Genomic DNA, 56514 nt, shown 5'->3' with positions numbered 1-56514 from the left:
ACATCGCGCGGCGGCTTGACCCGCTGGTGCTGCGCTGGGCACGTTAAGCAGAACACCCATGGCGCCTGCACGTTTTCTGGTGCCCGCCGAGGCGGGTCTGATTGCCCTGGACTGGGGCACCAGCGCATTGCGCGCCTTCCGCATGGGCGCGCATGGCGAGGTGCTGGAGACGCGGCACCGCCCCTGGGGCATCATGAACCTGCCCCCCGCCACCGCGAGCGCGGCAGACGGCGAGCCCGGCGCAGCGTTTGAACGCGCACTGCAAAACACCTGCGGCGACTGGCTGGCCGCCACACCCGGCCTGCCCCTGCTGGCCTGCGGCATGGTGGGCAGCGCCCAGGGCTGGCGCGAGGCCAAGTACCTGCCCACGCCCACCTCGCTCGATGCACTGGCGCGGGGCCTGACACTGGTGGAGCGGCGCGACGGCCCGCCGCTGCACATCGTGCCGGGCCTGTTGCAGCAGGGCGCGCTGCCCAACGTGATGCGCGGCGAAGAAACCCAGGTGCTGGGCGTGCTGGCGGGCCTTGCGCTGCCTGCAGATGCGCCCGTGCTCATCGGCCTGCCCGGCACCCACAGCAAATGGGTGCTGGCACGCCAAGGCCACATCGAACAGTTCCACACATTCATGACCGGCGAGGTGTTTGCCGCGCTGCGCGGCCACACCATTCTGGGCAAGACCATGCAGGCTGCAGCGGCCCCCGACGACGACGCCTTTGCGCGCGGGCTGGAGGTGGCGCGGGGCAGCGACACCGCACTGGGCCTGCTGTCCCACATCTTCAGCACCCGCACGCTGGGGCTGACCGGCGCGCTGGCGCCTACCGCGCAAGCGGACTACCTCTCCGGCCTGCTGATCGGGCACGAGGTGGCGAGCCTGAGCCGCGTGCAGGATCAAGCCCCAACAACACCACAAACGCTGGTGCTGTGCGGCGAGCCCGACCTGTGCCGCCGCTACGCCGTCGCGCTGCAGACCTGTGGCTTTGCCGCCCCCACCATCGCCATGCAAGCCACGGCCAACGGGCTGTGGCAGATCGCGCTGGCGGCAGGGCTGGTCGTTGCGCCAGCGCCCGCCTCCTCCTCACACCCCTTCACCGCCGGGAGCCTGGCTGCATGAACCCCATCGACAAAGCCCTGTTCCACATCCTGCAGCGCTGCGGGCTCATCGCCATCCTGCGCGGCGTGCAGCCGCACGAGGTGGTCGCCATCGGCCACGCGCTATACGACGCGGGGTTTCGCATCATCGAAGTGCCGCTGAACTCCCCCGAGCCGCTGGCCAGCATCCGCGCGCTGCGCGATGCGCTGCCCGCCGACTGCCTCGTGGGTGCAGGCACGGTGCTCTCCATCGATGCCGTGGCCGATGTGGCCGCAGCCGGTGGGCAGATCATCGTCATGCCCCACAGCGACCCCGATGTGATCCGCGCTGCCCGCGCCGCCGGCATGGCCTGCGCGCCCGGCGTTGCCACGCTGACCGAGGCCTATGCCGCGCTGGCAGCGGGCGCCAACATGCTCAAGCTGTTCCCTGCCGAGGCGCTGCCGCCCCATGTGCTCAAGGCCTGGCGCGCCGTCATCACGCCGCCCATGGCACTGGTGCCCGTGGGCGGCATCGTGCCCGAGAGCATCGCGCCCTATGCCGCCGCTGGCGCCAGCGGCTTTGGCCTGGGCTCGGCCCTGTACCGCCCCGGCGACCAGCCCCCCGAGGTGGCGCACAAAGCTGCAGCGTTTGCGCGGGCATGGCAGGCGTCGTTTGGCACAGCGCCCGCCACGGCCTGAACCGCCCCCCTACTCGTTCCAGACAACCCAGCATTTCTGAACCGACTGCCCATCCCCATGAAGATCACCCGACTCACCACGTTCATCGTCCCGCCGCGCTGGTGCTTCCTCAAAATCGAAACCGACGAAGGAATCACCGGCTGGGGCGAGCCTGTGCTGGAAGGCCGCGCGCACACCGTGGCCGCTGCCGTCGATGAACTGGCCGACTACCTCATTGGCAAAGACCCGCGCCACATCGAAGACCATTGGACCGTGCTGTACCGGGGCGGCTTCTACCGGGGCGGCGGCGTGCACATGAGCGCACTGGCGGGCATCGACCAGGCGCTGTGGGACATCAAGGGCAAGGCGCTGGGCGTACCCGTGTCCGAGCTTCTGGGTGGCAATGTGCGCAGCCATATCAAGGTCTACAGCTGGATCGGCGGAGACCGCCCCAGCGAAACGGCCGCAGCTGCCCAGGCCGCCGTGGCGCGCGGCTTCACGGCCGTGAAGATGAACGGCACCGAAGAGGTGCAGTACGTGGACAGCTACGACAAGGTGGAGCGCTGCCTGCAGAACGTGGCCGCCGTGCGCGAGGCCGTAGGGCCGAATGTGGGGATTGGCGTGGACTTTCACGGCCGCGTGCACCGGCCCATGGCCAAGGTGCTGGTCAAGGAGCTGGAGCCCTACAAGCTCATGTTCATCGAAGAGCCCGTGCTGAGCGAACACGAAGAGGCGCTGAAGGAGATCGCCCGCATCTCATCCACCCCCGTCGCCCTGGGCGAGCGCCTGTACTCGCGCTGGGACTTCAAGCGCGTGCTGCAAGGGGGCTATGCGGACATCATCCAGCCCGACCCGTCGCACGCAGGCGGCATCACCGAGACCCGCAAGATCGCCAGCATGGCCGAGGCCTACGACGTGGCCCTGGCCCTGCACTGCCCGCTGGGCCCCATTGCCCTGGCCGCCAACCTGCAGCTGGACGCGGTTTGCTACAACGCCTTCATCCAGGAGCAAAGCCTGGGCATCCACTACAACCAGGCCAACGACCTGATGGACTATGTGTCCAACCCCGGGGTGTTTGCGTACCAGGACGGGATGGTCGCCATCCCCACCGGGCCGGGGTTGGGGATTGAGGTGAATGAGGACTATGTGCGCGAGCGGGCGCAGGAGGGACACCGGTGGAGGAATCCGGTGTGGCGGCATCGGGATGGGAGTTTTGCGGAGTGGTGAGGGGGGAGCCTCGTTGGCTGGTTCAGCGGCATTACGCTGCGATAGTCTGTTAGCAGACCTCCACCTGCATATTTGCTCTGCTTCCAAGTGGCCTGGATATAGTCACCGAAAGGGAGGAAGTATGAAAATATCCAAGCTGACTATCAAAAACTTTCGCTCGCTGCGAGATGTGATGTTCGAGCCAGGCGGATTCAACATTCTTGTGGGCCGAAACAACCACGGCAAATCGAACCTGTTCGAGGCTATCGAATGGTTCTATTCCGGAAAAGGCGATCTTGCTGAACTTCTGCACGCGGGAGCGACTGAGGACGAGGAAATCGTCGTCGAGATTGCGTTCTCAAATGTTCAAGCCGGCCTTGAACAAATCTCGAACAAGGAGAACCAGCAGAAGCTGAGAAACATCGTGGGTGAAGACGATGTCTTCAGTGTTCGTCGCACCAGTTCTGACGCCAAGGCTCGCTATGTATACAACGCCAAGGAAGGAAAGTGGCAAAAGCAGCCAGTTGGCGTGGATAGCGCTTTTAACAACTGCATTCCTCGCTTTGAGTTCGTCTTAACCGACAAGAACCTCAAGGAGGTGTCAGCATTCAAAGCCACTACACCCATTGGTCAGATGCTAAGCAGCGTTGTTTCGGAAGCGCTAGAGCAGGACCCCAGATACGTCGAGTTCAAGCAAAAATTTGAAGACCTCTTTGAGTCACCAGATTCAAATGTGCGAAAGCTGCTTCAGCAGACCAGTGAGCGTGTCGCCGGCCATTTGCGAATGCAGTTTCCCGATTGCGCTGCCGTTGAGTTCAACGTCGAGATCCCTCCTTTCGAGGACTTCTTGAAAAGCTACTCGACGACTGTAGACGATGGTGTGCCCACGCTCGCAGAGGAGAAGGGCGATGGAATGCAGCGAGCGCTGATGCTCGCGATCATTAAGGCGCATGCTGACGCGCGTCGTCATGAAGCTCTTGGAAAGGCGTTCATCTTCTTCATTGATGAGGCCGAACTTCACCTACATCCGGCGGCGCAGCGCCAGCTCAAGATCGCACTGGCGAGCTTGACTGAAGATGTGGACCAAGTCTTCATTACAACTCACTCGTCCGTCTTCCTTTCGGATACGCACGCTGGGCAAGCAGAGTTCGTCGTTGAGAAGGAGGACAGAGCAACTTCTGTGACGCCCATGACAAAGAAGGAACGGGTTCGAACAGTCTACGAACTGCTCGGCGGGAACCCGACGGACCTTTTGCTACCCGCGAATTTTTTGGTCGTTGAAGGTCCGAGCGAAGTCCTGTTCATCGAAGCGGTTTGCGCTAGGTTTTACCTCGACAAGCCCAAAATCCATGTTGTGGCGGCAAATGGGGACGACGAGCGCCAAGCCCAGTACCTTGCAGCTTTGATGAAGTGCTACGCACCGCTAAAGGACTCGCCCGTCTATCGTCGGTGTGCGGTCCTGCTGTTCGACGCTCCAACAGGAGGAGACAAGCAGGCAAGGCTCACGACATTCCTTGACCAAAACGCCGACATCCGGGACAACAACCGGGCGCATACGCTTCCGACGACTGGGTTGGAGGACTACTACCCAGCTGTAGTGCGCGCCCAGTATGCAAATTTGACGAACAAGACAAAGCTCGCCAGAGCCCTCGGTGCGGTAATAACCCAGAATCAGTTCGAGCAGGACATGCCCGTCATTTTCGCAGCCCTGACTGCCTGCTGGGAGAAGGCGTATCAGGCTTGACTGTGACTGGTGAGTATCCAATCAGCCTGGATTGAATGCGATCGCAGCGCTCAGGAGCTGTTGAGGCCAGTTACGTCGAGGAGGACCATATTCAATGAGTTGCAGCCTCTCGCAGCCGCGTCCAATTTGCCCGCTTCATGGGCAGCCACATGACAACCACTTCCGATTTTTGCATCGTGCAGGGCCAACGCATCCTCATTCAAGCCCCGAGGGACTCATTTCTTCCCCCTCGAAATGTCATGGCGAGAATGCTCACATTTCAATAGCTGCTGGCGCTTATCCATAGGGCGGAAGAGGCAAATTCGACCCAAATTTCTATACCACACTCCTTCCTACATCCAAAAAGCAGTCCGCCAGACACTGTGATTAAAATCAGTGCCACGCCAGCCCACCCACCCCGCCATGACGGCGCTGCCCTCCCCCAATTCGGACTCCCCGCCCTCCACCCCGATCACCCGCTTTCACCGCACGCGTCTGATGCAGGTCTGGCGCTCGGCGGGGTGGCCGTGCAAGGATGGGCTGGAGATTGACCTGCTGGCTGCGGGCCTCATCAGTCTGCACATTGCGGCCGATGGTTGTGAAACCCTGCGCCTCACCGACGAAGGCATCCGCACCCTGGCGCAGGCCCGCCAGCGTGGCGTGCGGGCGCTGAGCCTGCACGACCGGCTGGGGCAGAAGTTTGCGGCGCAGTTGCTGGCTTCGGGGCGCATCGTATGGACCGAACTGTCACTGCGCGCGGTGATCGACACCGTGCCGATGGGGGATGTGGTGCCACCTGCGGCCACGGCCGATGCACCCGCCAACACCGCGCCCGCCATGGCACCGCTGTGGGCCGACGATGACCACGCCCCCGCTGCCCGCGCCGCCGCCAATGTGTGGCGCATGGCCCGGCCCGATCTGTTCTCGGTGCGCAACACCTCGGTACCCGCCTACCTGCAGCCCATGGTGCACGAGGTGAAGGCGAGCCGCGCCGACCTGCTGTCGGACCTGCGGCACGATGCCAAGCGGCAGGCGTATCAGTGGCTGTGTGAGGAGTGCTACTACGTCTTCCCGGCGGGCATTGCCGAGCCCGAAGAGATCCCCGAGCACTTTGGCATCTGGGTATTGCACGGCAGCGTGGAGGACGGGCGCTTTGAGCTGCTGCGCCCCGCGCGGCACAACCGTTGCACCCTGCCTTTTTCTGTGTGGATGGCGCTGTGCAAGGCCACGCCGCTGCGCAGCGATGACGACATGGCTCAGACCCATTTGGGCGAGCCTGCTCCTCCCGCCACCGACACCCCGACCACCCCGCCATGACCTATACCGTGGCGGTGCGCGAGCTGTGCGAGTTCACCGCCAAGCAGGGCGACCTGGACCTGCGCTTCACGCCTGCGCCCACCGCGCTGGAAGGTATGGCAGGCCATGCAGTGGCGGCAGCGCGCCGGGGTGCAGGCTATCGCGCCGAGGTGGCACTGAGCGGCGGTTACCAAAGCCTGCGCGTGCGCGGCCGGGCCGATGGCTACGACCCCGCGCAGCAGCGCATCGACGAGGTCAAGACCTTCAAAGGGCGGCTGGACCGCCAACCCGCATCGCACCGCCACCTGCACTGGGCGCAGGCCAAGGTGTATGGCTGGCTGCTGTGCGAGCAAGAGCAGCTAGCGCACATCGACGTGGCGCTGGTGCATCTGGACGTGGGCACGCAACAAGAGACGGTGTTCACCGAACACTGCAGCGCCGACGACCTGCGCCAGCACTTCGAGGCGCAGTGCCAGCGCTTCATTGCATGGGCCGAACAGCAGGTGGCCCACCGCGCGGCACGCGATGCGGCACTGGCCACCTTGGCGTTTCCCTTTGGCGACTTTCGCACCGGCCAGCGCCCGCTGGCCGAAGCCGTGTACAAGGCGGCAGTGGCGGGCCGCTGCCTGCTGGCCCAGGCGCCCACGGGCATTGGCAAGACCATGGGCACGCTGTTTCCATTGCTCAAGGCCGCACCGGCCCAGCGCATCGACAAGGTGTTCTTTCTGGCCGCCAAAACCTCGGGGCGGCAGATGGCGCTGGATGCGCTGGCGCGCCTGGCCAACAGCGCACCGGCGCTGCCCTTGCGCGTGCTGGAGCTGGTGGCGCGCGACAAGGCCTGTGAGCACCCCGACAAGGCCTGCCACGGTGAATCCTGCCCGCTGGCCCGGGGCTTCTACGACCGGCTGCCCGCCGCACGCGCAGCGGCGGTGGCCACCACCATGGAAGGGAAAAACGTCCCCGCTTTGCTACAAGCCCGCGTGCGTGAGGTGGCCCTGCAGCACGAGGTCTGCCCCTACTACCTGAGCCAGGAACTGGCCCGCTGGGCCGATGTGGTGGTGGGCGACTACAACTACTACTTTGACCTGGGTGGCCTGCTGCACGGCCTGGCCCAGGCCAACCAGTGGCGCACGGCGCTGCTGGTGGACGAAGCCCACAACCTGGTGGAGCGCGGCCGCAAGATGTTCACCGCCGAGTTGCACCCCGCCGCCCTGGCCCAGGCCCGCAGCAGCCCCACCGCCGCGCAGCATGCGCCGGTGAAGAAGGCGTTGGACAAGGTACGCCGCGCCTGGGTGGCGCTGGACAAGGTGCACCCGGCCCCGTACACGGTGCTCGAAACCTTCCCCGACAAGCTGCTGGCCACACTGCAGCAGTGCACCACCACGCTCACCGAGCACTTCACCGACCACCCCACAGAACCAGACAGCGCGCTGCAGGCGTTCTACTTCGACGCCCTGCACCTGCAGCGCATGGCCGACCTGCTCGATGCGCATTCGATGGTGGACATCACCCAGGCTTCTGCAGCCCACCACCAGCGAGCCTCTAAGCCCGGCGATTCCGTGGTCTGCATCCGCAACGTGGTGCCCGCGCCCTTCTTGCAACCCCGCCTCACAGCTGCGCACACCAGCACCTTGTTTTCGGCCACGCTGCAGCCCGCGCGCTACTACGCCGACCTGCTGGGCCTGCCTGAGGACCATGTGTGGGTGGATGTGGAGTCGCCCTTTGCCGCACACCAGCTGCAGGTGCAGGTGGCGCGCCACATCTCCACGCGCTACCCGCACCGCGCGGCATCGCTGGCGCCGATTGCGGCGCTGATGGCGCAGCAGTTCCGTGCGCGGCCCGGCAACTATCTGGCGTTCTTCAGCAGCTACGACTATCTGCAGCAGGCCGCTGCACTGTTTGCGCAGCAGCACCCCGATGTGCCGCACTGGTGCCAGTCGCGCCGCATGCTCGAAGGCGAGCAGCGCGAGTTTCTGGCCCGCTTAACCGACACCAGCCAGGGCATTGCCTTTGCCGTGCTGGGCGGCGCGTTTGCCGAGGGCATCGACCTGCCGGGCCAGCGGCTGATTGGCGCGTTCGTTGCCACGCTCGGCCTGCCGCAGGTCAACCCCGTCAACGAGCAGATCCGCGAGCGCATGCAGGCGCTGTTTGGCGCGGGCTATGACTACACCTACCTCTACCCCGGTCTGCAAAAGGTGGTGCAGGCCGCTGGCCGTGTGATCCGCACGCCCAGCGACGAGGGCGTGGTGCACCTGATGGACGAGCGCTTTGCACAGGCCCAGGTGCGCAGCCTGCTGCCCGCGTGGTGGCAAACGCGCTAAGGTGCGGGGCACAGCCACCTTCCCGACTCACCCAACCGCGAACCGCCCATGCTGACCGACGACGAGCGCTCCGCCTTCCTGCAATCCATCGCCCGCGTGCGGCAGCGGGCGGCGCAGGCGCTGCGGCAGGCCCAGGGCGCCGATGGTGCGGATGGCGCCGTGGCTTTCATCGCGCAGCTGCACCGGGGCCTGGACACCGTAGCCGAGCAGGCCCGCGCCACCGGCCCCCAGCCCGCCTGCCAGGCCGGTTGCGCCCACTGCTGCCACCTGCGGGTCGAAGCGACCGAGCCCGAGGTCTTCCACATCGCCCAGCACCTGCGTGCCCAGCCCGCAGAGGCATTGGCCGATGCCCTCAGCGCTCTGCACCGGCATGTGACCACCGCCGCGCTCAACCCTACCAACCCAGCACGCCAGGCCTGCAGTTTTCTCGTGGATGAGCGCTGCAGCATCTACCCCGTGCGCCCCGCCGCCTGCCGCAAGGCACACTCGTTGTCGGCCCCGCACTGCGCAGAACAATCCGCCACCATCCCGCAAAACCTGCGCCTGCTGGTGGACGCCGAAGCCCTGATGGCAGGCACAGCACTGGCCTACCGCGACCAGCCCCTGCCCGCCAGCGCCCACGAGCTGAACGCCGCCGTGCTGGCGGCCCTGAGCGACCCCACCGCACTGCACCGCTGGCACCAGGGCGACCCGGCCGCGCTGGAGCCCACACCCGCGCCAGCGCAAGGCCCGCACACCCACAGCGCACCGCCACACCCTTGACATCCATCAAGCCCCAGCCCGCCCACCGGCCCACAATGCCGCCCATGAGGTCCTTGCACAACACACCCGCCATGCGCCGCAGCGCCTGGCCCCGCCGCCGGCCTGCCACCCGCACACGCGTGCGCGCTGCCCTGCTGCTCGCCCTGCCCCTGGGGCTGCTGGCAGGCTGCAGCAAGCCCGAGCCCACCGGCCCTGCCCAGACATCGTTTGCCGCGCTGGCCAGCGCATGCACCCAGTTCCTCGCCGCCCGCCAGCCCCACGTGCGCCCCAGCGGCCCTGGCGAATGGACGCTGACGGGCTACAGCCCTGCCCTGGTCCAGCCCGAAGTCACCCGCACCGAATCGCCCGTGACGCCCTATGTGGGCAAGCTCGTCATCAAGGACAACGAAGCCCAGGCCCACGCCCCCACCGAAGCCGCCGCCCAGGCCATCCCCCTGACGCCCGCGCACCTGCTCTCCAACCGCACGCACACCTTCATCTACAGCTTTGACGGCCAGCAGTGGCGCTGGCAAAACGGCCAGCGGCTGACCAAGATGCCGGGGCAGAACGACCGGGTGGAGTTGGTCACGCTGGCCGAGGTGTCGGCAGCGGGCCCCAAGGGGTTTGCGGGGTGTATGCCACGCTGAAGGCTGCGTGGTGGTTAGTATCAAATTGATAGCTATCAGCGCTTATCCATCGCGCGCAGACGGCCGATTTGGTTAGTTTTTTTGTCCAGGATCACCCCTCCGGCGCCCCCAGCCCCTCCTGCACCCACCGCCGCTGCCACCCGTCCCGCCACGCCAGAACGGCCTCGGCTGCCATCGGCCGCGCAATGAAGTAGCCCTGGGCCAGGTCACAGCCCGTCTGCTGCAAAAACCGCCAGTCGTCGGCGTCTTCCACGCCTTCAGCCACCACCTCCATGCCCAGCTCCTTGGCCAGGCGCAGGCTGGCGTAGAAGATGGCGCGCAGGGTTTCGTTGTGGTGGGCGCCGTGCACAAAGCTCTGGTCGATTTTCAGTTCATCGAATGGGACATCGCGCAGCTGCGCCAACGATGAGTGGCCTGTGCCAAAGTCGTCGATGGACAGCTTGAAGCGGCGCAGGCGCAGGCGCGTGAGGATCTCCAGTGGCGCGCGCAGGTCCTTCATCAGCTGGCTCTCTGTCACCTCCAGCACGATGGACTGTGGCGCGACGCCCGCAGCGGCCGCAGCGGAAGTGACCTGCTCAGGGAAGTCGAGCGTGCCGAGGTTGTCCATCGACACGTTGATGGCCACCTTGCACTTCAGGCCTTGCAGGGCCCAGGCGGCGCTGTCCTTCAGTGCCTGTGTCACCACCGCCTGGGTGAGTGCATCGATCAGCCCGTGGGCCTCGGCCATGCCGATGAACTGGTCCGGGTACACCATGCCGTCCAGAGGGTGGCGCCAGCGCACCAGGGTCTCCACACCCACCATCTCGCCGCTCGACACCAAGACCTTGGGCTGATAGTGGTTGACCAGCTCCCCCGTCTGGATGGCAAGGGCCAGGCGATCGACGCTGTAGCCTTTGCCCTGCAGGCGCTGGGGTACGCGGGCGGGTGGCACCCATCGCTCCACCAGGGCAAACAGTGCCTGTGGCGACACGGGCTTGTGCAGACTGCCCAGCACCTCGATGTGATGGGCCTGCACCAGCGTGCGGGCCGATTGCAGGGTGCGTTCGTCCTCGCCGCTCACCAGGATCAGGCTGCCGGTGTACCGGTGCTCCACAAGCTTGCGCACAAACTCCATGCCATCCATGCCGGGCATGTTCAGGTCGCACAGGATGAGCTGCGGTGCCTGCGCCGCATCATCTACTCGGCCCAGCGCGGCCTGGCCGTTGTCGCAAGTGGCAACCTGTGTAAAGCCCAGGTTGGCCAGCTGCTGGGCCAGCAGCTTGAGCATGAAGGGCTCGTCGTCAAGCACCAGGATGTGGATGTCGGACTTGGCACTCATGGTGCACCACCATCCTGCACGTTGTCGGACAAAAGTTCGGCCAGATGCTGGTCTGTGGCCGCCATCTCGCGCTTGAAGTGTTCAAACGCCAGTGCCAGCGCGTCGATCTGCCCGGCCGCGCCCACCTGCTCCATGTCGGCACACAGGTCGCCCAGCGCCATCGCCCCCACCGAGCGGGCGGCCGACTTGAGCTTGTGCACGGCCGCCACGGTTTTGGCGGCGCTGCCGGCGCGATAGGCCTGCTCCACTTCTTGCGCAATGCGGGCGGCGCTGCTGCGAAAGGCCTGCAGAAACTCGCGGATGAGCTGGGGGTCGTCGCCCACCAGGCCGCGCAGGACCTGGATATCTACCGGCCCGGTGGAGAGCGGGCGCATCGCGCTGGGTGGCTCGGCCGCAGGGTCTGCATTGGATGTGGGCTTGGGCAACCAGCGCTCCAGCAGCTCCTGCAATTGCGACAGGGGTGCGGGTTTGCTCATGTAGTCGTCCATGCCCGCGTCCTTGCAGCGCTGGGCCTCGGTTTTGAGGGCATTGGCCGTGAGGGCGAGGATGCGCACCGGCGGAACCACGGGCTCGCCCGCGCGGATGCGGGCGTTGGCCCGTTCCTGTTCCTCGGCCCGTATCACGGAGGTGAGCTGGTAGCCGTCCATGCCCGGCATGTGCAGGTCCGTCACGATGAGCGCGTAGTCGCCGCTGCGCCAGCGGATCAGCGCCTGCAGGCCATCCCCCGCCAGGTCGGCGGTCAGCCCCAGCAGCGACAGCTGCTGCATGATGACCTTCTGGTTGATTTCGTTGTCCTCCACCACCAGGATCAGGCGCCGCTGGCGGCGTGCTTCCTCGCGCGACAAGGCCACCGGCGCCGCCACATAGCGTGCAGGCACCAGCGCGGTGTTTTCGTCCTGGTGCGGCACGCGGCCCGCCGCCACGGCCACCGCCCGCAGCAGCGCGCTGCGGGTCAGCACGTTGCCGTCGATGGAGACGCGGTCGGCGTCGATCTGTTGCGGATACCGGTGAGGGCCATGCCCCACCACCACGAAGTGAACGGTCAACCGCGGATTGGAGCGCGCGACGGCGCGCAGGCTGTCCAGCGAGGTCGGGCTTTCGGCGTCGGTGTTGACCACCCAGACCCAGGGCCCCGGCGCAAGGCTGGGCACCTTGTGGCTGGCTGCGTCCAGGTTCTCCACATGCTCGGTGTGGGCGCCCGCCTTGGCCAGATAGGCCACCAGGTCACCCGACAGTGTCTTGCCGTTGCCGATGATGAGGCAGGACAGGCCCGCCACCAGGGACGGCACAGACGGCGTTTTGCCGCCCGCAGACTCTGCGCGCGTGAACGGCAGGCGCAGCGTGAAGGTGGAGCCCTCGCCCGGCGCACTAGTCACAGAAATGCTGCCGCCCAGGCGCTGCGCCAGATTGCCGGAAATGGCCAGGCCCAGGCCCGTGCCACCAAAACGGCGGGTGGTGGACACATCGGCCTGCGTGAAGGCCGTGAACAGCGTGGCCAGGGTGGCCTCGCCCATGCCGATGCCGTTGTCGATGACCTGGAACTCCAGGGTCACCCGCTGGCGCTCTTGCTGCACCAGCACCGCGCGCACCGCCACCCGCCCTGCGGTGCGCCCCCCGGCAGAAAACTTGATGGCGTTGTTGACCAGGTTGATGAGTATCTGCCGCAGGCGCAGTGCGTCGCCCCGGAGCACGGGGGGGATCTCGGGGTCGGTGAACAGGGTCAGTTCAACGCCTTGTTTTTCTGCCAGGCGGTTGAGCATGGCGCAGACCTTCTCCACCACCTCGCTCACCGCCATGGGCTCGTCTTCCACGCCCAGGTGGCCGGCCTCGATCTTGGAAAAATCCAGGATGTCTTCAATCACGCTCAGCAGCGAAAAGGCGGAGTCGCGGATCAGGTCCACCATGGCAACCTGCGGGCTTTTGAGGCTGGAGCGCGCGAGCACGTCGATCATGCCGATCACGCCGTTCATGGGCGTGCGGATTTCGTGGCTCATGGCCGCCAGAAAGTTGGACTTGGCCTGCGCAGCGGCGTTGGCCTCGTTGCGTGCCAGCTCCAGCTCGGCGTTGCGCTGGCGCTCGCGCACATTGGCATGGGCCAGGTCGGCATACATGCGGCTGTTTTCCAGCAGCAACACGATCAGGACAAACGACGACGCCAGCAGGCCATAGACACGCCCGCCGTAGAAACCCAGGTCAAACCGCGCGCCGTTCAGCACTGCTGCCAGGGCAATATCCAGCAGCCAGGCCACCAGCGTCACCATGAGCCACAGGTCCAGCACGCTGCGCGCCTTGCGCCACAGGCAGACCAGGGCCACCAAAGACAGCGTCCAGGTCAGGAAAGCGACCCGCAGCTTGCCCGTGTCGTCCTGGTTGCCGCGCATCAGCACCGGCAAGGCGTCGTGGCCCACGGTGGTGAGCAGCACCAGCACCACGGTCAGCGCCAGCGCCCCCAATGCGGCCAGCACAATGCCACTGCGCGCAGCCCCTGTCGCCTGCGCTGTCTCCATTACACCCAGCTCGGAGGCCCCGCGCTCTTTCATCCACACATAGGCCAGCACAAACAGCGGAAACCCGCCATGCCACAGGAAGTACAACCAGGCCGTGGTCTGGGGCCCGGCCCCGAGCACGCCCGACGGGGCAAAAAGCCCCGGGAAGCTCAGCGCATGCGCCACCGCCATGAAAGCGCAAAACAGGTAGCCCGCCCCCAGCACCAGCAGCGCGCGGGAGCGCAAGAAGCTGTATTGCCCCATCAGCAGGACGGCGGTGATCAGGTCATTGGTGACCAGTGCGGTCTGGTAAACCGGAATGAAGGCGGCCACCGGCGGCAAAGCCGTGCGCGCAAATGGCGCAATGGCCAGAAAGATCAGGAAGGACACGCACACCGCCGCACCGGCCATGCGCCAATGGCGCTTGTCTGCCGACAGCGTTGACAGGAAGGCTGAGCTTCTGTCAGCCGAACTGTCCAAAGAATCTGGTGTGGTGCCCAACGCAGCCTCCCCTCTGCAATCGTTGCCGACGCCGCGGGTGCCTCTGTAGCGGGCCTTGGCGGGCGCCGTGTGGGTTCAATCCATCGAGTGAAAACCAGCTTAGTGCAAGTGGCGAACCGGGGCAAGGGAATTAAGTGCGGCACGCAACGCCCGTGCAAGGCCGCCATCGCACCATCCACAGCACCACTCACGGCGCCCACTGCACAGGCCGATGTTCTGCATAGTAGAAGTTACAAATGGAGAGGCATTCAGCCCCGCATGCAGGTGCAGCGCTCTTGCGTGCGCCCCACCATCATCCGTCGCCCTCCTCCACGCCACGGCCCCCCTGCACCACTGCCTGCTCCACCACGTCCCGCGTCAGCGTGGGCACAAAGCTCTCGATGAAGCGGTAGGCATAGCCCCGCAGCCACGCACCGCGCCGCAGGCCCAGACGGGTGAGGTTCACTTCAAACAGATGGCCCGCATCGATCATGCGCAGGTGGCGGTCGCGGTCTTCGTCCACCGCGATGGAGGCGACGATGCCCACGCCCATGTCCAGCTCCACATAGGTCTTGATCACGTCGGCGTCCATGGCAGTGAGCACGATGTCGGGGGCCAGGCCCGCGTTGGCAAACGCGGTGTCGATGTGCGCGCGGCCGGTGTAGCCCAGTTCGTAGGTGATGATGGGGTGCTCGGCCAGCTGCTCCAGCGTGACGGGGCCGGGGTGGGCCAGCAGCGGGTGGCCCGGGGGCACAACGATGCTGTGCGTCCAGCGGTAGCAGGGCAGCGTGACCAGCGCGTCGTAGCCCGCCAGGGCCTCGGTGGCCACGCCGATGTCGGCCTCGCCGGAGAGCAGCATCTCCGCCACCTGGCGCGGCGAGCCCTGGTGCAGGTGCAGCGACACCTGCGGGAACATGGCGCGGAAGTCGCGCACGACCTGGGGCAACGCATAGCGCGCCTGCGAGTGCGTGGCGGCCACCGACAGGCGGCCCTGCGCGCTGTCGCTGAAGTCCTGCCCGGCCCGCTTGAGGTTGTCGGCTTCGAGCAGCAGGCGCTCCAGCGTGGGCAGCAGCACCTCGCCCGGCGGCGTGAGCCCGGTGAGGCGCTTGCCCGCGCGCACAAAAATCTCCACCCCCAGCTCGTCCTCCAGCTCGCGGATCTGGCGGCTGACGCCGGGTTGCGAGGTGTGCAGCATGTGTGCCACCTCGGTCAAGTTGAAGCCGCGCCGCACGGCCTCGCGCACGGAGCGCAGTTGCTGAAAGTTCATGGTCTGGTACCGAGGTCTTGCGCATGCCAATTGCTATACTTTTTATAGCTCAAAAGGCATGACCATCAGGCGGTAGAGCCTGTTTTTATTCGAATCTTTAGTTCTTCAGGGCCTTCACATGCCGCGCTCGGCCAGGTCGGGCACGTAGCGGTCGGCCTGGATGTCGGGCGAGAGACCGTGGGTGATGACCTCGTCGGTGATGGGCAGAAACTGTGCATTCCATTGCTCCCACGCTGCACGCAGGCGTTCGAAGACTTCGGGGTGCTTGTCGCGCAGGTTGGCGCGCTCCAGCGTGTCGTCTTCCACATCAAAGAGGAACTCGTTGTCATTGATGCGCAGGTATTTGTAGCGCCCTTCGCGCACGGCCCGCTGGCGCTGCGACTTGTAGCGCCAGAACAGGGTGCGCGGGTAGGCGGGCGCGTGGCTCTCCAGCACGGGCAGGATGTTCTCGCCGTCGGGCGGGTAGTCGGCCGATGGCGCCACGCCTGCGGCCGCCAGCAGCGTGGGCAGCCAGTCCATGGTGGCGGTGACCTGCTCGCTCACCTGCGGTGCGATGCGCACAGGCCAGCGCAGCAGCGTGGGCACGCGGATGCCGCCTTCCAGCAGCTCGGTCTTCTGGCCGGTGAAGGGCCAGGTCTTGGAAAAGCGCTCGCCGCCGTTGTCACTGGTGAAGACGACGATGGTGTTGTCGGCCAGGCCTTGTGCCTTCAGGGCGTCCAGCACCTGGCCCACGGCCTTGTCGAGCGAACGCACCATGCGCGCATAGGTGGCCAGGTTGCCGCCGTCGTAGTGGAAGAGGTCTTTCAGGCCCAGCGAGATTTCTTCGTCCTCGGGCCCCACCCAGGGCCAGTGGGGCGCGGTGAAGTGCAGCGACAGAAAGAACGGCTTGGCCGCACTGCGCTCGCCAATCCATTGCGTCGCCTCGTCGGCCAGCAGCTGCGTGTAGTAGCCCACGCGCTCCACCGGCACCTCGCCTTCGTACAAATCGCGCGCCACGGCATCGCCCACGCCGGGCTTGTGCGTGAAGTAGTCGATGGCGCCGCCGTAGTTGCCAAAGAAGCGGTCGTAGCCGCTCTTGAGCGGGCCGAACGTGGGCAGGCTGCCCAGGTGCCACTTGCCGATGAGGGCGGTGTCATAGCCCGCATCGCGCAGCAGCGAAGGCAGCGTGGGGTGCTCGGGCGGCAGGCCGTGCACATGGGCCTTGCGCACCAGGGGTTCCTCCAGCCCGCCGCGCAGGCGGTACTGGTAGCGCCCGGTGATGAGCGCAAACCGCGTGGCCGAGCACACGGCCGAGTTGGCATAGGCCTGCGTGAAGCGCACGCCCTCGCCCGCCAGCGCATCCAGGTGGGGCGTGGTGAAGTCGGCCTGGCCGTACACGCTCAGGTCGGCCCAGCCCAGGTCGTCGGCCAGGATGAAGACGATGTTGGGTGCTTGCGCAACGGTGCTGTTGTTGGCGGTGGTGCTCATGCCGCCCCCTTGGCCTTGCCCTGTGCGTCCAGCGGGCTCCAGAAGCGTTCGAGCTTGAGGTCACGCACCGCCTGCTGCACAAAGCGCGGCTCGAACCAGGCGTTCACATCGAAACCCTGGCGCAGGATGCCGAGCTTGAGCCCGTCGTTGACCACGCCCTGGTAGCCCGCCACCAGCGCCTCGTCGATGAGCGGCGAGAAGCGCGAGGCCAGGGTCTCGCCCTCGAACTCGGCGCGCACGCCCGTCTCTGGCGCGCCGCTGTGCTCCACCACCAGCTTGATGTAGGCCTCGCGGTGGGCCTTTTGCGATGCCCAGTGCGCGCCGCGCACCACCTGGTTGACCAGGCGCTGCGCCCATTGCGGCTGGGTGGTGATGAAGTCCTGCGTGGCCAGCACGCCAGCGTTGATGGTGAAGTCGGGGCCCCGGCCCTTGGTGCTGATCGGGATGGTCACGCCCTTGTCGCGCAGCAGGAACAGGTCCGACCCGCCAAAAGTGGCGTCGATCTCGCCCGCCACCACGGCGGCCTTGGAGCTGGGCCAGTCCAGGTTGATGAGCTTGACGTCTTTTTCGGTGAGCCCGGCGGTGGCCAGCAGGTTGTCAAACGGACGCTGGTAGGCCGTGCCTTTGAGCACCGACACCTTGCGGCCCTTGAGCTCGGCCACGCTGGTGATCTTGACGCCCGGCGCCGTGGCCAGGTAGCTGTTGGAGCCCCGGCCGGTGGGCAACAGGTAGCGCGTGGGCAGCCCGCGCGAACGGCCGATGGCCGATGCCAGGTCGCCCAGGAACACCACATCGAGCTGCTTGGCCGCCAGGGCCTCGGCCACGGCCGGGCCTGCGCCCCGGAAGAACTTCCAGTCCACAGTGATGCCGTCCTTGGCAAATTCTTCTTCGAGCCAGCGGTTGGCATGCGCTACCGCGAGCGCGCTGCTGCCTGGCGATGGCTTGCCTGCGGTGCCCAGGTCGGGCGAACCGATGCGGATGACCTTGGCCGGTGCCTGGGCGCGCACGAATGCGGGGGCAGCCAGTGCGGCCGCGCCAGTGAGCAGCAGGGTGCGGCGGGTAGAGAGGAAGCCTGTGGTTTTTTGTGTCATGGAAAGCTCCGGAATCAAGGGGGGGAAAATTCAAGGAAAAAAATCGCAAGGGAACAACGGGTGGGGTTCAGACGGCAAACTGCCACTGCGATGCAGGCGCCAGCGGCTCGCCACGCTTGAGCGGTGGCTCGGCCAGTTCGGCAGCCGGATGGCCTGCAAACTCGTGCATCACGGCCTCTTTGGCGGCAGCAAAGGCAAACGAGGTGCGCTCGCGCGGGTGTGGCAGGTCCACCGGCACCACGCGGCGGATGCGGCCGGGGCGCGGCTCCATCACCACCACCTGGTCGCCCAGGAACACGGCTTCCTCCACGTCGTGCGTCACCAGGATCATGGTGATGCCCTCTTGCTGCCAGATGCGCAGCAGCTCCTGCTGCAGGTGGGCACGGGTCATGGCGTCGAGCGCGCCAAAGGGTTCGTCCAGCAGCAGGATGTCGGGCCGGTTGACCAGCGCCCGCGCAATCGCCACGCGCTGCGACATGCCGCCCGACAGCTGGTGCGGGTAGGCCTTCTCAAACCCCGAGAGCCCCACCAACTCGATGTGTTCGCGCACGGTGGCGCGCTGCATGCCTTCGGTCAGATTGGAGTTGAGCAGGCCCAGGGCCACGTTCTTCTCGACCGTGAGCCAGGGGAACAGCCGGTGCTCCTGGAACACGATGCCCCGGTTCAGGCTGGTGCCAGCAATGCGCTGGCCATTGAGCAGGATCTCACCCTGGTAGTCGCCCTCCAGCCCGATGACCAGGCGCAGCAGCGTGGACTTGCCGCAGCCGCTCGACCCGACGATGCTCACGAACGCGCCGGGCTCGATGGTGAGGTGGATGTCCTGCAGCACGGGCAGCGCTTCGCCGCGCACTTCGTATTGCTTGTTCAAACCCCGGATGTCCAGGGTGCCTGCATGTGCCATGTTGTTCTTCCTTGTTTGTTTCAGTACTTCGCTACGGTGCGATCGCGCCATGCCAGCAAACGCCGTTCTGCAGCGGCCAGCACCCAGTTCAGTGCAAAGCCCACCAAGCCAATCACCACCACACCAAACAGCACTAGGTCCATCCAGAAATGCTCGCGCCCGTCGATGAGCGTGTTGCCCAGGCCCTTGCCGGAGGCCAGCAGGTACTCGGCCCCCAGCGTGGCCAGCCAGGCGTAGATCAGCGACAGCTGGATCCCGGTGAACAGCGAGGGCGCGGCCGCAGGGGCCACTACGCGGGCCAGCGTTTGGGCCACGCTGAACTCGTACACACGGGCCACCTCCAGGTATTCGCGCGGCACGCTGCGCAGGCCTTCAAAGGTGTTGAGCACCACGGGGAAGAACGCAGCCAGGGCCACAAACGCCACCTTGGATGCATCGCCCAGGCCGAACCACATGGACAGCATCGGAATCCACGCAAACAGCGAGATCTGCTTGAGCGTGTGGAACGACGGGCCCACCAGCCGCTCGGCCCAGCGCGACCAGCCCAGCAGCGCGCCCACGGCCAGCCCGGCAGCGGCGCCGATGGCAAAACCCCAGCCCATGCGCCACAGGCTGGCCGACAGGGCCACCCACAGCTCGCCGCTGGCCACCTGGGCCACGCCGCGCTGCCACACGGCAGCAGGCGACACCAGCAGCGGCGAGGTGGACCAGCCCCCCGCCACCGCGGCCCACCACACCAGCAAGATGACCGCAGGCAGCACCCAGCCCCGCAGGCGCCGGGGCACCCGTTGAAAAACGTTGTTCACAGACATTGGCGCGCCCTCACAGCCCCGGCTTGCGCCAGCGCAACAGCCAGGCCTCGGTCACGGCCAGCAGCTTGTCGATGAAAAAGCCGACGATGCCCACGGCCACCACAGCGGCCAGCACCACGTCCAGCTGAAAGAGCTGGCGGCCGTAGACGATCAAAAAGCCGATGCCCTCGGAAGACGCGAGCAGCTCCACCACCACCAGCGCCAGCCAGGCGTGGGTGAGGCCATAGCGCACCCCATTCCAGATGGGCGCGGTGGCCGCCGGAAACACCACCTTGCGCAGCATCTGCCAGCGGGTGTAGCCGTACACCCGCGCCACCTCCACCAGGCGGTTCGGCACGTTCTCGATGCCCTGGCAGGTGTTGATGGCCACGGGCACCAGCGCGGCCTTGGCGATCAACAAGAACTTCAGCCCCTCGTCAATGCCCACCAGCAGGATCAGCAACGGTAGCCAGCCAATCACCGGCACCTGGCTGAAGGCCTTGAACAGTGGGAACACGTAGTCGCGGAAGGTGGGCGACAGACCCATGGCCCCGCCCAGCAGCAGCCCCAGCACCAGGCCGATGCCAAAGCCCCCAGCCACGCGCACCATGCTGATGGCGAGGTGGTCCCACAGCTCGCCGCTGGCCAGCAGCTCGGCAAACACCTTGAACACGGCGGCGGGCGGCGGCAGCACCTGCTCAGGCACCCAGCCCCACACGGCCGATAGCTGCCACAGCGCCAACACGGCCAGCGGAAACGGCCAGGCCCAGAGCCAGCGCCAGCCCCAGGCCCGTGGAGGGCTCTGAGGGGTGGCCGGGGCGGCTGGGGCCCGGGGCGCCGGGGCCGCTGCCAACCCGGGCCCGGCAGCGTTCAGTGCGGGTATCGCCATCTTTTACATGTCCTTTTTTCGTGTGGCGGCACTGCGGCCCACGGGGGCGAGCTGCACACCATCAATAACAACCAAAAGGAATGTAAAAGACGTTTGTTATAAAAATAAATGGTTAATACTCATATGCAATGACAAAGATGTTTGCGGCATGAACTGCGGCGCGGGGGTTATGAGGCGCCCCCGGGCAGACGCAAAAAAACCCGCCGCGCTCCAACGCGCGGGCGGGTCAAAAAGGGCGGCGCTTCGCCTGCCCTCCCCCTTCCAGCCCGGGTACAGAACCCGGCTCCAGATTCAAGGCGCAGCAGCCAAGTCGCCATTGGCTGCGTACACAGGCCAATAGCCCTCCAGCTTCAACTCCTTAAGCGCTGCGTTCAGGTAGCGGCGGTCAAACCAGCTGTCGATCTCGGGCTTCTTGCGGATGAGCTTGAGCTTGAGGGCCTCGTCGGCCGCGTCCTTGTAGCGCGCCACCAGGAAGGGGTCGAGCAACGGCGACAGGCGCACGCGCAACGGCTGGCCGATGAAGTCTTCACGCCACACCTTCTCGGGGTACTCGGCCTTGCCCCATTGCGCAAACAGATCGGCGCGGCGGTCTTCGTCGGAGTATTTGTGGGCGTAGCGCACCACGGTCTTCACCACCCGGTGCACCGCCTGGGGGTGGCGCGCAGCGAAGTCGTCGGTGACCAGCAGCACCGTCTGGCGCGTGTATTTGAACGAGTCTTCCGCCGCCGACCACACCACCTTGGCCAGCCCCTGGTCGCGCAGCTTGAAAAGGCCCACGTAGCCAAAGACAGCATCAATGTCCCTGCTGACCAACGCGGCGTCGGCGCTCGGGAAGTCCAGGTTCACCAGCTTCACATCGCGTTCGCTCAGACCCTTGTCGGCCAGCGCCCGCACTGCCGCCAGGTGCAGGTTGGTGCCTTTGAACACCGCCACCTTGCGGCCCTTGAGGTCTTCCAGGCGGCGGATGGGCGAGTCGGGCGGCACGGCCAGGTACAGGCCGTTGCGCACGCCGCTGCCCAGGATGATCCTGGTATTCACATCGCTGGCCCGGTGCACGATGGAGGGCAGGTCGCCCTGCCAGGCAAAGTCCAGCTGCTTGTTGACCAGCGCCTCGTTCACAGCAGGGCCCGCGCCTTTGAAGAAGGTCCACTGCACCTTCACGCCATCCTTCCTGAACTCTTCTTCCAGCGCGCCATCGGTGTAGGCCAGCGCGGCCGATGTGCCGCCATGGCGCACCGGGTCGCTGCCCACGCCGCCAGTGGCAATGCCGATGCGGATGACCTTCAGCGGCTCGGGTGCCTGCGCGGCGGCACTGCCCACCCACAGGCCCAAAGCCATTGCCGTTCCCGCTGCCGCCCTGCGCAGCGCTGCGCTCCATAGCGTTCTATTCATGTGTGGACCTTTCGTGCTTGTTGTCATGGATTGACAGCCACTCTAGGCAGGCCAGGCAGCGCCACCAACGACCAAAAACAGATATGCAAATTTGGGCGCGCCAAGCGCCCCACACGCCGCTGCAGAGCGCGGATTTCCGACTATCCATATACGAACTGCTTCGTTGATGCGCTGCGCATGCGCTGTCCCAATCCCATGGGCGTTCTCTTTCATCCACCCTCGTTTCAGAAAGCAGCACCATGTCCAACCTCAACGACCTGCACCCCACCTTCACCCGCTTCGCGGTCGAGCCCTACACCCCCACCATCGGCGCCGTGGTCCATGACCTGGACCTGCGCCAGCCACTCGATGCCACCACGCAGACCGAGCTGCGCCAGGCCCTGGCCGTGCACGAGGTACTGTTCTTCCGCGACCAGCACATCACGCCGCAGCAGCAGGTGGACTTCACCCGCAGCTTTGGCAACGTGGCCGAGGTCAAGGCGTTCTTCCCCCGACTGGAGAACCACCCCGAGATCGAGATCGTGGAAAGCACGGCCGAGCGCCCCAAGGCGTCGAGCAACTGGCACGCCGACATCACCTGGCGCGAGCAGCCGCCGCTGGGCACCAGCCTGTATGCGCAGGTGATCCCGGCGAGCGGCGGCGACACGCTGTGGGCCAGCCTCACCGCCGCCTACGCCAGCCTGCCGCCCGCCTTCCAGGCGTATCTGGAGACGCTCACGGCCGTGCACACCTGGGAGATCAGCGGCTGGACGGAGTACCTGCTGCGCAAGGACGCGAGTGGCGACGAGCTGAAGGCCGCCCGCGCCAAGTACCCGCCGGTGGAGCACCCGGTGGTGCGCGTGCACCCCGTCACGGGCAAGAAGGTGCTGTATGTGAACTCCACCTTCACCAGCCACATCAAGGGCCTGTCGCGCGTGGAGAGCGACACCCTGCTGACCCAGCTGTTTGCCCTGCCGCAGGTGCCCGAGTTCCAGGCCCGCCTGCGCTGGGCGCCGGGCACGCTGGCCGTGTGGGACAACCGCTCCACCCAGCACTACGCGGTGGGCGACTTCTTCCCACAGCACCGCAGGCTGCATCGCATCACTATCACGGAGTAACCCCCCTGAGTCGCCTTCGGCGCCATCCCCCGGGGGGACGCACCCGGAGGCCCGGCAAAGCCGGTTCCACGGGTGCACTGGCCTGGGCCGCGCCGGTATCGCAGGCCGCGCGCTTGATTCAAACCATCGACATTCTTATGACCCAACCTGAAACCCCACGCAAACTGCGCCTCGGCGCCTTCATCATGGCCACGGGGCACCATGTCGCCGCGTGGCGCCACCCCGGCTCGCAGGCCGATTCGGGCGTGAACATCGACCATTACATCGAGGTCGCGCAAACGGCCGAGCGCGGCCTGTTCGACCAGGTGTTTGTGGCCGACAGCCCGGGCGTGTGGCACAAGGGCGACCGAGAGTCCTTCAGCCGCCAGGGGCGCATCTCGCACTTCGAGCCCGTCACGCTGTGGGCGGCGCTGTCTGCCGTCACCAAGCACATCGGCTTTGTGGCCACGGCATCCACCACCTACGAAGACCCCTACCTGCTGGCACGCAAGTTCGCCTCGCTCGACCACATCAGCAAGGGCCGCGCGGCCTGGAACGTGGTGACCACCAGTGCCGAGAACGTGCATGGCAACTTTGGACTGGATGCCCACCCCGATCCCGCGTTGCGGTATGAACGCGCCCACGAGTTCGTGGATGTGGTCAAAGGCCTGTGGGACAGCTTTGACGACGACGCCTTCCGCCGCGACAAAGCCAGCGGCGTGTATTTCGACCCCGACAAGCTGCACACCTTGAACCACGTCGGCAAGCACCTCAAGGTGCAGGGCCCGCTCAACATCGAGCGCTCGCCCCAGGGCCACCCGGTGATCGTGCAGGCGGGTTCGTCCGAAGACGGCAAGGAGCTGGCAGCCGCCACGGCCGAGGCCATCTTCACCGCCTGGACCAGCCTGGCCGAGGCGCAGGCGTTCTACAAGGATGTGAAGGGCCGCATGGCCAAGTACGGCCGTCGGCCCGAAGAGCTGCTGGTGCTGCCCGGCATCTCCCCGGTGATCGGCCGCACGGACGAAGAAGCCCAGGCCAAATGGGCCGAGCTGCAGGCGCTGATCCACCCCAGCGTGGGCCTGGCCACGCTGGCACCCTTCTGGCCCGGCGAAGACCTCACGCAATGGAACCTGGACGCTCCGCCGCCCTACATCCCCGAGCCACCCAAGGGCATCAACAGCCGCGCGCACGTGGTGCTGCAGCTGGCCCGGCGCGAGAAGTACACCGTGCGCCAGCTGTACGAATACCTGGCCGGTGCGCGCGGCCACTGGGTGGTGGTGGGCACGCCCGAGACCATTGCCGACCGCATGCAGGAATGGTTTGAAAACGGCGCGGCCGACGGCTTCAACGTGATGCCGCCGGTGCTGCCACAGTCGCTCAACGAGTTTGTGGATCTGGTGGTGCCCGAGCTGCAACGGCGCGGCCTGTTCCGCACCGCGTACGAAGGCCGCACGCTGCGCGAGAACCTGGGGCTGACGCGCCCCGCCAGCCGGTACGCCACACCACTCGCCAAGGCGGCCTGATGCTCAGAACGTGTTGACGATCTTTTCAGGGCCGCGCAAGTACCTTCCCGGGATGGGATGCAAGGCGCGGTGCGCTGTGGATAGCCCGGCTATCCACAAGCGCCGCAACGCCGCAGACCGCCCGGCAAGGCACTTGCCCGAAGGGTTGGAGTGAAATCGGGCGATTGAACGCCCCGGCTGCTTGCATGGGCACGAGCCCATGCGGCGCATCCGAAGCATCCACTCATCCCGATTGCACTCCAACGCGGCCCCGAAAAGATCGTCAACACGTTCTCAGGGCCCGACGGGCCAGCGCATCACGCCTGCCGGGCGGCCTCTGCGCCGGCTTTTCAGGCAGGCTGCGGCAGGTAGCTGGGCCGCGTGGCCGTCATCGCGAGCTTGACGTGTTGCGTGAGCTCATCGGCCAGCACCTCGTCTGCGCCCGCTTCCAGGCCATCCAGAGCGCGCCGCACGATCTGAACCGGGCTGGTCTTGGGTACGTCAAAGCCACGCGTGAGGTCGGTATCCACATACGCCATGTGCAGCCCCAGAACCTGGGTTTTTTGCGCAGCCAGCTCGTGGCGCAGTGCGTTGGTGAGCGACCAGGCTGCAGACTTGCTGGCCGAGTACGCAGCCAGCTCGCCGCCATTCACCCACGATGCAACAGACAGCACGTTGAGCAACGCCCCGCCACCGTTGGCCTGCAGGACGGGCGCAAAGGCCTTGCTGACACGCAGCACGCCAAAGACGTTGGTCTCAAAAATGCGGCGCATGACCTCTTCACTGTCGGCCGCCATGAAGCCGCCGGGCTGTGCGATGCCTGCGTTGTTGATGACCAGGGTCACATCGGACGCCAGCGCGGCAGCGGCCGCCACCTCCTCGGGATTGTTGACGTCCAGGCGCAAGGCCTGCACGCCTGGTTGCGGGGCGATGGTGGAAGGGTCACGCGCAGCGGCGTAGACCTTGCGCGCACCGCGTGCGAGCAGCTCGCGGACAAAAGCCAGGCCAATGCCGCGATTGGCGCCGGTGACGAGGACAACTGCGTTTTCGATCTTCATGGGAATCTCCAGGGGTGGGTTGGGAATGAACGGGAATGAACGGGAAAGTGCGGGCAAGACGTGCGAGAGATGGGTGCGCAGCGAGCAATCGGTGGGTCCGTACAGTTGCCAACAAACGGCTCAGCGCACCTTGACCACGACCTTGCCCTTGGCACGGCCGGTGTCCACGTAGGCGATGGCTTCGTTAGTGGCGTCAAAGGCAAACACCTTGTCGATCACCGGGCGGATCGCCCCGGCATCGATCAGGCGTGTGATCTCTTGCAGCTGGCTGCCCTGGGCCCGCATGAACAGGAACCCGTAGCCAATGCCCAGCGCCCGAGCGCGGCGCTGGGCGCCTGCGCTCAACAGGCGAAACACCATCCGCAAAAAGCCCGGGGCGCGAATGGCTTCGCCAAATGCGGGGTCGGGCGGGCCCGAGACAGAGACGAGTTGGCCGCCGCGCTGGAGCACGCGCAGGGACTTGGCCAGCGCCTTGCCGTCCTGGCTGTGCAGCACCATGTCGTAGTCGCGCAGCACGTCTTCAAAGTCCTGCTGGCGGTAGTCGATGACCACATCGGCGCCCAGGCTTTGGACCAGTGCGGCATTGCCCGCGCTGGCGGTGGTGGCCACTGTGGCGCCCAGGTGCTTGGCCAGCTGGATGGCGATGCTGCCCAGCCCGCCCGAGCCCGCCTGGATGAAGACCTTCTGCCCTTTCCTGACCTGGGCCTTCTCGACCAGGGCCTGCCATGCCGTCAGAGCCACCAACGGGATCGAAGCCGCCTCTTCCATGGTCAGGCTGCGGGGCTTGAAGGCCAGCGAAGACTCCTTGACCGCGATGAGTTCCGCAAAAGTACCGATGTGAAAGTCGTCCGCCCGGGCATAGACATCATCGCCGGGCTTGAACTGCCGCACGCGCGGCCCCACCCGCACCACCACGCCCGCCACGTCATGCCCAAGGATGAGCGGCAACTTGTAGGGCAGGATGAGCTTGAACTCTCCGTCCCGGATCTTGGCGTCGAGCGGATTGACGCCCGCTGCATGCACCGCCACCAGCACATCGTCATCGCCCAAAGAGGGCGCAGGGACTTCGGCGGGCCTGAGCACGCCCTTTTTTGCGTAACGATCCAGAACAAACGCCTTCATGGGGTTTCCTTTGCGGCCAGGGTTGGCGCGGCTGCGTGGCCAAGCCACAGGGCCTGAACAGACGCGATGGGGGGGGGAGGCCAGGGTTGAAAATTTGAAATGATGTTCATCATATGTAAAGATCAAAAAAATGCGTGCCATTGCACGAAGATCGCCGTCAAGAAGAGCGCTTGATGAGTGGGTTTGCGTCAGTCTGTTTCCGCAGGCAACAGGTGCTTGAGCGCAGCCTCGCGCAGGCTGTCGGACAGCGCCACGTCGTCCACCGCACGGGCAAGCACCAAAGCGCCCACCATGGTGGACAGGGTGACGAGCGCTTGCTCGTGTGTTTCCGGCTGGCCCCATTGCGGCGACTGGCGCGCAATCAGGTCCACCATTTCCTTGATGTGCCGGGTGGAGACGCGCCGCACTTCGGGCGACTGGCGCGAGGTTTCAGAGCCCAGTGCAGCCAGGGGGCAACCTGTTTCTACGCTTTCGACATGTTGGCGCGAGAGATAGGCCTTGAGCACGGTGGCCATCGCCTGCGAGGCGGGCTCCCCCGCCACAGCGCCGGCCACTGTGGCCACAGACTGGGCACAGGCCTGCATTGCCGCTTCGGCCAGCATGGCCTCGCGGGATTCGAAGTGCGCATAGAAGCCGCCATGCGTGAGGCCCGCCTCCTTCATGATGTCTGCCACCCCGGTGCCGTGGTAGCCGTTGCGACGGATCGCCCGCGCGGCCACCGACACGATGCGCTCATGGGTCGCTTCCTTGGCGGCGGCTCGGGCACTGGGCTGTTTATTTCGCATGACACACATCATATATTTTTTCAGGCGCACTGGCAAGCAGACCCCGCAGATGCGCCATGCCAGCCATATGCCGCGTCAGCACCAAAAACTCAGGCCTCGTACCGAGGCCTGAGAGGTGAAGTGCGCGGTACAAGCCGCTTTGGCTTGTGGCGATATTTGCTACGCTTTCAATAGCGCCATGCGCTTATCCAGAGGGCGGTGGCTGCCTATTTGGTCACAAATAAACAGATCACAGCTTGGCAATGGACACCTCGGTGGACTTGACCAGCGCGACCACGTCGGAGCCGACGACCAGGCCCAGGTCGTCCACCGAGCGGGTGGTGATGACGGAAGTGACGATGCCCCAGGGGGTTTCGACATCGACCTCGGAGACAACATCGCCGCGAATGATCTCGCGCACTTTGCCCTTGAACTGGTTGCGAACGTTGATGGCTTGGATGGACATGGGGTTCTCCTAAAAAGTCCGTTGAAAGAAAGAAAAACGAATGGGATGGGAAGGCTGCGGAATCACACCGCCCAGCGCAGCCCATGGGCGGGCACACCGGGCCAGGTGGGTTCGGGGGTGGGCTCCACATCGGGCTTTTGCAGCACGCGGTCGAGGATGCGTTTTTCCAGCTGCGCAAAGGCGGCCTCGCCATGCACACGCGGGCGTGGCAGGTCGATGCGCTGGTCCAGCGCGATCTGACCGTCTTCGATCAGGATCACGCGGTCGGCCAGGGCCACGGCCTCTTGCACGTCGTGGGTGACCAGCAGCGCGGTGAAGCCCGACTGGCGCCACAAGCCTTCGATGAGGCGGTGCATCTCGATACGGGTGAGCGCGTCAAGCGCGCCCAGGGGTTCATCGAGCAGCAGCAGGCGCGGGTCGTGCACCAGCGCACGCGCCAGGGCCACGCGCTGGCGCTGGCCGCCGGACAGGCGCGCGGGCCATTCGCCCAGCCGGTCGCCCAGGCCCACGCGGGCCAGCACGTCGGCCGCTGCGCCGCGCCGCCCGGGGGGCAGGCCCAGGGCCACGTTGTCCTGCACGCGCTTCCAGGGCAGCAGGCGCGCGTCCTGGAACATGATGCGGGTGCTGCTGCTCAGGCCGTCCACGCGGTCGCCGTCGATGCGGACGGCGCCGCCCGACACCGACTCCAGCCCCGCCACCAGGCGCAGCAGCGTGCTTTTGCCGCAGCCACTGCGGCCTACGATGGCGACGAACTCGCCGGGCTCGATGACCAGCTCCGTCTTCTTGAGCACGTCGCGCGTGCCGTAGCGTTTGTCCACGCCGCGCACTTCCAGGCGCACGCCCTGTGGCTGCGGCGGTGGGGAAATATTGGTAGTCAAAATGGCCTCCTGCGCCTGTCCATCAAGCGCTAGCAGCTATGAAAAAGTGAGTATTCAGACGCCCAGAGCGGGTGTCATGCCTGGTAACCGGGATGCCAGCGCAGCCAGTACCGTTCAAGGCCCTTGGCGAAGACGTCGGCCAGCTTGCCCAGCAGCGCATACAGCAGGATGCCCACGAGCACGATGTCGGTCTGCAGAAACTCGCGTGCATTCATCGTGAGGTAGCCGATGCCCGCCTGCGCCGAGATGGTCTCGGCCACGATCAGGATCACCCACATCAAACCGAGCGAGAAGCGCAGCCCCACCAGGATGCTGGAGAGCGCCCCGGGCAGGATGATCTGCTTGTAGAGCTGCCAGCGGCCAAGGCCATAGGTGCGGCCCATCTCGATCAACCCCGGGTCCACATTGCGGATGCCGTGGAAGGTGTTGAGGTAGATCGGGAAGAACACCGACACGCTGATGAGGAACAGCTTGGCCGTTTCATCGATGCCGAACCACAGGATCACCAGCGGAATCAGCGCCAGCGCAGGGATGTTGCGCACCATCTGGATGGTGGAGTCGAGCAGCGTCTCGAACAGCTTGATGGAGCCGGTGAGCAAACCCAGCAGCAGGCCCAGGCCGCCGCCAATGGCCAGCCCGGTCAAGGCCCGGCCGGCGCTGACCCGCACATGGGTCCAGAGTTCGCCCGACACGGTCAGGGCCCAGGCGGCCTTGACGACCTCCAGCGGTGCGGGCAGCACGCGGGTGGAGAGCCAGCCTTGCGACGAGGCGATCTGCCACAGCACGATGAGCCCCACGGGCACGGCCCAGGGCAGCAGGCGCTGCGCGAGCTGCCGGGCAAAACGCGTCACGGGTGCGGGCAGCAAGGGGCCTTCGATGGGCAGGTCGGCCACGTCGGCCACAGGGGATACCTGCAGTTCTCGAACTGTCTGAGCGTTTGTCATGGGGTGGTTTCCTGCAGTTCGTTGTCGGGCTCCAAAAACTCCAGCTGGTTGCCCGCAGGGTCTTTGGCATAAAAGCGCAGATAGCCGGGGAGGACCCGCGTCTCATCCAGCGCCACATCGGCCTGCAGCAGGCGGTGGCGCAGGCCGGGCAGGTTCTGTACCTCCAGCGCCAGGTGCGACACCGCGGGCACGGGTTGCCAGTGCTCGGTGGGCACCAGGTCGATGCGCTGGCCCCCCGCTGCAAAACGCAGCGTGGCACCGGCCTGCAAGCGGACTTCCGGCAGGCCCAGCAGGCCGGTGTAGAAGCGGCGGATCACGTCTTCGGCCCCGGCCGGGAAGGCCAGTTGCACATGGTTGATGGCGGCAATACCCATGGTGGTGCTCCTCACTCAGCTTTGGGATGCGCGCGGCACAAAATCATTGGCCACGGTTTCGCCAAACGGGCCGAGCGGGTTGCCGCCCGTGAGCTGGTTGCGCACCGACAGCGGCAACAGCGGGAACACCAGCTCGGCAAAACGGTAGGCCTCGTCCAGGTGCGGGTAGCCCGACAGCACAAAGGTGTCCAGGCCCAGCGCGGCGTATTCCTCGATGCGCGCAGCCACCGTCTGGGGGTCGCCCACCAAGGCCGTGCCCGCGCCACCACGCACCAGGCCCACGCCCGCCCACAGGTTGGGGCTGATCTCCAGGTCCTTGCGGCTGCGCTTGGCGCCACCGGCGTGCAGCGCAGCCATGCGGCGCTGGCCTTCGGAGTCCATGCGCGCAAACACGGCCTGGGCGCGCACCACGGTGTCGTCGTCCACATGGCTGATGAGTTCTTCGGCGGCGGCCCAGGCCTGCGCGTCGGTCTCGCGCACGATGACGTGCAGGCGGATGCCGAAGTTGACGGTGCGGCCATGTTTTGCAGCGCGCGCACGCACGTCCGCCACTTTCCTGGCGACTTCCGCCGGGGGTTCACCCCAGGTCAGGTAGGTCTCGACCTGCTCGGCCGCCAGGTCGTGCGCGGCGGGCGACGAGCCACCAAAGTACACGGGCGGGTGGGGCTGCTGCAGCGGCGGAAAGAGCAGCTTGGCGCCCTTCACCGACAGGTGCTTGCCTTCGTAGTCCAGGCTTTCGCCCTGGTGGCTGCGCGTGAGGATCTCGCGCCAGATGCGGATGAATTCAGCCGACTGCTCGTAGCGCGTGGCGTGGTCCAGAAACACGCCGTCGCCCTCCAGCTCGGTCTGGTCGCCGCCTGTGACCAGGTTGACGAGCAGGCGCCCGCCCGAGAGCCGGTCGAACGTGGCCGCCATGCGTGCGGCCAGCGCGGGCTGGTGCAGGCCGGGGCGCACGGCCACCAGAAACTTGAGGTTGCGTGTGACGGGCAGCAGGCTGGACGCCACCACCCAGGGGTCTTCGCACGAGCGGCCGGTGGGGATGAGCACGCCTTCATAGCCCAGGCTGTCGGCCGCCACCGCGACCTGCTTGAGGTAATCGTGGTTGAGCTGGCGCGCACCCTTGGCCGTGCCAAGGTAACGGCTGTCGCCGTGGGTAGGAATGAACCAGAAAATTTTCATGAATGAATGCCTCGGGGATGGGGGCTTGTTTGGTTTTTTCAGGGCCGGGCCGTTGCAGACGCCAGCTGCGCTGCCGCTGGCCGCCACACGATGTCGGCCACGTTCACGGGCTTCGGGATCAGGCCGAGCTTGAAGAACGCATCGGCCACGCGCTGCTGGTCGGCCACGGTGGCGGGCGAGAGCAGCCCCACGGGAGACGAGGGGCGGCGCTGGATGAACAGGCTCACCACGCCCGCGTCCAGGCCGCTGAAGTCGGAAATGAGCTTGATCGCGTCCTTGCGCGCCTCTTGCGCCAGGCGGTCGGCACGGCTGAGCTCTTCAAACAGCACGCGCAGCACTTGCGGGTGGGCTTGCACGAAGGGGCGGGCCGCCAGGTAAAACGAGTTGTTGCTACTCGCCAGGTCGCGGCCAGTCGCAAGGACTCGGGGCTGGATGGCCAGCTCGGTGGCGGCGTAGAACGGGTCCCAGATGGCCCAGGCGTCCACGCTCTTGCGCTCGAACGCGGCGCGCGCATCGGCTGGCGTCAGGTACACGGGCTGGATATCGGCCCACTGCAGCCCTGCCCGCTCCACCGCACGCACCAGCAGGTAGTGGGCGCTGCTGCCCTTTTGCACGGCAATGCGGCGGCCCTTCAGGTCGGACAGGGTGCGCAGGGGCGAGTCCTTGAGCACCAGCAGCGCGGAGCTGTCGGGCTTGGGCGGTTCGGCGCCGACGTAGAGCAGGTCTTTGCCAGCGGCCTGGGCAAACACGGGGGGCGAGTCGCCAGTCAGGCCGAATTCGAGGCTGCCGACTGACAGGGCTTCGAGCAGCTGTGGCCCGGCAGGGAACTCCAGCCAGCTCACGCGGGTGCCGGGGAAGCGCTTCTCCAGCACGCCCTGCTGCTTGAGGATGACCAGGTTGACGGCCGACTTCTGGTAGCCGATGCGCAGTTGCTCGGGGCCCTGCAAGGCCGGGCCATGCGCTGTGGAGCTTTGTGCATGGGCGTAGCGGCTGGCCAGCACCCAGTGGAAGGCGGTGACGCCCAGCAGCTGCAGCGCGCGGCGGCGCTCATTGCTCAAGGGAAGGTGGGTCATGGTGACTCCTTGCAGTGCTTTGTGAGCCCGCCCTCAAAGGTCCACCGGCGCTGCGTGCAGCAGGTTGAGCTTTTTAGGGATGAGCTTGAGGTCGAAGAAGGTGTCGGCAATCGCCTGCTGCTCGGACAGGATCTCGCGCGTGACGGGCGCAGTGCCGAAGCGGGCGCGGCTCAGGTACAGGTCGGTGATGGATTTGTCCAGGCCCAGCACGGCCGACAGCTCGGCAGCGGCGGCGTCCTTGTTCTTGGACACCCAGGTGTCGATGGCATTGACCTCTTCGATGGCAATGCGCAGCACGTCGGCGTTTTTGGTGGCGAAATCGCGCGAGGTGAAGTAGTAGGCGCGGTTGTTGACCACGCCCGTGGCATCGACCAGCAGACGCGCGTCGAGCTGCTTTTGCGCGGCGGCGAGGAAGGGGTCCCAGATGATCCAGGCATCGATCGCGCCGCGTTCAAACGCGGCCCGCGCGTCGGCCGGGGCCAGGAAGATGGATTGCACGTCGCCGTATTTCAGGCCGTTCTTCTCCAGCAGCTTGACCAGGAAATACTGCACGTTGGAGCCCTTGTTGTAAGCCACTCGCTTGCCCTTGAGGTCGGCCACGCTGCGGATGGGCGAATCCTTGGGCACGATCACGGCCTCCAGTGCGGGGCGCGGCACGGTGGCACCGGTATAGACCAGCGGCGCGCCAGCGGCCTGGGCAAAGATGGGCGGGGCTTCGCCCACATCGCCAAAGTCGATGGAGCCGACATTGAGGGCTTCGAGCTGAACGGGGCCCGCGTTGAACTCGGTCCAGGTCACCTTCACACCCAGCGGGGCCAGGCGCTTTTCGAGCGTGCCACGGCCCTTGAGGATGGAGAGCCAGCCCTTTTGGTGGCCCACGCGCAGTACGCGGCCAGCGTTTTGCGACCAGGCCTGAGGCGCTGCGACGGTGGCGGTGGTGGCGGCAACCGCAGCCAGCAGCTGGCGGCGTTGCAGGGAGAAGCGGTTCAGTTCGTTCATGGTACGGATTCCAGATTCAAAACAGGTGATGGATGGGCGAGCAGGCTGGGTTGGCAGCAGGCGGCACACCGCCCTGCCCGCGCACCCGGCGCAGCAAAAAAATCAAAATAAAGAGGACGAAGGGGAGGAAAGCAGGCGCTGGCACCACGGCAGGGCCGCAGCGCCAGGCCTGTGTCAGACGCTACATCGCACCTGCGAGAACGGAACCGGCGCAAACCGCGTGGCCTGGGCGGGCGACGGGCGCAGGGTTTCGGTCACAAGCACATTCACCGCGTCGTCCAGGCGGGCCGCAATATCGGCCTGCACGTGATAGCTGCCCTCGGGCGTCAGCGTGACCTGGGCATCGGTGGCGTAGATGCCAGGCAAGATGCTTTTGGCGCCCAGCGACTGCAGCACGGGGCGCAGCGCGTAGTCGAGCGCCAGCATGTGGTGCGGGCTACCGCCCGTGGCCAGGGGCAACACAGTCTTGCCCTTGAGGGCCGTTTGCGGCAGCAGGTCCAGAAACACCTTGAGCACACCGCTGTAAGCCGCTTTGTAGACCGGGGTGGCCACCACCAGCACGCTGGCATCGGCCACCTGGTCGATGGCATGCACCACCGTGGGGTGGCCAAAGTCGGCCAGCAGCAGCGCCTGGGGCGAGAGGTCGCGGATGTGGATGCGGTCCACCAGCGCACCGCGCACCGAAAGGCGCTGGGCCACGGCATCCAGCAAGGCGGCGGAGCGGGAACGCTCGGAGGGGCTGCCAGCGATGAGCAAGGCGGACATGGTGTGGATTCCTTGATTACTACTGTTTTGATAGCTATCAGCGCTTGATGGACGCGCGCAGAAGGCTGTTTTTTCTTATTAAAAGGACGTACAGCGCCCCACCCGGCCCGCCCGGGCTGGGTCTCTTGCATGGAGATCGGGGCACTGCCCACCCGCGCACAGAGGCGGGCGGGCTTGCCGGCTTACTTACTTGCGGGTGTAGATCTGGTCAAAGCTCGCGTTGTCGGCAAAGTGGTCCTTGGCCGCCTTGTCCCAGCCACCGAACGCGTCGTTGATGGTGAACAGGTTCAGCTTGGGGAACTGCTTGGCGTACTTGGCCTTGGCTTTGTCAGAGACAGCGGGACGGTAGAAGTGCTTGCCCGCAATGTCCTGGCCTTCTTCGGTGTAGAGGTACTGCAGGTAGGCCTCGGCCACGGCACGGGTGCCCTTCTTGTCCACGTTCTTGTCCACCACCGACACGGCGGGTTCGGCCAGGATGGAGATTGAAGGTGCGATCACATCGAACTTGGTGCCGAACTCCTTTTCGAGCAGGTAGGCCTCGTTCTCCCAGGCGATCAGCACGTCGCCCTGGTTGCGCTGAGCGAAGGTGATGGTGGAGCCACGCGCGCCGGTGTCCAGCACGGGCACGTTGCCATACAGCTTGGCTACGAAGTCCTTGGCCTTGGCGTCGCCACCGTACTTGCGCTTGGCGAATTCCCACGCGGCCAGGTAGTTCCAGCGCGCGCCGCCCGAGGTCTTGGGGTTGGGGGTGATCGCCTTCACGTCAGCACGCACCAGGTCGTCCCAGTCCTTGATGCCCTTGGGGTTGCCCTGGCGCACCACCAGCACGATGGTGGAGGTGTAGGGCGAGCTGTTGTGTGGCAGGCGCTTTTGCCAGTCCTTGGGAATCCAGCCGCCGTTGGTGTGCAGCGCATCGGTGTCGCCCGCCAGGGCCAGCGTGGCCACGTCGGCGTCCAGCCCGTCGATGATGGAGCGTGCCTGCTTGCCCGAGCCGCCGTGGCTTTGCTTGATGGTCACGTCCTGGCCGGTCTTGGCCTTCCAGTGCTTGGCAAACGCCTGGTTGAACTCCACGTACAGCTCGCGCGTCGGGTCGTACGACACATTGAGCAACGTCACAGACTGTGCAAACGACGGCAATGCCGTCAGGGCCAAACTGCCCACCAGGGCGGCGGCGAAGGGAAACTTGATAAAGTCGCGGCGAAAGTTCATGGAAGGGCCTCTTTTGTGAATGTGTTGCGGTGCAAATCACCGATGGAACGCATTCTGGAAGGCCCTCTTCAAAACTGGAACTACTGAGATTTCAGTTCTTAATATCCAAATCATCTGAGCGAAGCCTTTTTCGCTCACCCCCATTGCAAGGAATTCCCATGGCACGCACCGTTCAATGCATCAAGCTCGGCAAGGAAGCCGAAGGCCTCGACTTTCCGCCCTACCCCGGCGAACTGGGCAAGCGCATCTGGGAAAGCGTGAGCAAGGAAGCCTGGGCAGGCTGGCTCAAGCACCAGACCATGCTGGTCAATGAAAACCGCCTGAACCTGGCCGATGCGCGCGCCCGCCAGTACCTGGCCCGCCAGATGGAGAACCATTTCTTCGGCAGCGGTGCAGACGCCGCAGCGGGCTACGTCCCCCCCAGCGCATAAAGCTGCCTGCATACGCACAGTTCAGCCTGTCATGTCCGAGCCCGTTGACTGGCTGCCGGACGGCACTCCCTACAGCCCTCGCTTCGGCGACCGCTACCACAGCGAAAACGGCGGCCTGGACCAGGCCCGCCGGGTGTTTCTGCACGGCTGCGGATTGCCCGCCAACTGGGCCGGGCAGCCGCAGTGGCGCATTCTGGAAACCGGTTTTGGCTTTGGCCTGAACTTTCTGGTGACATGGGCTGCCTGGCGGGCCGACCCAGAGCGCCCAACTCTGCTGCACTTCGTGTCGACCGAAGCGTGGCCCGTGAGTGCCGACGATCTGCTGCGCGCCACCTCGGTCCACCCCGAACTGGCGCCGCTGGCAGAAGCACTGCACCAGCAATGGTGGGGCCTGCTGCCGGGCGTGCACCGCCTGCGTTTTGACGAGGGCCGGGTGCTGCTCACCCTGTATGTGGGCGACACCCAGGCCATGCTGCGCCAGCAGAACCTGGTGGTGGATTCCATCTACCTCGACGGCTTCAGCCCCCAGCGCAACCCCGAAAGCTGGGACCTGCACACCCTGAAGGCCGTGGCGCGCTGCTGCCGGCGCGGTACCCGCCTGGCCACCTGGACCATTGCCCGCGCCGTGCGTGATGCGCTGGCGCAATGTGGCTTTGAAGTGGCCCGTGTGCCCGGCGTGCCGCCCAAGCGCGACAACCTGCATGCCACCTTCAACCCGCGCTGGGAGCCACGCACCACGCGCCAGCCTGCGGTGGCGCCCGAACCCGCCCTGCCAGGCCCCTGCATCGTGATCGGCGGGGGCATTGCGGGCGCCTCCGCCGCCGCCAGCCTGGCCCGGCGTGGCTGGCTGGTCACGGTGCTGGACCAGGCCCCCGAGCCCGCGGCGGGCGCCTCAGCCCTGCCCGCCGGGGTGTTCGCCCCCCATGTGTCGCCCGATGACAGCGTGCTGTCGCGCCTGTCGCGCAGCGGCATCCGCGCCACGCTGGAGCAGGCCCGCTGGGTGCTGAACGAGGGGGTGGACTGGGCGCACTGCGGCGTGCTCGAACACCGTACTGATGGCACCCCCGGCCTGTCACCCAACTGGCCCCAAGGGCCGGGCGCCGCCTGGAGCGAGCCCACGCCCCCCGCTGCCCTGGCCGCGGCCCAGTTGCCGCCCGACGCAACCGCCTGCTGGCACCACCAGGCGGGCTGGGTGCGCCCAGCGCGCCTGGCCAGGGCCCTGCTGGGCCAACCCGGCATTCAATGGCAGGGGCATTGCGCGGTGGCCCAGTTGCGGCGTGTGGAAACGCCCACCGCCACCTGGCAGGCAATCGATGCCCAGTGCCGGGTGCTAGCGGAGGCTCCCACCGTGGTGATTGCCGCAGGCGCGGGCAGCCTGGCCTTGCTGAACCACCGCTGGCCCCTGCAGCCGGTGCGCGGGCAGGTGTCCTGGGGCCAACATGCCGACCCGTCAAAGCCGCTGCTGCCGTGGATTCCGTTCCCGGCCAACGGCAACGGCAACCTGGTGCCCCGGTTTCCGCTGGGCGATCAAGCCGATGGCGACCAGGGCTGGGTGATGGGCTCAACATTCGAGCGCGATGTGCAGGCGCTGCCGCCCACCGCCTCCGACATCCACGCAGCCCACGCCACCAACTGGGCCAAGCTGCAGGGCCTGCTGCCCGGCGTCGCACCGCATTTGGAGCCCTTGTTCACCGAAGCACTAAACGACCCAGCTTCCCAGCCGCCCACCTGCGTGCCCCCGGCCCTGCGCACCTGGGCCGCTGTGCGCTGCACCGCGCCCGACCGTCTGCCCATCGTGGGCCGCGTGGACCCGGTGCACCTGCCCGGGCTGTGGGTCAGCACCGCCATGGGCGCACGCGGGCTCACGCTGGCGCTGCTGTGCGGCGAACTGCTGGCCGCCCGGCTGCAAGGTGAGCCCTTGCCCATCGACGCACGGCTGGCCAAGGCACTGGGCACCGAGCGCCTGCCGTGATGCGGACGCCGCAAGCCCCTTGCGGCAGCACCCGCCAGCCCGCGCCAATCCTTGCTTATAAACAAATTGGCATATTGGCAGAGCAAAACAATAGTTTGCATCCATAAGAAGCCCCTCTACATTCGCCGCCATGCATGAATTGGCGTTTGTATTCGCGGGCTTTGCTGTCGGGCTGATCGTTGGCCTGACGGGTGTGGGCGGTGGCTCGCTGATGACGCCGATCCTGATCTTCTTCTTTGGAGTGAAGCCGCACATGGCCGTGGGCACCGACCTGCTGTTTGCAGCCTTTACCAAGATGGGCGGCACGGTGAGCCTGGCCCGCCAGCGCCTGGTGCCCTGGAAAGTGGTGGGCCAGCTGTGTGCTGGCAGCATCCCGGCGGCATTGCTGGCGCTGTGGGCGCTCAAGGTGATGGGGCCGACCAGCGGCACGGCGCAAAGCATCATGACCACCACGCTGGGTTTTGCCCTGCTGCTCACGGCGGCCGCCACGCTCTACAAGGTGGTTGCGTTTTCTGCCCAGCGCCAGGCAGCCGAAGCAGCCGCCCGCAAGACCCATGCTGGCGACGCCACCCGCCCCCGCCACTGGAGCCTGCCCGTGCTGCTGGGCGCCGTGATCGGCACGTTGGTCACGTTCACTTCGGTGGGCGCCGGTGCCATCGGCGTCACGGTGCTGCTGCTGGTCTACCCCCTGCTGCCGCTGCCGCGCATCATCGGCGCCGACATTGCCTACGCCGTGCCCTTGACCCTGGTGGCAGGGCTGGGACATGCGTCGCTGGGCTCGGTGGACTGGCCTTTGCTTGCACAATTGCTGGCTGGCTCGCTACCGGGCATCTGGCTGGGTTCGCGCCTGGTCACCCGCACGCCTGAGCGCCTGATCCGCTCCGCCCTGTCCGTCTTGCTGGCCTGGGCAGGCTTCAAATTGATTCTGATTTAGGAACCACCCGGTTCTCGCCCCACGATGTACCAATACACAGAATTCGACACCCAGTTCGTGCAGCAGCGCGCTCACCAGTTCCGCGACCAGCTCACGCGCTGGCAGACAGGCAAGCTGAGCGAGGACGACTTCCGCCCCCTGCGCCTGCAAAACGGCTGGTATGTGCAGCGCTACGCGCCCATGCTGCGCGTGGCCGTGCCTTACGGTGAAATCGCCAGCCGCCAACTGCGCGTGCTGGCACAGATTGCCCGCGAATACGACGAACCCGAAGCCGCCGTCTTCAAGGCCGCCATGGAAGGCCAGGGCAAGCTGGGCACCACCTTTTTGCCCACGCACTGCGCCCACTTCACCACCCGCACCAATGTGCAGTTCAACTGGATTCCGCTGTCCAAAAGCGCTGACGTGATGGACCTGCTCGCCAGCGTGAACCTGCACGGCATCCAGACCAGCGGCAACTGCATCCGCAACACCACCACCGACGCCCTGGCGGGCATCGCAGTGGACGAGATCGTGGACCCGCGCCCCTATGCGGAGCTGATCCGCCAGTGGTCCACGCTGCACCCCGAGTTCGCGTTTTTGCCCCGCAAGTTCAAGATCGCCATCACCGGTGCCAAGGACGACCGCGCCGCCACCGGCTGGCACGATGTGGGCCTGCACCTGGTCAAGAACGGTGCGGGTGAGATCGGCTTCAAGGTGTTTGTAGGCGGAGGCATGGGCCGCACGCCGGTGATTGGCACCGTGATCCGCGAGTTCCTGCCCTGGAACCAGATCATGAATTACATCGAGGCCATCGTGCGCGTGTACAACGAGCACGGCCGCCGCGACAACAAGTACAAGGCCCGCATCAAGATTCTGGTGAAGTCTGAAGGCCAGCAGTACATCGACGATGTGGAAGCCGAATACCGCCAGATCCTGGAGATCGACGGCGGCCCCCACACCATCCCGCAGGCCGAGTTTGACCGCGTGGCCGCATGCTTTGTGGCACCGAAGCTGGCGGACATTGCCGACGTGGCGCCCGAGGCCCTGCAGACACAGCTGGACGCGCAGGCTGCAGAGCATGTGATGTTTGGCCGCTGGCTCAAGCGCAATGTGCACGCCCACCAGAACCCGCAGCTGCGCGCTGTCACGCTGTCGTTCAAGCGCCCCGGCCAGTCGCCCGGCGACGCCACCAGCGACCAGCTCATCGCCCTGGCCGACCTGGTGGACAAATATTCCGCTGGTGAAGCACGCGTGACCCACGACCAGAACGTGCTGCTGCCCTGGGTGCACGCCAGCCGCCTGTTTGCACTTTGGGAAGAAGCCAGGGCCCTGGGCCTGGCCAGCGCCAATGTGCAGTTGCTCACCGACATGATCGCCTGCCCCGGCGGCGACTTCTGCGCATTGGCCAACGCCCGCTCGCTGCCGATTGCCGAAGCCATCACCCAGCGCTACCAGGACCTGGACGAGCTGGACGACATCGGCGAGATCGATCTGCACATCAGCGGCTGCATCAACAGCTGCGGCCACCACCACAGTGGCCATATCGGCATCCTGGGCGTCGATAAAGACGGCAAAGAGTGGTACCAGGTGACGCTGGGCGGCTCCGATGGCTCCGACCTGTCGGGCGCTGCCGTGGCAGGCAAGGTGATTGGCCCTTCGTTCTCGGCCGCTGAAGTGCCGGATGTGATCGAGGCCGTGCTGAACACCTACCGCGACCTGCGCGAAAGCGGCGAGACTTTCCAGAACACCGTGCGCCGCGCGGGCCTGGACCCCTTCAAGGAAGCCGCCAAGCTCGCCCGCCACAAAGACGAAACCCTGGCCACGGCCTGAAGCCGCACAGCCCCCGATCCCGGAACGATGATGAACCTGAAACTTCTCGCATCCCACGAACACCAGCCCCCGGCAGAAGGCGACGCCCGCGTGGTGGCGCTGGCCAACGATGCCGACGCCATGGCACTGCCGCTGGAAGGCGTGGAGCGTGTGGACCTGCACTTTCCCAACTTCACCGATGGCCGCGCCTTCAGCCAGGCCTTCCTGCTGCGCCGCCGCCGTGGCTTCAAGGGCGAAATCCGCGCCACCGGCGATGTGCTGATCGACCAGCTGGTGCAGATGCAGCGCACGGGTTTTTCCAGCGCTGTGTTGCGCGAGGGCGTGGACGCTGCCGATGCGCAGCGCCAGTTTGAACGCTTCCCTGGCTTCTACCAGGGCGACGCCGTGAACCCCCAACCCCTGTTTGCGGCCAAGGCCGCCTGATAGGCGCACCGCCCACGCGCCCGCTGCACCGAAACACGAGCCCCCTCACCATGAGCCACATCGATCTCGCACGCATCAACGCGGAACTCGGCCGCAACGCCGAGGGCCTCGTCGCCTGGGCCCTGGGCCTGGGCCAGAGCCCCATCGTCACCACCAACTTCCGGCCGTTCGAAGCGGTGATCCTGCACATGGTGTCGCGGGTGAACCCCGATGTGCCCGTGGTCTGGATGGACAACGGCTACAACACCGAAGCCACCTACCGCTTTGCCGACGAGGTGACCAAGCAGCTGGGCCTGAACCTGAAGATCTACCTGCCCCGCCGTTCGCGCGCCCACCGTGAAGCGGTGGACGGCCCTACGCCCGCGCTGGACGACCCACGCCACGCCGCCTTCACCGAAGAGGTGAAGCTGGAACCTTTTGCCCGCGCCCTGCGCGAAACGGCGCCCAAGGTCTGGTTTACCGCGCTGCGCGCCACCGACACCGCCGTGCGCGCGCAGATGGACGCGGTGAGCATCAACCCCGATGGCCTCATCAAGGTCGCACCGCTGCTGCACTGGTCGTCCAAGGAGCTGCACGAATACTGCGTGAAGCACGGCCTGCCCAACAACTTCGACTACGTGGACCCCACCAAAGGCGAAGACAACCGCGAGTGCGGCCTGCACATTGCGCACTGATCCGCCCGCCCAAGGCCCGACCATGAACGCCCGCACCGACTCAGCGCTGCTTGAGAAAACCAACAACATGAGCTACCACCTCAACAACTCCCACCTCGACGCCCTGGAAGAAGAAACCATCTTCATCCTGCGCGAAGTCGCCGCCGCCTTCGAGCGCCCCGCCCTGCTGTTCTCCGGCGGCAAGGATTCGCTGGTCATGCTCAAGTGCGCCGAGAAGGCTTTTGGCGCGGGCCGCATCCCCTACCCGCTCTTGATGATCGACACGGGCCACAACTTCCCCGAAGTCACGGACTTCCGCGACTTCCGCGCGAAGGAACTGGGCGCCGAACTCATCGTGCGCAGCGTGGAAGATTCGATGGCACGCGGCACCGTGCGCCTGGCCCACCCGGGCGAGTCGCGCAACGTGCACCAGTCCGTCACGCTGCTCGAAGCCATCGAAGAATTCCGCTTTGACGCCCTCATCGGCGGTGCCCGCCGCGACGAGGAAAAGGCGCGCGCCAAGGAGCGCATCTTCAGCCACCGCGACAGCTTCGGCCAATGGCAGCCCAAGGCCCAGCGCCCCGAGCTGTGGACCCTGTTCAACACCCGCCTGCAGCCCGGCGAGCACTTCCGCGTGTTCCCCATCAGCAACTGGACCGAGCTGGACGTGTGGCAGTACATCGACCGCGAGCAGATCGGCCTGCCCAGCATCTACTACACGCACAAGCGCCAGGTGGTGGACAAGAAGGGCCTGCTGATGCCCGTGACCGAGCTGACACCAGCGCGCGAAGGCGACGTGGTGGAAACGCGCGACGTGCGCTTCCGCACCGTGGGCGACATCACCTGCACCGCACCGGTGGAGAGCACCGCCGCCACCCCGGCCGAGATCGTCATCGAGACCCTGGCCGCCGACGTGAGCGAGCGTGGCGCGACCCGTATGGACGACAAGACTTCCGACGCTTCGATGGAGAAGCGCAAAAAAGACGGCTATTTCTGAGACGGGCACTTCTGATGACTACTACTAATTCGATAGCTGCCAACGCATACCAGACGGGCGGTGAAGCCCAAAATGATCATGTTTCCGCCCTCAAGTTCATCACCTGTGGCTCGGTGGACGACGGCAAGAGCACGCTGATCGGCCGCCTGCTGGTGGACAGCAAGGCCGTGCTGCAAGACCACCTGGCTGGCGTGCAGCGCCAGGGCGAAACCGACCTGGCCCTGCTGACCGACGGCCTCAGCGCCGAGCGCGAACAGGGCATCACCATCGACGTGGCTTACCGCTACTTCGCCACCGAAGAGCGTAAGTTCATCATCGGCGACGCGCCCGGCCACGAGCAGTACACCCGCAACATGGTGACGGCCGCCAGCAGCGCCGACGCCGCCGTGGTGCTGGTCGATGCGACCAAGCTCGATTGGAAGAACCCCAGCCTGGCCCTGCTGCCGCAGACCCGCCGCCACAGCCTGCTGGTGCACCTGCTCCGCGTGCATTCGCTGGTGTTTGCCGTGAACAAGCTCGACGCGGTGGAAGACCCCGCGCTGGCCTGGAAGCACATTCAGGGCGCGTTGCAAGCCTTTGCCCAGGCCGCTGGCATCACCGTGCGGGCCACGGTGCCCGTGTCCGCCCTCAAGGGCTGGAACGTGGTCGATGCCCATGCCGGCTGGTGCGGCTACACCGGCCCCACGCTGCTGCAAGTGCTGGAAGAACTGCCCAACACGCCCGCCGACACGGCGCTGGCCCCCGCCTTCCCGGTGCAGTGGGTCGAAAAGTTCTCATCCTCATCCGATACCAGCCAGGGCCGCCGCGTGTTCTGGGGCCGTGTGGCTGCGGGCACCTTCGCGCCCGGCACCGCCGTGCAGATTTTCCCCAGCGGCCAGCTGGCCACCGTGGCCCAGGTGCTGGACCACGCCCGCCGCCCCAAGTACGTGCCCGCAGGCACCAGCGCGGGCATCATCCTGGACCGCGAGGTGGACGTATCGCGCGGCGACTGGATTCTGGCCGCGCCCACGGCTGCTGCGGCGCCGGCGGCCGACGATGACTTTGGCGATACACCCGCCGCCACCCCGGCCTGGCCTGCCAGCCGCGAACTGCAGACCACCATCGCCTGGATGGACGACGACCCCCTGGTTGCGGGCCGCGTTTACTGGGCACTGCACGGACACCGCTGGGTCAAGGCCAAGGTGAAAGCCGTGGTGCACAAGCTCAACATCAACACGCTGGCTGAAGAAGCCGCCACGCAGCTCGACCCCAACGCCATTGGCCATGTCCAGCTCGTGCTGCAAGAGGCCATCCCGGCTGCCGCCTTCGGCCAGGCCCGCGTGCTGGGCTCGCTGATCCTGGTGGACACCGCCAGCCACAAAACCGCTGGCGCCGTGCTGGTCCACTGACCCAAATCAGCCCCCCCCCCAGTCACCCCATCGGGGTGAGGGACCCTGTAACCAAAGGTCGGTGAAAGCTTTTAAAATCGAGGGTTTTCACCGACCCACACAACTCCTGTCATGACCCACGTCGTCTCCGAAAACTGCATCAAGTGCAAGTACACCGATTGTGTGGACGTGTGCCCCGTGGACTGCTTCCGCGAAGGCCCGAACATGCTCGTCATCGATCCTGACGAATGCATCGACTGCGCCGTGTGCATCCCCGAATGCCCGGCCAATGCCATCTTTGCGGAAGAAGACCTGCCCGCAGACCAGATCGCCTTCATCAAGCTCAACGCCGACCTGGCCTTTGCCGACGGCTGGAAGAGCATCACCAAGCGCAAGCCCGCGCTGCCCGACGCCGATGAGTGGAACGGCAAGCCCGGGAAAATCAAAGATCTGGTGAAGTAAGCCAAACAGGCGCCCCTTGGTGAACCCGGCTTTGCAAACGCCCGCCGTTGTAGAGACTGACGCGGTCGTCATCGGCGCAGGCCCCGTGGGCCTGTTCCAGGTCTTCCAGCTGGGCCTTCAAGGCATCACCGCCCACCTGATCGACGCCCTGCCCCATGCGGGCGGCCAATGCGTCGAGCTGTACGGCGACAAACCCATCTACGACATCCCGGGCATCCCCGTGTGCACCGGGCGCGAGCTGGCCGGCCTGCTGCTCCAGCAGATCGCGCCGTTCAAGACCCAGTGGCACCTGAACACGCTGGTGTCTGCCCTCACCGTACAAGCGGACGGGCGCCTGCTGGTCGAAACCTCGCAAGGCGCACAACTGCTGGCCCGCAGCGTGTTCATCGCCGCAGGCGTGGGCGCCTTCGTGCCACGCACGCTCAAGGTGGACGGCATCGAGCGCTTTGTGGGCACCCAGCTGCACTACCAGAACCTCCCCGCCAGCTTGGATGTGGCCGGGCGCCACGTGGTAGTGCACGGCGGCGACGAGCCCGCCGTGGCCCGCGCCGTCGAACTGGCAGAGCAAGGCCAGGCCGCCCGCATCAGCCTGCTGCACCGCCGCGACGTCTTCCAGGCGCCTGAAACCTTGCTGCAACGCCTGCAGCAATTGCGCGACGCAGGCCGCATCCACGTCGAGGCCGCACAGATCACCGGCATTGACACCGTGGGCGACCGCCTCACCGCACTACAGGTGATGGATGCGGATGGCAGCACCCGGGCCCTGACGCTGGACCTGCTGGTGGCCGTGCTGGGCATCTCACCCCGCCTCGGCCCCATCGCCGACTGGGGCATCGCCATGGATCGCAAGCAGCTGGTGGTGGACACCGAAGCCTTCCGCACCAGCGCGCCCGGCATCTACGCCGTGGGCGACATCAACACCTACCCCGGCAAACGCAAGCTCATCCTGTGCGGCTTCCACGAGGCCACGCTGGCCGCCTTCGGCGCCGCCGAGGCGCTCAAGGGCGACAAGGTGGCGCTGCAATACACCACCACCAGCCCGCGCCTGCACCAGTTGCTGGGCGTGGCGCCCGCCCCTGCTGCCGCCTGACCGGGCGCACAGCGGCCACACACGCCACTACAATCCGCAGCGCGCTGTTTTTGCAAGCGCTACCGCTAGGGGTGTCGATGTGGGCCTGCCCACTTCGACTGAGAGAGTCCCTTTGAACCTGATTGAGATCATCCTCGCGCAGGGAAGCAAGTCCGCCATTGCACGGCTCTGAACACGTCAGGGCGCACCGGTGGGCGGCCCCTGCTCTGTATCTGCTTACGGAGCCCACCATGTCCTCATCCCCCGCCACGCACGCTACCAACGAAGCGCTGGCCCCCGTCTCCTCCGACCGCCGCGTCTTCCAGTGGCATGACCACGCCTCGCTCTGGTTCAGCCTGGGCGTGGGCCTGTTGGTCATGCAGGTGGGCGCGTACCTGATGCCCGCGCTGGGCACCAAAGAGGCGCTGATTGCCATCGTCGCCGGCTCCATCGTCGGCGCAGGCCTGCTGGGCTGGGTCGCCAAGCTGGGCTGCGACAGCGGCCTGGCCAGTGCGGGGCTGATGCACGCCGTGTATGGCCGCACCTTTGCCAGCCTGCCCATCATCCTGAACATCGTGCAGCTGGTGGGCTGGGGCACGTTCGAGCTGGTAGTGATGCGCGATGCCACCGTGGCCATTGGCCAGCAGTCGGGCAGCATGGCCGGTGCCCACTGGCCGGTGCTGGCGACGCTGCTGTGGGGCGGCGTGGTGATGCTGCTGATCAGCGGCTCCATGGTGCAGCTGGTGCGCAAGGTGATTGCGCGCGTGGCGCTGCCGCTGGTGGTGCTGTCGCTGCTGTGGCTGTCGTGGCAGTTCTTGTCGCTGGCCCAGGCCCAGGGTTTTGAAGCGCTGTGGACGCGCCAGGGCGCAGGCGGCATGGGCGTGTTGCCCGCGCTGGACCTGGTGATCGCCATGCCGATTTCGTGGCTGCCCCTGGTGGCCGACTATGCGCGCCATGGCAAGAACGGTGGCTCGGCATTGCGCGGCACCTGGCTGGGCTATGCGCTGGCCAACATGTGGTGCTACAGCCTGGGTGTGCTGGTGGCGCTGACCTTGCCGAGCAAGGACCTTGTGCAGGCGCTGCTGCTGGCCCAGGGTGGGCTGATCGCGCTGTCGCTGATCCTGATCGACGAAGTGGACAACGCCTATGGCGACACCTATTCGGGCGCCGTGTCGGCCCATAGCCTGCTGCCACGTTTTGGCGTGCGCGCCTGGGGCCTGCTGGTGGCCGCGCTGTGCACGGGGCTGGCGCTGGTGCTGCCCATGCACAGCCTGGAGCCGTTTTTGCTGCTGCTCAGCTCGGTGTTCGTGCCGCTGTTTGGCGTGATCCTGGGGCGCCTGGCCTTTGGCACCGATGCAACCGCCCTGCTGGCGGCCGCGCGCAAGGTGAATGTGGTGCCCGTGGCCATCTGGCTGGCGGGCATTGCGGTGTACCACCTGGCGCCCAAGGTGCTGCCGGGTGCGGGCTCGGCCCTGCCAGCGCTGGCGTTCAGCTTTGCGCTGGCCTGGGCCACCCGGCCGCGCAGCCGCTAACGGCCAGGGCCCGCAGGGGATGGCTGGGCCCCTGCCAGCCGTGTGGCCAGGTACAGCAGCAAACCCAAGGGGCCATACATGAAGGTGGCGGGCAACAAGACCAGCAGCGGCCACCGCGCCCGACCGCGCGCCAGAACATCGGCGGCCATCCAGTGCCCGACCCACAAGTCGAATGCCAGAAAATGCACCCAGCCGCCCAGCACCTTGCCGGGCACGGCAAACAGGGCCTGCACGGCAGCCAGGCCGGAAAAGCCCCCGCCCGGTGCAGAGCCCCAGTGCATGACCAGCAACCAGGCGTACAGGGCGCACAGTGCAGCAGGCACCCAGCGCCCCGCTGCCACCATCAGTGACGCCCGCAAGCGGCCCGGCGGCGCGATGACCGCCACACCCAGCGCCAGCCAGCCCAGCATGGCACCTACGCTGGCCACGGAAAAGAGGGTTTCGTTCATCTCAGCGCTCCCCCTCGCGGCCCCTTTGGCGCTCTGGCACCGGCCACACCACAGCCCCTTGGTGGCCAACCCGTGTCACCAGCCCGCCATGGGCCGAAGCGAACTGCGCGGCCTGCTGTTCGCCCACAAACCAGTGCTTCAGCATGGCCGTGCTGCGCTGTGCCGCCACCGACAACACCACCGACTGGGAGTCCAGGCCGGACAGGGCCTGGCTGTAGGCCTCCCAGCCCGCATGGCCCGCCTCAAAGGCCAGCATCCTCAGCACATGCTTGCGCTGAAGGCTTGCGCGATCGCGGAACAGCGCCTGCAAGGGGCAGGCCGGAACCGCACGCGCGGCCAGCAGCCGCCGGAGCACCGGCAAGGACTCTGACAGCGCGTCGGATGTGGCAGCGCGGTGCAAACGCTTGGCCTCACGCAGCATGGCGGCTTGTGCAGGAGAAGACGCAGGATGGGAGGAAGGCGACGGCGACAAGGCTTTGGCAGCAACGCGCGGTCCGCGAGCAAAAAGAGAGGGCATACCAGCTCCAGAAACAGGTGGCTCATCTCGCTGCGGGCCACGGAGGGTATGCAAGCCAGGCTTGCGGAAGGGAAAAGAAAAAGGTGCTTGCGCTTTTGCGAGGTGGGCGGCCTTTCAGCCCGGCGCGGATTGTACGGCACGAGGCCGCGCGCCCCGCCAAGGGGCAACCGCAGATTTCAGCAGTGGTTTCAGCGCCGGGGCGGCTTCCCGCTAGCTACAGAAAAAACTATCATTTTGATAGCAACAAGCGCATGATGGACGAGCGCAAGCTGCCAAAAATGTGCGTAAACCGTCAGCCCTGCACTGCCACCTGCGGCAGCGGCGCATAGCCATGGCTCAGCGGGCCATGGCCGCGCCCGGTGGTCACATCGGCACCGGCGGCAATGGCGCCCAGGATGTAGGCTCGGGCGCGTTCCACTGCCTGCGGCAGGGGCGCGCCCAGCGCCAGGTGCGATGCGATGGCTGACGACAGCGTGCAGCCGGTGCCGTGGCCGTTGTGCGTGGCAATGCGCTGCGATGCCAGGCGCTGGCAGGTGCCGTCTGGCAGGGCCAGCACATCCACCACCCAGTCTCCGGGCAGGTGCCCGCCCTTGAGCAGCGCGGCCGGGGCGCCCAGCGCGCGCAGGGCCTGCGCAGCGGCGTCCAGCGCATCCACCCCGTCGATCTTGCGCCCCAGCAGCCAGCCTGCTTCGTCCAGGTTGGGGGTGATCACCTCAGCCAGCGGGAACAGCTCCTGCACCAGCACGCCCACCGTTTCCTGCGCGATCAGGCGGTCGCCGCTGGTGGCGACCATCACCGGGTCCAGCACCACATGGGGCAGCTGGTAGCTGCGGATGGCATCGGCCACCACACGCACCACCTCGGGCGAATGCAGCATGCCGATCTTGACGGCGTCCACGCCGATGTCCTGCACCACCGCGTCGATCTGCGCCTTGAGCATCTCGGGCGGTACGCCGTGAATGCCTGTCACGCCACAGGTGTTCTGCGCGGTGATGGCGGTGATGGCCGTCATGCCGTAGCAGCCCAGGGCGCTGAAGGTCTTGAGGTCGGCCTGGATGCCCGCGCCGCCGCCGCTGTCGGAGCCTGCGATGGAAAGCACACGCACATAGCGGCGTGTGGAAGGCATGGACGGCACAGACGAGGAAGAGGACGGCGGGGTCAAAGAAGTCATGGCAAAAATTATGGCCTATGCGCCAGCGCAAAAAGAGTGGTGCGGGCTTGTGCTGTAATTTGATTTTTCCGGACGAAACAGGGGTGTCCCGCCGTTTAGAAGCTGTTCTAAGGTGTGCGACTGAGAAATACCCTGGGGCCCGCAGCAACACTGCACACCATGGCCCCGCTACCCGATCCAGATCATGCTGGCGTGGGGAGTTTCTTTTCAAGCGGCACAGCCCCGTTTTGTCCCCATGCACCTTGCTCGCACCTCGTTTGCAGCACACGGACAGACCACAACGCCTATGCCACTGTCACCCTCCTCCTTTGCCATCCTGGGCGCAGGCCTCATGGGCCGCCTGCTTGCAGTGGAGCTGGCCCGCCAGGGCCACCGCGTGGACATCCATGACGCGGGCAGCCCCGCCGCCGAAGGCTCGGCCGCCACGGTGGCCGCCGCCATGCTCGCGCCCCTGGCCGAATCGGCCATCACCGAACCCGGCGTGGTGCGCATGGGCCACCATGCCCTGGCCCGCTGGCCGCAGCTGCTGGCGCCGCTGGCCGAGCCGGTGTTCTTCCAGCAGGCAGGCACGCTGATCGTGTGGCACCGGCAGGATACCGCCGAAGCCCAGCGCCTGACGCGCCAGCTGGAGGCCAACCAGCACACCGTGCCCGAGCTGCCCCGGCTTGAAAAGCTGGACAGCGACGGCCTGGCCCAGGCCGAGCCCACGCTGGCCCACCGCTTTGCCCAGGGCCTCTACCTGTCCGGTGAGGGCCAGCTGGACAACCGCCAACTGCTGGCGGCGCTGGTGGTGGAGATGCAACGCCTGGGCGTGCGTGCGCACTGGCACAGCCCGCAGTCGCCCGACACCTTCAGCCCCGGTGCCCCCGGCCAGCCCGACTGGGTGCTGGACTGCCGGGGCCTGGGCGCCAAGAGCCAGTGGAGCGCGCTGCGCGGCGTGCGCGGCGAGGTGGTGCGCATCCACGCGCCCGATGTGACGCTGCAGCGCCCCACGCGGCTGGTGCATCCGCGCTACCCCATCTACATCGCACCCAAACAAGACCACCTGTTTGTGATCGGCGCCACCGAGATCGAATCCGACGACCTCTCGCCCGCGAGCGTGCGCTCCACGCTGGAACTGCTGAGCGCTGCCTATGCCGTGCACCCCGGCTTTGCCGAAGGCCGCATCCTGGAGCTCGCCACGCAGTGCCGCCCCACGCTGCCCGACAACCTGCCCGCCATCCGCCAGACGCAGCCGGGCGTGCTGGAGATCAACGGCCTGTACCGCCATGGCTTCATGATCGCCCCGGCGATGCTGGATGTGACCCTGGAAGTGCTGAACACAGGACAATCGCAGCTTTCGCAACGTTTTGACCTCGCGCTGAACCTGGCTCCTGCAACCGTGCCCGCCACCAGCGCTGCCGCTCTCGCATGAACATCTCCATCAACCAGACCCCGCACGAACTGCCCGAAGGCGCCACCGTGGCCGACGCCGTGGCCGCCATCGAGGCGCGCCCGCCTTTTGCCGTGGCGGTGAACACCACCTTTGTGCCCAACACCGCCTACGCCGCCCACCGGCTGCAGCCCGGCGACCGCGTGGAAATCATCTCGCCCGTGACCGGGGGCTGATGCAGCGCCTGAAATTTGAAGGAAAAAGGCCCTCTGCGCGCGTCCATCAAGCCCTGATAGCTATCAAAAACATAGTAACCAAATGACCACTCCGACGCCCCAAGACCCGCTGGTGCTGTATGGCCAGCAGTTCACCAGCCGCCTGCTGCTGGGCACCTCGCGATACCCCTCGCCCGCCGTGCTCGAAGCCGCCGTGTTGCGCGCGCAGCCCGCCATGGTCACCGCCTCGCTGCGCCGCCAGGGCAGCAACCCGGCCGAAAGCGGGAGCAGCTTCTGGGATCTGCTGCGCAAGCTCAACGTGCCCGTGCTGCCCAACACCGCTGGCTGCCACAGCGCGCAAGAGGCCATCACCACCGCCCAGATGGCACGCGAGGTGTTCAACACCCCGTGGATCAAGCTGGAACTGATCGGCGATGACTACACCCTGCAGCCTGACACGCTGAACCTGGTGGGCGTGGCCGAACATCTCATCAAGGAAGGTTTTCAGGTGCTGCCGTACTGCACCGAAGACCTGGTGCTGTGCCAGCGCCTGGTGGATGTGGGCTGCCAGGCCGTGATGCCCTGGGCCGCGCCCATCGGCACCGGTCGGGGCCCCGTCAACCCCTACGCGCTGCAGACGCTGCGCGAGCGCCTTCAAGTCCCCATGCTGGTGGACGCGGGACTGGGCCTGCCATCGCACGCCTGCCAGGTCATGGAATGGGGCTATGACGGCGTGCTGCTGAACACCGCCGTGGCCCTGGCGCAGGACCCCGTGGCCATGGCTGGTGCATTTGCCGATGCCGTGGGCGCCGGGCGCGCAGCGCGCCTGGCAGGCGCCATGGCCGCGCAGGATGCCGCCCAGCCCAGTACCCCCGTGCTGGGCACCCCTTTCTGGCACCACGCCCATGCATGACACCCCCGCCCTGGCGCACGCCATCCTGAGCCACCACGCAGCCACCTTTGCGGGTTTTGCGCCCGAGCCCGTGCCTGCCCCCACCTCGCAGGAGCCGGTCTACCTGGCCGCGCTGCAAGCCTGCAGCCAGCTGGGCTTCATCGCCCACGACGCCGAATGCCTGGCCCGGGCCTGGCAGGCGCGCGCCCTGCGCACTGGCGCGGCGCAGCCCGAGGTGTGGCCTGACGCCCCTGAGGACTTCGGCCTGCAGCCTCTGCCCCGCGCCCACCAGTTCGCGCCCTGCCCCGAGCGCCTGGGCCTGTACGCCGTGCTGCCGGACGCCACCTGGGTGGGCCGCATGGCCCGCGCAGGTGTGCCCACGGTGCAGCTGCGCTTCAAGTCCGACGATGCGGCCGCGATTGAACGGGAAGTGCGCGCCGCCGTACAGGCCGTGCAGGGCACAGGTGCGCTGCTGTTCATCAACGACCACTGGCGCGTGGCCATCGACGTGGGTGCCTACGGTATCCACCTGGGCCAGGAAGACCTGGACGCGCTGAAAGCCGACGAGTTGCAGGCGCTGCGCAACTCGGGCCTGCGCCTGGGCGTCAGCACCCACGGCTATGCCGAAATGGTGCGCGCCGATGCCGTGGGCCCCAGCTACATCGCCATGGGGGCCGTGTTCCCGACCACGCTCAAGAAAATGGCCACGGCGCCCCAGGGCGTGGGTCGGCTGGGGGTGTATGCGCGGCTGATGCGGCACTACCCGCAGGTGGCCATTGGCGGCATTGGCGCCGAGCAGTTTGCGCAGGTGCTGGCCACGGGGGTGGGCTCCATCGCCGTGGTGCGGGCGCTGGTGAACGCGGCAGATCCTGAAAGCGCTGCGGCCCAGTTGATGCAGCACATGGCGCCCACGCCCGTCTGAAGGCTGCCCCAGGGCCTGGCACACAACGCCAGGGACTGAAGGTACTGCGCCATGCGGTGGCGGCGGTGCATTGACGTGGCATCCAACCCACCTGATGCCGCCCACGCAGCGCGTGCCGAGGCGCCACAGCAGGCCCTGGGCCGCTGGCCCAGGCCTTTTACTTGCTGCGATCGGCCTTGTGTTTCATCTGCTCCAGTTCCAGCCGCAGTTCCATCAGGTCGTTCTCCATGCCAAAACCCACGGCCTGCCCGGAGGATGGCGGGGGCGTCACCGGCACAGGCGGAAGGTCGCTGAGGGTCAGGTGCAGGGGTTCGGACAGGTCGAGGTCCAGGGGCGCATTGCCACTGTCTGCGCCCATGGCCGCCGGGGCGGTGGACACGGGGGCGCTGTTGTTCGCCGGAGCAGTGCGTGGCGGCATGGCCCCAAAGTCAAACTCCAGGCTGGCTGCGAGCGAATCCAGCGGCGCGTCGTCCCGCAACGATGCAGCCACTGCCGGAGCAGAGGCCACGGACGGTTCGGCCACCAGGGCTTCGACCCGGGGCGGTGCCAGCGGGGTGGTCCGCTTGCGTGGCGGGGGCTCGCCCCGTGCACTGGCAGGGGTGGTCTGCGCGATGGACAGCAGCAGCAGCAGGTCGTCGTAGGCCGCCAGGTCAAACGGCTCCACCGCTTCGGCCCCGGTGCGGCGGAACAGGAACTTCTCCAGCAACCCCAGCACTTCGGCGGATGTCCACGCAGCTTCGATCTCGGCCAGCGCATCGGTGTAGTGGTAGAGCATGCGCCCCGTGCGGTGGAAGCCGGAAAACTCCGGCACCTGCGCATTGAAGGACTGCATGAACTGCGCACGCAGCTGGGCAAACTCGTCCACGCGGCTGAGCGTGTGGTACAGCTGCAAAAGCTCCAGATAGGCCAGCGGCGAAGTCTCGCGGTGCTCTGCGATGTGGTTCTTCAAGACTTCGATGGCCTGCTGGTGCTCGCCCACCGAAATGAAGAATTCAGCCTGCTGCTGGATGTCAAAAAGCTCTTCAGGGTTGACGATGTGCAGCGATGCCGATGCCGCGGCGGGTGATGGCGGCGCCACCGGTGGCCTGGGCAGCGGCACGGGTGCGCTGACCACCGTGGTTTTAGAGGCAGCGCTGCTGGCTACCGCCGCCACCGGCACCGGGCTGGGCGCAGGGACGGTGACTGGCGATGACGGCCCCGTGGAGGCGGGGCCTTCGTCGGGCAAAGGCTGGGTGTCGGACGGCAGCCAGGAATCTGCGGGATGGGGTGCCAGGCCCAGCGCTTCCTCGGCCACGGCGGCATCGCGCGCGCCCAGTGCCACCGAGTCACCCCAGGCCCGCACGGCGTTCTGGGAGGCATTGCGCAGGCGCACCCACATCCACGCAACCCCGAGCAGGGCCAGCGCCAACAAGGCCCCCAGCGCATACACGATGGCCGCCGGAAAGCGCTCTTGCTCTGCCAACTCCAGCTGCTGCTGCAACTGCGCGGCGGCAGCACGGTCTTTGGCGGCCTGCGCGCGCAGGGCTGCGGCCTCGGACTCCAGCGTTTTCAGTTGCTCGCTGTCCTTGAGCAGGGTTTCTGGCTGCGCGTTCAGCGACTTCCACAGCGCAATGGCTTGTGCGCGCTGCACCGACATTTCCTCGGACGGCGTGACCATGAGTTCGGTGCTGGAACGCAGCGGGACCGGGCTGTCCAGCCAGATGTCCAGGGGCTCCAGCACCAGGCGGGGGCGCTGGGCCGGCGCGACCCCAGCCGCCAAGGCCTTGGTGGGGGCCGGTGCGCGGGCAACAGGCCGCGCAGGGGCTGGGGCTGCAGGCCGTGCCACGGTGGGCGCCCGGGGTGCCGGGGGTTGGCGCGTGGCTTGCCGGTCGGCAGGGGCTGGTGCCGCACGGCTGTCTGGTGCCGCCGCCGGGGGCTGGACGGCCTCGCCCCCTCTGGCAGCGGGCAGGCGCGACAGATCCACCGGCAGCGCCGAGGCCGAGCGCGTGGCAGTGGTCGGAAGGTCAGAGAGAAATGTGTATGTGCGTGTGGTTTTGCCAGCGCACCCGGCCGTGAGGGTCACGGTGAGCACGGGTTCATCCAGGGAAACGGATGCCATGACCCGCACACCCGATGGGCGCCCCCGCACTTCAGGCAGGGGGATGACGCGTACCTTGCTGTCGCCAATCGCGTTGTCGCCCGCCACCAGCTTCGCTGAGACGCAGGAAGACGCGACATCCGAGCCCGGGTCGGGCTGCAATTCAAACGTCAGATCGACAGGAGATCCCAACACCACCGTGCCGCTGCCACTGCCCAGCGACAGTGCCGACGCACCAGCTGCGAACACCCACAGCCCCGGCCCAAAAATAGTGTTACGGATTTTCACAATAAGTTCTGTTCCTGGTCTGAGGCATTCTTGCACACAAGTCCCAGATAAGGCCAGAGCCATAATGGCGCTATGAAAATTCAGTTTCCCACCATCGCCATCGTGGGCACCGGCGCCATGGGCCGGGGCATTGCCCAAATCGCAGCCCAGGCCGGCAGCCAGGTTTTTCTGCTGGATGCCAACCCCGGCGCCGCCGATGCGGCCCAGGCAGCACTCCAGGAACAATGGAACAAACTGGTGGCCAAAGGCCGCATCGATGCCGCGCAGGCCAGCGAGCTGGTAGCGCGGCTGCACCCCGTCAAGGCCGTGACCGACCTGGCGAGCTGCGATCTGGTGGTGGAGGCTATCGTGGAGCGCCTGGACGTGAAGAAGGCGCTGTTTGCCGAGCTGGAGGCCGTGGTCCGCCCGGATGCCGTGCTGGCCACCAACACCTCCTCCCTGTCCGTCACCGCCATCGGCGCGGGCCTGCAGCGGCCCGAGCGCCTGGCAGGCTTCCACTTCTTCAACCCGGTTCCACTCATGAAGGTGGTGGAAGTGATTGCCGGGCTCAAGACCGATGCCGCCGTGTGCACCGCCCTGGCCGCCTATGCCAAGCAAATGGGCCACACGCCCGTGCAGGCGCAGGACACGCCCGGCTTCATCGTGAACCACGCCGGGCGCGGCTTTGGCACCGAGGCGCTGCGCATCGTGGGCGAAGGCGTGGCCGACTTCGCCACCATCGACCGCATCCTGCGCGACCAGGTGGGCTTCAAGCTCGGTCCGTTCGAGCTGATGGACCTCACGGCACTCGACGTCTCCCACCCGGTGATGGAATCCATCTACCGCCAGTACTACGACGAACCCCGCTTTCGCCCCAGCGTGATCACGGCGCAGCGTCTGGCCGGTGGCATCGTGGGCAAGAAGGTGGGCGAAGGCTTTTACCGCTATGTGGACGGCGTAGCCCAGGTGCCCGCCGAAGCCCCAGTGCCTGTGGTCAACGACATCCCGCCCGTCTGGGTGTCTCCGCGTGCTGCCCGGCGCGCCGAGCTGTACCAGTTGCTCAAGGACCTGGGCGCCACCATCGAGACGGGCCAATCCCCCTCACCCCACGCCATCACGCTGGTGGCGCCGCTGGGCTTTGACGTGACCACAGTGGCCGTGGTGGAGCGGCTGGACCCGGCGCGCACCATTGGCATCGATATGCTCATCGACGACGCCGCCACCAAGCGCCGCGTGCTGGCCACCAACCCCGCCACGCGCGTGGACATCCGCAACGCGGCACATGCGCTGTTTGCGCGCGATGGCAAGGCTGTGAGCGTGATCCGCGACAGCGGCGGCTTTGTTACCCAGCGCGTGGTGGCCACCATCGTCAACATCGCGGCCGACATCTGCCAGCAAGGCATCTGCTCGCCCAAGGACCTGGAGACCGCCGTCACTCTGGGCCTGGGCTACCCGCTGGGCCCATTGGCCATGGGCGACCGCTGGGGCCCCACGAACATCCTCGAAGTGTTGTTCAACATGCAGACCGTGTATGGCGACACCCGCTACCGCCCCAGCCCCTGGCTGCGCCGGCGCGGTGCCATCGGCCTGAGCCTCACGCATGTAGAAGAAAACTGAACGCCCGCACCAAGGCCACCCATGCCCGCAGAACTCCGAAGCACCAGCCAGGGCCAGACCCTGATCCTGACCCTGAGCAACCCCGAGCGGCGCAACGCCATCGACCCGTCGATGTACGCGGCAGGCGTGGAGGCGCTGAGCGTGGCCGAGAGCAGCGCCGACATCGGCAGCGTGGTCATCACCGGGTCCGACGGC

General features: G+C 66.5%; 53 protein-coding genes and 1 riboswitch (2 of these 54 running past the window's edge). Of the genes, 28 read left to right on the top strand and 25 right to left on the bottom strand.

The window, feature by feature from the left end; translation table 11 throughout:
- From CBY09_RS15795 to CBY09_RS15755, 9 genes are all read left to right on the top strand, one after another.
- Window positions 1-47: the end of a dihydrodipicolinate synthase family protein gene (locus CBY09_RS15795; protein ID WP_094290548.1), read on the top strand. 892 nt of this gene lie to the left of the window's left edge; 47 of the gene's 939 nt are visible here — the last part of the coding sequence; its start codon lies beyond the left edge, outside the window; the stop codon is at window positions 45-47.
- Window positions 48-58: 11 nt separating this feature from the next.
- Complete coding sequence (locus CBY09_RS15790) at window positions 59-1111, top strand: 2-dehydro-3-deoxygalactonokinase (RefSeq protein ID WP_094290547.1); 1053 nt, start codon at window positions 59-61, stop codon at window positions 1109-1111.
- The gene (locus CBY09_RS15785) at window positions 1108-1767 is read left to right on the top strand and encodes a 2-dehydro-3-deoxy-6-phosphogalactonate aldolase (RefSeq protein ID WP_094290546.1); all 660 of its coding nucleotides are present in this window, start codon (window positions 1108-1110) and stop codon (window positions 1765-1767) included. Before CBY09_RS15790 ends, CBY09_RS15785 begins: the two co-directional genes overlap by 4 nt.
- Window positions 1768-1824: 57 nt before the next feature.
- Window positions 1825-2973 carry a galactonate dehydratase gene (dgoD, locus tag CBY09_RS15780; RefSeq protein WP_094290545.1) on the top strand — a complete coding sequence of 383 codons (1149 nt, stop codon included), beginning with the start codon at window positions 1825-1827 and terminating at the stop codon, window positions 2971-2973.
- A gap of 121 nt (window positions 2974-3094) precedes the next feature.
- Window positions 3095-4696, top strand: a complete 1602-nt coding sequence (locus CBY09_RS15775; RefSeq protein ID WP_165773926.1) for an ATP-dependent nuclease — start codon at window positions 3095-3097, stop codon at window positions 4694-4696.
- A gap of 402 nt (window positions 4697-5098) precedes the next feature.
- Window positions 5099-5992 carry a hypothetical protein gene (locus tag CBY09_RS15770; RefSeq protein ID WP_094290543.1) on the top strand — a complete coding sequence of 298 codons (894 nt, stop codon included), beginning with the start codon at window positions 5099-5101 and terminating at the stop codon, window positions 5990-5992.
- A complete protein-coding gene (locus CBY09_RS15765) occupies window positions 5989-8292 on the top strand; it encodes an ATP-dependent DNA helicase (RefSeq protein ID WP_094290542.1) in 2304 nt (767 codons plus the stop codon). The genes CBY09_RS15770 and CBY09_RS15765 overlap by 4 nt, the downstream gene beginning before the upstream one ends.
- Before the next feature lie 48 nt (window positions 8293-8340).
- The gene (locus CBY09_RS15760) at window positions 8341-9054 is read left to right on the top strand and encodes a YkgJ family cysteine cluster protein (protein WP_094290541.1); all 714 of its coding nucleotides are present in this window, start codon (window positions 8341-8343) and stop codon (window positions 9052-9054) included.
- Window positions 9055-9098: 44 nt separating this feature from the next.
- Window positions 9099-9680 (top strand): hypothetical protein, encoded by a 582-nt coding sequence (locus CBY09_RS15755; protein WP_240515748.1) that lies wholly within the window; start codon window positions 9099-9101, stop codon window positions 9678-9680.
- A 91-nt stretch (window positions 9681-9771) separates the two neighbouring features.
- Here the strand turns inward: CBY09_RS15755 and CBY09_RS15750 are convergent, their stop codons facing one another.
- The 9 genes from CBY09_RS15750 to CBY09_RS15710 all read right to left on the bottom strand — a co-directional run bounded on the left by CBY09_RS15750 (window position 9772) and on the right by CBY09_RS15710 (window position 21708).
- Complete coding sequence (locus CBY09_RS15750; protein WP_094290539.1) at window positions 9772-10998, bottom strand: EAL domain-containing response regulator; 1227 nt, start codon at window positions 10996-10998, stop codon at window positions 9772-9774.
- Window positions 10995-13874 (bottom strand): hybrid sensor histidine kinase/response regulator, encoded by a 2880-nt coding sequence (locus CBY09_RS15745; protein ID WP_240515747.1) that lies wholly within the window; start codon window positions 13872-13874, stop codon window positions 10995-10997. The genes CBY09_RS15750 and CBY09_RS15745 overlap by 4 nt, the downstream gene beginning before the upstream one ends.
- A gap of 403 nt (window positions 13875-14277) precedes the next feature.
- Window positions 14278-15231, bottom strand: a complete 954-nt coding sequence (locus tag CBY09_RS15740; RefSeq protein ID WP_094290537.1) for a CysB family HTH-type transcriptional regulator — start codon at window positions 15229-15231, stop codon at window positions 14278-14280.
- A 114-nt stretch (window positions 15232-15345) separates the two neighbouring features.
- Window positions 15346-16698, bottom strand: coding sequence for a sulfatase family protein (locus tag CBY09_RS15735; protein ID WP_094290536.1), 1353 nt, complete (start codon window positions 16696-16698; stop codon window positions 15346-15348).
- On the bottom strand, window positions 16695-17789 hold the full coding sequence (locus tag CBY09_RS15730; RefSeq protein WP_240515746.1) for an ABC transporter substrate-binding protein: 1095 nt from the start codon (window positions 17787-17789) through the stop codon (window positions 16695-16697). Before CBY09_RS15730 ends, CBY09_RS15735 begins: the two co-directional genes overlap by 4 nt.
- Before the next feature lie 67 nt (window positions 17790-17856).
- Window positions 17857-18690 carry an ABC transporter ATP-binding protein gene (locus CBY09_RS15725; RefSeq protein ID WP_094290535.1) on the bottom strand — a complete coding sequence of 278 codons (834 nt, stop codon included), beginning with the start codon at window positions 18688-18690 and terminating at the stop codon, window positions 17857-17859.
- Window positions 18691-18710: 20 nt separating this feature from the next.
- Window positions 18711-19502, bottom strand: a complete 792-nt coding sequence (locus CBY09_RS15720; RefSeq protein ID WP_094290534.1) for an ABC transporter permease — start codon at window positions 19500-19502, stop codon at window positions 18711-18713.
- Window positions 19503-19512: 10 nt separating this feature from the next.
- Complete coding sequence (locus tag CBY09_RS15715) at window positions 19513-20370, bottom strand: ABC transporter permease (protein WP_094290533.1); 858 nt, start codon at window positions 20368-20370, stop codon at window positions 19513-19515.
- Between the two features lie 291 nt (window positions 20371-20661).
- Window positions 20662-21708 carry an ABC transporter substrate-binding protein gene (locus tag CBY09_RS15710; protein WP_240515745.1) on the bottom strand — a complete coding sequence of 349 codons (1047 nt, stop codon included), beginning with the start codon at window positions 21706-21708 and terminating at the stop codon, window positions 20662-20664.
- Between the two features lie 293 nt (window positions 21709-22001).
- On the opposite strand from CBY09_RS15710, the gene CBY09_RS15705 reads away from it, so the two are divergent.
- Both CBY09_RS15705 and CBY09_RS15700 read left to right on the top strand, forming a co-directional pair.
- Window positions 22002-22859, top strand: coding sequence for a TauD/TfdA dioxygenase family protein (locus CBY09_RS15705; protein ID WP_094290531.1), 858 nt, complete (start codon window positions 22002-22004; stop codon window positions 22857-22859).
- Between the two features lie 137 nt (window positions 22860-22996).
- Window positions 22997-24361: an LLM class flavin-dependent oxidoreductase gene (locus CBY09_RS15700; protein WP_094290530.1), complete on the top strand. Its 1365-nt coding sequence runs from the start codon at window positions 22997-22999 to the stop codon at window positions 24359-24361.
- A gap of 329 nt (window positions 24362-24690) precedes the next feature.
- Here the strand turns inward: CBY09_RS15700 and CBY09_RS15690 are convergent, their stop codons facing one another.
- The 12 genes from CBY09_RS15690 to CBY09_RS15635 all read right to left on the bottom strand — a co-directional run bounded on the left by CBY09_RS15690 (window position 24691) and on the right by CBY09_RS15635 (window position 35171).
- Entirely contained in the window at window positions 24691-25398 is a 708-nt protein-coding gene (locus CBY09_RS15690) for an SDR family oxidoreductase (RefSeq protein WP_094290529.1), read from the bottom strand.
- A gap of 120 nt (window positions 25399-25518) precedes the next feature.
- Window positions 25519-26520: an NADP-dependent oxidoreductase gene (locus tag CBY09_RS15685; RefSeq protein ID WP_094290528.1), complete on the bottom strand. Its 1002-nt coding sequence runs from the start codon at window positions 26518-26520 to the stop codon at window positions 25519-25521.
- Between the two features lie 188 nt (window positions 26521-26708).
- Entirely contained in the window at window positions 26709-27317 is a 609-nt protein-coding gene (locus tag CBY09_RS15680; protein ID WP_094290527.1) for a TetR/AcrR family transcriptional regulator, read from the bottom strand.
- A 217-nt stretch (window positions 27318-27534) separates the two neighbouring features.
- Window positions 27535-27750 (bottom strand): TOBE domain-containing protein, encoded by a 216-nt coding sequence (locus tag CBY09_RS15675; protein ID WP_015013774.1) that lies wholly within the window; start codon window positions 27748-27750, stop codon window positions 27535-27537.
- Between the two features lie 62 nt (window positions 27751-27812).
- Window positions 27813-28628, bottom strand: coding sequence for an ATP-binding cassette domain-containing protein (locus CBY09_RS15670; protein ID WP_094290526.1), 816 nt, complete (start codon window positions 28626-28628; stop codon window positions 27813-27815).
- A 74-nt stretch (window positions 28629-28702) separates the two neighbouring features.
- Window positions 28703-29572, bottom strand: a complete 870-nt coding sequence (gene ssuC / locus CBY09_RS15665; RefSeq protein WP_094290525.1) for an aliphatic sulfonate ABC transporter permease SsuC — start codon at window positions 29570-29572, stop codon at window positions 28703-28705.
- A complete protein-coding gene (locus tag CBY09_RS15660; protein WP_094290725.1) occupies window positions 29569-29946 on the bottom strand; it encodes a VOC family protein in 378 nt (125 codons plus the stop codon). Before CBY09_RS15660 ends, ssuC begins: the two co-directional genes overlap by 4 nt.
- 15 nt (window positions 29947-29961) lie before the next feature.
- The gene (gene ssuD, locus CBY09_RS15655; protein WP_094290524.1) at window positions 29962-31125 is read right to left on the bottom strand and encodes an FMNH2-dependent alkanesulfonate monooxygenase; all 1164 of its coding nucleotides are present in this window, start codon (window positions 31123-31125) and stop codon (window positions 29962-29964) included.
- 38 nt (window positions 31126-31163) lie between these two features.
- Complete coding sequence (locus CBY09_RS15650) at window positions 31164-32198, bottom strand: sulfonate ABC transporter substrate-binding protein (protein WP_094290523.1); 1035 nt, start codon at window positions 32196-32198, stop codon at window positions 31164-31166.
- A gap of 33 nt (window positions 32199-32231) precedes the next feature.
- On the bottom strand, window positions 32232-33197 hold the full coding sequence (locus CBY09_RS15645) for a sulfonate ABC transporter substrate-binding protein (RefSeq protein ID WP_094290522.1): 966 nt from the start codon (window positions 33195-33197) through the stop codon (window positions 32232-32234).
- Between the two features lie 174 nt (window positions 33198-33371).
- The gene (gene ssuE / locus CBY09_RS15640; RefSeq protein ID WP_094290521.1) at window positions 33372-33962 is read right to left on the bottom strand and encodes an NADPH-dependent FMN reductase; all 591 of its coding nucleotides are present in this window, start codon (window positions 33960-33962) and stop codon (window positions 33372-33374) included.
- A 186-nt stretch (window positions 33963-34148) separates the two neighbouring features.
- The gene (locus CBY09_RS15635) at window positions 34149-35171 is read right to left on the bottom strand and encodes a sulfate ABC transporter substrate-binding protein (protein ID WP_094290520.1); all 1023 of its coding nucleotides are present in this window, start codon (window positions 35169-35171) and stop codon (window positions 34149-34151) included.
- Window positions 35172-35329: 158 nt separating this feature from the next.
- On the opposite strand from CBY09_RS15635, the gene CBY09_RS15630 reads away from it, so the two are divergent.
- From CBY09_RS15630 to CBY09_RS15580, 11 genes are all read left to right on the top strand, one after another.
- Entirely contained in the window at window positions 35330-35602 is a 273-nt protein-coding gene (locus CBY09_RS15630) for an oxidative damage protection protein (protein ID WP_015013765.1), read from the top strand.
- A gap of 31 nt (window positions 35603-35633) precedes the next feature.
- Window positions 35634-37574: a bifunctional tRNA (5-methylaminomethyl-2-thiouridine)(34)-methyltransferase MnmC2/FAD-dependent 5-carboxymethylaminomethyl-2-thiouridine(34) oxidoreductase MnmC1 gene (mnmC, locus tag CBY09_RS15625; RefSeq protein WP_094290519.1), complete on the top strand. Its 1941-nt coding sequence runs from the start codon at window positions 35634-35636 to the stop codon at window positions 37572-37574.
- 130 nt (window positions 37575-37704) lie between these two features.
- A complete protein-coding gene (locus CBY09_RS15620; protein ID WP_094290518.1) occupies window positions 37705-38508 on the top strand; it encodes a sulfite exporter TauE/SafE family protein in 804 nt (267 codons plus the stop codon).
- 24 nt (window positions 38509-38532) lie between these two features.
- Entirely contained in the window at window positions 38533-40317 is a 1785-nt protein-coding gene (locus CBY09_RS15615) for a nitrite/sulfite reductase (protein WP_094290517.1), read from the top strand.
- A 36-nt stretch (window positions 40318-40353) separates the two neighbouring features.
- A complete protein-coding gene (locus CBY09_RS15610; RefSeq protein WP_094290724.1) occupies window positions 40354-40740 on the top strand; it encodes a DUF934 domain-containing protein in 387 nt (128 codons plus the stop codon).
- 50 nt (window positions 40741-40790) lie between these two features.
- On the top strand, window positions 40791-41414 hold the full coding sequence (locus CBY09_RS15605) for a phosphoadenosine phosphosulfate reductase domain-containing protein (protein ID WP_094290516.1): 624 nt from the start codon (window positions 40791-40793) through the stop codon (window positions 41412-41414).
- Window positions 41415-41436: 22 nt separating this feature from the next.
- Window positions 41437-42390: a sulfate adenylyltransferase subunit CysD gene (gene cysD, locus CBY09_RS15600; RefSeq protein ID WP_067511677.1), complete on the top strand. Its 954-nt coding sequence runs from the start codon at window positions 41437-41439 to the stop codon at window positions 42388-42390.
- 14 nt (window positions 42391-42404) lie between these two features.
- The gene (locus CBY09_RS15595) at window positions 42405-43778 is read left to right on the top strand and encodes a sulfate adenylyltransferase subunit 1 (RefSeq protein ID WP_094290515.1); all 1374 of its coding nucleotides are present in this window, start codon (window positions 42405-42407) and stop codon (window positions 43776-43778) included.
- Window positions 43779-43889: 111 nt separating this feature from the next.
- Window positions 43890-44219, top strand: a complete 330-nt coding sequence (fdxA, locus tag CBY09_RS15590) for a ferredoxin FdxA (protein WP_094290514.1) — start codon at window positions 43890-43892, stop codon at window positions 44217-44219.
- Window positions 44220-44238: 19 nt separating this feature from the next.
- The gene (locus tag CBY09_RS15585; RefSeq protein WP_240515744.1) at window positions 44239-45309 is read left to right on the top strand and encodes an NAD(P)/FAD-dependent oxidoreductase; all 1071 of its coding nucleotides are present in this window, start codon (window positions 44239-44241) and stop codon (window positions 45307-45309) included.
- Window positions 45310-45366: 57 nt separating this feature from the next.
- A riboswitch (TPP riboswitch) is annotated at window positions 45367-45471 on the top strand.
- Between the two features lie 68 nt (window positions 45472-45539).
- Complete coding sequence (locus tag CBY09_RS15580) at window positions 45540-46820, top strand: purine-cytosine permease family protein (RefSeq protein WP_094290512.1); 1281 nt, start codon at window positions 45540-45542, stop codon at window positions 46818-46820.
- Here CBY09_RS15580 and CBY09_RS15575 read toward each other — a convergent pair.
- The 3 genes from CBY09_RS15575 to thiD form a co-directional block, all read right to left on the bottom strand.
- Complete coding sequence (locus tag CBY09_RS15575; RefSeq protein WP_094290511.1) at window positions 46817-47269, bottom strand: abscisic acid-deficient protein Aba4 family protein; 453 nt, start codon at window positions 47267-47269, stop codon at window positions 46817-46819. The genes CBY09_RS15580 and CBY09_RS15575 overlap by 4 nt on opposite strands.
- Window position 47270: 1 nt before the next feature.
- On the bottom strand, window positions 47271-47690 hold the full coding sequence (locus tag CBY09_RS15570) for a hypothetical protein (RefSeq protein WP_094290510.1): 420 nt from the start codon (window positions 47688-47690) through the stop codon (window positions 47271-47273).
- Window positions 47691-48078: 388 nt separating this feature from the next.
- Window positions 48079-48957, bottom strand: coding sequence for a bifunctional hydroxymethylpyrimidine kinase/phosphomethylpyrimidine kinase (thiD, locus tag CBY09_RS15565; protein WP_094290509.1), 879 nt, complete (start codon window positions 48955-48957; stop codon window positions 48079-48081).
- A 286-nt stretch (window positions 48958-49243) separates the two neighbouring features.
- Here thiD and thiO point away from each other — a divergent pair, with 286 nt between their 5' ends.
- The 4 genes from thiO (at window position 49244) to thiE (ending at window position 52358) form a co-directional block, all read left to right on the top strand.
- On the top strand, window positions 49244-50371 hold the full coding sequence (thiO, locus tag CBY09_RS15560; RefSeq protein ID WP_094290508.1) for a glycine oxidase ThiO: 1128 nt from the start codon (window positions 49244-49246) through the stop codon (window positions 50369-50371).
- Window positions 50368-50565: a sulfur carrier protein ThiS gene (gene thiS / locus CBY09_RS15555; RefSeq protein WP_094290507.1), complete on the top strand. Its 198-nt coding sequence runs from the start codon at window positions 50368-50370 to the stop codon at window positions 50563-50565. Before thiO ends, thiS begins: the two co-directional genes overlap by 4 nt.
- An 82-nt stretch (window positions 50566-50647) precedes the next feature.
- Complete coding sequence (locus CBY09_RS15550; RefSeq protein ID WP_094290506.1) at window positions 50648-51457, top strand: thiazole synthase; 810 nt, start codon at window positions 50648-50650, stop codon at window positions 51455-51457.
- Window positions 51450-52358, top strand: coding sequence for a thiamine phosphate synthase (gene thiE, locus CBY09_RS15545; RefSeq protein ID WP_094290505.1), 909 nt, complete (start codon window positions 51450-51452; stop codon window positions 52356-52358). Before CBY09_RS15550 ends, thiE begins: the two co-directional genes overlap by 8 nt.
- Window positions 52359-52515: 157 nt before the next feature.
- Here thiE and CBY09_RS15540 read toward each other — a convergent pair whose 3' ends face one another.
- Entirely contained in the window at window positions 52516-54723 is a 2208-nt protein-coding gene (locus CBY09_RS15540; protein ID WP_338025257.1) for a hypothetical protein, read from the bottom strand.
- 72 nt (window positions 54724-54795) lie between these two features.
- On the opposite strand from CBY09_RS15540, the gene CBY09_RS15535 reads away from it, so the two are divergent.
- Window positions 54796-56319, top strand: coding sequence for a 3-hydroxyacyl-CoA dehydrogenase (locus CBY09_RS15535; protein ID WP_094290504.1), 1524 nt, complete (start codon window positions 54796-54798; stop codon window positions 56317-56319).
- Between the two features lie 21 nt (window positions 56320-56340).
- Window positions 56341-56514 carry the beginning of an oxepin-CoA hydrolase, alternative type gene (locus CBY09_RS15530; protein WP_094290503.1) on the top strand. The gene runs 606 nt beyond the window's last position, so 174 of the gene's 780 nt are visible here — the first part of the coding sequence; its start codon is at window positions 56341-56343; the stop codon falls past the right edge of the window.

It is taken from the genome of Acidovorax kalamii (genome assembly GCF_002245625.1).
In the GTDB taxonomy this organism is placed as follows: Bacteria; Pseudomonadota; Gammaproteobacteria; order Burkholderiales; family Burkholderiaceae_C; genus Acidovorax; species Acidovorax kalamii.
Note: the sequence above shows the minus strand (reverse complement) of the source record. Positions and strands in the feature narration are given on the sequence as shown.

Excerpts from the sequence above, each read along its gene's own strand:
- CBY09_RS15620 (WP_094290518.1), top strand. The coding sequence starts at position 37,705 with ATGCATGAATTGGCGTTTGTATTCGCGGGCTTTGCTGTCGGGCTGATC.
- ssuC (WP_094290525.1), bottom strand. The coding sequence starts at position 29,572 with ATGACAAACGCTCAGACAGTTCGAGAACTGCAGGTATCCCCTGTGGCC.
- CBY09_RS15675 (WP_015013774.1), bottom strand. The coding sequence starts at position 27,750 with ATGTCCATCCAAGCCATCAACGTTCGCAACCAGTTCAAGGGCAAAGTG.
- CBY09_RS15645 (WP_094290522.1), bottom strand. The coding sequence starts at position 33,197 with ATGAACGAACTGAACCGCTTCTCCCTGCAACGCCGCCAGCTGCTGGCT.
- CBY09_RS15535 (WP_094290504.1), top strand. The coding sequence starts at position 54,796 with ATGAAAATTCAGTTTCCCACCATCGCCATCGTGGGCACCGGCGCCATG.
- cysD (WP_067511677.1), top strand. The coding sequence starts at position 41,437 with ATGAACGCCCGCACCGACTCAGCGCTGCTTGAGAAAACCAACAACATG.
- thiO (WP_094290508.1), top strand. The coding sequence starts at position 49,244 with ATGCCACTGTCACCCTCCTCCTTTGCCATCCTGGGCGCAGGCCTCATG.
- CBY09_RS15570 (WP_094290510.1), bottom strand. The coding sequence starts at position 47,690 with ATGCTGCGTGAGGCCAAGCGTTTGCACCGCGCTGCCACATCCGACGCG.
- CBY09_RS15785 (WP_094290546.1), top strand. The coding sequence starts at position 1,108 with ATGAACCCCATCGACAAAGCCCTGTTCCACATCCTGCAGCGCTGCGGG.
- CBY09_RS15550 (WP_094290506.1), top strand. The coding sequence starts at position 50,648 with ATGACCACTCCGACGCCCCAAGACCCGCTGGTGCTGTATGGCCAGCAG.
- CBY09_RS15660 (WP_094290725.1), bottom strand. The coding sequence starts at position 29,946 with ATGGGTATTGCCGCCATCAACCATGTGCAACTGGCCTTCCCGGCCGGG.
- CBY09_RS15770 (WP_094290543.1), top strand. The coding sequence starts at position 5,099 with ATGACGGCGCTGCCCTCCCCCAATTCGGACTCCCCGCCCTCCACCCCG.
- CBY09_RS15595 (WP_094290515.1), top strand. The coding sequence starts at position 42,405 with ATGACTACTACTAATTCGATAGCTGCCAACGCATACCAGACGGGCGGT.
- ssuD (WP_094290524.1), bottom strand. The coding sequence starts at position 31,125 with ATGAAAATTTTCTGGTTCATTCCTACCCACGGCGACAGCCGTTACCTT.
- CBY09_RS15700 (WP_094290530.1), top strand. The coding sequence starts at position 22,997 with ATGACCCAACCTGAAACCCCACGCAAACTGCGCCTCGGCGCCTTCATC.
- CBY09_RS15680 (WP_094290527.1), bottom strand. The coding sequence starts at position 27,317 with ATGATGTGTGTCATGCGAAATAAACAGCCCAGTGCCCGAGCCGCCGCC.
- thiS (WP_094290507.1), top strand. The coding sequence starts at position 50,368 with ATGAACATCTCCATCAACCAGACCCCGCACGAACTGCCCGAAGGCGCC.
- CBY09_RS15750 (WP_094290539.1), bottom strand. The coding sequence starts at position 10,998 with ATGAGTGCCAAGTCCGACATCCACATCCTGGTGCTTGACGACGAGCCC.
- CBY09_RS15605 (WP_094290516.1), top strand. The coding sequence starts at position 40,791 with ATGAGCCACATCGATCTCGCACGCATCAACGCGGAACTCGGCCGCAAC.
- CBY09_RS15735 (WP_094290536.1), bottom strand. The coding sequence starts at position 16,698 with ATGAGCACCACCGCCAACAACAGCACCGTTGCGCAAGCACCCAACATC.
- CBY09_RS15725 (WP_094290535.1), bottom strand. The coding sequence starts at position 18,690 with ATGGCACATGCAGGCACCCTGGACATCCGGGGTTTGAACAAGCAATAC.
- CBY09_RS15710 (WP_240515745.1), bottom strand. The coding sequence starts at position 21,708 with ATGGCTTTGGGCCTGTGGGTGGGCAGTGCCGCCGCGCAGGCACCCGAG.
- CBY09_RS15650 (WP_094290523.1), bottom strand. The coding sequence starts at position 32,198 with ATGACCCACCTTCCCTTGAGCAATGAGCGCCGCCGCGCGCTGCAGCTG.
- CBY09_RS15765 (WP_094290542.1), top strand. The coding sequence starts at position 5,989 with ATGACCTATACCGTGGCGGTGCGCGAGCTGTGCGAGTTCACCGCCAAG.
- CBY09_RS15755 (WP_240515748.1), top strand. The coding sequence starts at position 9,099 with ATGAGGTCCTTGCACAACACACCCGCCATGCGCCGCAGCGCCTGGCCC.
- CBY09_RS15715 (WP_094290533.1), bottom strand. The coding sequence starts at position 20,370 with ATGGCGATACCCGCACTGAACGCTGCCGGGCCCGGGTTGGCAGCGGCC.
- ssuE (WP_094290521.1), bottom strand. The coding sequence starts at position 33,962 with ATGTCCGCCTTGCTCATCGCTGGCAGCCCCTCCGAGCGTTCCCGCTCC.
- CBY09_RS15760 (WP_094290541.1), top strand. The coding sequence starts at position 8,341 with ATGCTGACCGACGACGAGCGCTCCGCCTTCCTGCAATCCATCGCCCGC.
- CBY09_RS15740 (WP_094290537.1), bottom strand. The coding sequence starts at position 15,231 with ATGAACTTTCAGCAACTGCGCTCCGTGCGCGAGGCCGTGCGGCGCGGC.
- thiD (WP_094290509.1), bottom strand. The coding sequence starts at position 48,957 with ATGACTTCTTTGACCCCGCCGTCCTCTTCCTCGTCTGTGCCGTCCATG.
- CBY09_RS15775 (WP_165773926.1), top strand. The coding sequence starts at position 3,095 with ATGAAAATATCCAAGCTGACTATCAAAAACTTTCGCTCGCTGCGAGAT.
- CBY09_RS15635 (WP_094290520.1), bottom strand. The coding sequence starts at position 35,171 with ATGAACTTTCGCCGCGACTTTATCAAGTTTCCCTTCGCCGCCGCCCTG.
- dgoD (WP_094290545.1), top strand. The coding sequence starts at position 1,825 with ATGAAGATCACCCGACTCACCACGTTCATCGTCCCGCCGCGCTGGTGC.
- CBY09_RS15580 (WP_094290512.1), top strand. The coding sequence starts at position 45,540 with ATGTCCTCATCCCCCGCCACGCACGCTACCAACGAAGCGCTGGCCCCC.
- CBY09_RS15575 (WP_094290511.1), bottom strand. The coding sequence starts at position 47,269 with ATGAACGAAACCCTCTTTTCCGTGGCCAGCGTAGGTGCCATGCTGGGC.
- CBY09_RS15705 (WP_094290531.1), top strand. The coding sequence starts at position 22,002 with ATGTCCAACCTCAACGACCTGCACCCCACCTTCACCCGCTTCGCGGTC.
- thiE (WP_094290505.1), top strand. The coding sequence starts at position 51,450 with ATGCATGACACCCCCGCCCTGGCGCACGCCATCCTGAGCCACCACGCA.
- CBY09_RS15720 (WP_094290534.1), bottom strand. The coding sequence starts at position 19,502 with ATGTCTGTGAACAACGTTTTTCAACGGGTGCCCCGGCGCCTGCGGGGC.
- CBY09_RS15685 (WP_094290528.1), bottom strand. The coding sequence starts at position 26,520 with ATGAAGGCGTTTGTTCTGGATCGTTACGCAAAAAAGGGCGTGCTCAGG.
- fdxA (WP_094290514.1), top strand. The coding sequence starts at position 43,890 with ATGACCCACGTCGTCTCCGAAAACTGCATCAAGTGCAAGTACACCGAT.
- CBY09_RS15615 (WP_094290517.1), top strand. The coding sequence starts at position 38,533 with ATGTACCAATACACAGAATTCGACACCCAGTTCGTGCAGCAGCGCGCT.
- CBY09_RS15790 (WP_094290547.1), top strand. The coding sequence starts at position 59 with ATGGCGCCTGCACGTTTTCTGGTGCCCGCCGAGGCGGGTCTGATTGCC.
- CBY09_RS15730 (WP_240515746.1), bottom strand. The coding sequence starts at position 17,789 with ATGACACAAAAAACCACAGGCTTCCTCTCTACCCGCCGCACCCTGCTG.
- mnmC (WP_094290519.1), top strand. The coding sequence starts at position 35,634 with ATGTCCGAGCCCGTTGACTGGCTGCCGGACGGCACTCCCTACAGCCCT.
- CBY09_RS15630 (WP_015013765.1), top strand. The coding sequence starts at position 35,330 with ATGGCACGCACCGTTCAATGCATCAAGCTCGGCAAGGAAGCCGAAGGC.
- CBY09_RS15690 (WP_094290529.1), bottom strand. The coding sequence starts at position 25,398 with ATGAAGATCGAAAACGCAGTTGTCCTCGTCACCGGCGCCAATCGCGGC.